At 38.0% G+C, this 57,671-nt stretch carries 49 protein-coding genes and 1 pseudogene (2 of these 50 cut by a window edge); 27 read left to right on the forward strand and 23 right to left on the reverse strand.

Annotated elements, in window-relative coordinates; all coding sequences use genetic code 11:
- From lptC to CRT24_RS19150, 9 genes are all read right to left on the reverse strand, one after another.
- Window positions 1-333, reverse strand: the 5' portion of a protein-coding gene (gene lptC / locus CRT24_RS19110) for an LPS export ABC transporter periplasmic protein LptC (RefSeq protein ID WP_257214097.1). Its footprint begins 234 nt before the window's first position; 333 of the gene's 567 nt are visible here — the first part of the coding sequence; its start codon is at window positions 331-333; the stop codon falls past the left edge of the window.
- Window positions 334-369: 36 nt separating this feature from the next.
- Window positions 370-1,713, reverse strand: coding sequence for a hypothetical protein (locus CRT24_RS19115; RefSeq protein WP_099372698.1), 1,344 nt, complete (start codon window positions 1,711-1,713; stop codon window positions 370-372).
- A gap of 174 nt (window positions 1,714-1,887) precedes the next feature.
- Window positions 1,888-2,871, reverse strand: a complete 984-nt coding sequence (locus CRT24_RS19120; RefSeq protein ID WP_099372699.1) for a DUF6427 family protein — start codon at window positions 2,869-2,871, stop codon at window positions 1,888-1,890.
- A gap of 12 nt (window positions 2,872-2,883) precedes the next feature.
- Entirely contained in the window at window positions 2,884-3,087 is a 204-nt protein-coding gene (locus CRT24_RS19125; RefSeq protein WP_099372700.1) for a CcmD family protein, read from the reverse strand.
- Between the two features lies 1 nt (window position 3,088).
- A complete protein-coding gene (gene ccsA / locus CRT24_RS19130; RefSeq protein ID WP_099372701.1) occupies window positions 3,089-3,751 on the reverse strand; it encodes a cytochrome c biogenesis protein in 663 nt (220 codons plus the stop codon).
- A 12-nt stretch (window positions 3,752-3,763) separates the two neighbouring features.
- A complete protein-coding gene (locus tag CRT24_RS19135; protein WP_099372702.1) occupies window positions 3,764-4,423 on the reverse strand; it encodes a heme exporter protein CcmB in 660 nt (219 codons plus the stop codon).
- Window positions 4,424-4,475: 52 nt separating this feature from the next.
- Window positions 4,476-4,853, reverse strand: a complete 378-nt coding sequence (locus CRT24_RS19140) for a YtxH domain-containing protein (RefSeq protein WP_099372703.1) — start codon at window positions 4,851-4,853, stop codon at window positions 4,476-4,478.
- 100 nt (window positions 4,854-4,953) lie between these two features.
- Entirely contained in the window at window positions 4,954-6,789 is a 1,836-nt protein-coding gene (locus CRT24_RS19145; protein WP_099372704.1) for an ABC transporter ATP-binding protein, read from the reverse strand.
- 57 nt (window positions 6,790-6,846) lie between these two features.
- The gene (locus tag CRT24_RS19150) at window positions 6,847-7,395 is read right to left on the reverse strand and encodes a hypothetical protein (RefSeq protein ID WP_144034616.1); all 549 of its coding nucleotides are present in this window, start codon (window positions 7,393-7,395) and stop codon (window positions 6,847-6,849) included.
- Between the two features lie 136 nt (window positions 7,396-7,531).
- On the opposite strand from CRT24_RS19150, the gene CRT24_RS19155 reads away from it, so the two are divergent.
- Genes CRT24_RS19155 through CRT24_RS19165 form a run of 3 tightly spaced genes read left to right on the forward strand, consistent with a single transcriptional unit; the run spans window position 7,532 to window position 9,441 of the window.
- On the forward strand, window positions 7,532-8,008 hold the full coding sequence (locus CRT24_RS19155) for a hypothetical protein (protein ID WP_099372706.1): 477 nt from the start codon (window positions 7,532-7,534) through the stop codon (window positions 8,006-8,008).
- Window positions 8,009-8,047: 39 nt separating this feature from the next.
- Complete coding sequence (locus tag CRT24_RS19160; protein WP_099372707.1) at window positions 8,048-8,821, forward strand: hypothetical protein; 774 nt, start codon at window positions 8,048-8,050, stop codon at window positions 8,819-8,821.
- A gap of 8 nt (window positions 8,822-8,829) precedes the next feature.
- A complete protein-coding gene (locus CRT24_RS19165; RefSeq protein WP_144034617.1) occupies window positions 8,830-9,441 on the forward strand; it encodes a hypothetical protein in 612 nt (203 codons plus the stop codon).
- A 587-nt stretch (window positions 9,442-10,028) separates the two neighbouring features.
- On the opposite strand, the gene CRT24_RS19170 is transcribed toward CRT24_RS19165, so the two are convergent.
- Window positions 10,029-10,817 carry an S-adenosyl-l-methionine hydroxide adenosyltransferase family protein gene (locus CRT24_RS19170; RefSeq protein WP_099372709.1) on the reverse strand — a complete coding sequence of 263 codons (789 nt, stop codon included), beginning with the start codon at window positions 10,815-10,817 and terminating at the stop codon, window positions 10,029-10,031.
- 256 nt (window positions 10,818-11,073) lie between these two features.
- Here CRT24_RS19170 and CRT24_RS19175 point away from each other — a divergent pair, with 256 nt between their 5' ends.
- The 11 genes from CRT24_RS19175 (at window position 11,074) to CRT24_RS19225 (ending at window position 20,373) form a co-directional block, all read left to right on the forward strand.
- A complete protein-coding gene (locus tag CRT24_RS19175; protein WP_099372710.1) occupies window positions 11,074-12,048 on the forward strand; it encodes a PhoH family protein in 975 nt (324 codons plus the stop codon).
- Window positions 12,049-12,081: 33 nt separating this feature from the next.
- Window positions 12,082-13,026, forward strand: a complete 945-nt coding sequence (locus tag CRT24_RS19180) for a phosphoribosylaminoimidazolesuccinocarboxamide synthase (RefSeq protein WP_099372711.1) — start codon at window positions 12,082-12,084, stop codon at window positions 13,024-13,026.
- A gap of 30 nt (window positions 13,027-13,056) precedes the next feature.
- Window positions 13,057-13,437 (forward strand): STAS domain-containing protein, encoded by a 381-nt coding sequence (locus tag CRT24_RS19185; RefSeq protein ID WP_099372712.1) that lies wholly within the window; start codon window positions 13,057-13,059, stop codon window positions 13,435-13,437.
- A gap of 4 nt (window positions 13,438-13,441) precedes the next feature.
- Window positions 13,442-14,353, forward strand: a complete 912-nt coding sequence (locus CRT24_RS19190; RefSeq protein WP_099372803.1) for a ribonuclease Z — start codon at window positions 13,442-13,444, stop codon at window positions 14,351-14,353.
- 55 nt (window positions 14,354-14,408) lie between these two features.
- The gene (gene hisC, locus CRT24_RS19195) at window positions 14,409-15,461 is read left to right on the forward strand and encodes a histidinol-phosphate transaminase (RefSeq protein WP_099372713.1); all 1,053 of its coding nucleotides are present in this window, start codon (window positions 14,409-14,411) and stop codon (window positions 15,459-15,461) included.
- A gap of 6 nt (window positions 15,462-15,467) precedes the next feature.
- Window positions 15,468-16,607: a bifunctional histidinol-phosphatase/imidazoleglycerol-phosphate dehydratase HisB gene (gene hisB, locus CRT24_RS19200; protein WP_099372714.1), complete on the forward strand. Its 1,140-nt coding sequence runs from the start codon at window positions 15,468-15,470 to the stop codon at window positions 16,605-16,607.
- Between the two features lie 40 nt (window positions 16,608-16,647).
- Window positions 16,648-17,238 (forward strand): imidazole glycerol phosphate synthase subunit HisH, encoded by a 591-nt coding sequence (gene hisH / locus CRT24_RS19205; protein ID WP_099372715.1) that lies wholly within the window; start codon window positions 16,648-16,650, stop codon window positions 17,236-17,238.
- 17 nt (window positions 17,239-17,255) lie between these two features.
- On the forward strand, window positions 17,256-18,008 hold the full coding sequence (locus CRT24_RS19210; RefSeq protein WP_099372716.1) for a HisA/HisF-related TIM barrel protein: 753 nt from the start codon (window positions 17,256-17,258) through the stop codon (window positions 18,006-18,008).
- 2 nt (window positions 18,009-18,010) lie between these two features.
- A complete protein-coding gene (gene hisF / locus CRT24_RS19215; protein WP_099372717.1) occupies window positions 18,011-18,766 on the forward strand; it encodes an imidazole glycerol phosphate synthase subunit HisF in 756 nt (251 codons plus the stop codon).
- Entirely contained in the window at window positions 18,744-19,367 is a 624-nt protein-coding gene (gene hisIE, locus CRT24_RS19220; RefSeq protein ID WP_257214098.1) for a bifunctional phosphoribosyl-AMP cyclohydrolase/phosphoribosyl-ATP diphosphatase HisIE, read from the forward strand. Before hisF ends, hisIE begins: the two co-directional genes overlap by 23 nt.
- A gap of 88 nt (window positions 19,368-19,455) precedes the next feature.
- A complete protein-coding gene (locus CRT24_RS19225) occupies window positions 19,456-20,373 on the forward strand; it encodes a WD40 repeat domain-containing protein (RefSeq protein WP_099372718.1) in 918 nt (305 codons plus the stop codon).
- On the opposite strand, the gene CRT24_RS19230 is transcribed toward CRT24_RS19225, so the two are convergent.
- The 5 genes from CRT24_RS19230 to dacB all read right to left on the reverse strand — a co-directional run bounded on the left by CRT24_RS19230 (window position 20,345) and on the right by dacB (window position 26,288).
- Window positions 20,345-21,178, reverse strand: coding sequence for a hypothetical protein (locus tag CRT24_RS19230; RefSeq protein ID WP_099372719.1), 834 nt, complete (start codon window positions 21,176-21,178; stop codon window positions 20,345-20,347). The two genes, CRT24_RS19225 and CRT24_RS19230, sit on opposite strands and share 29 nt — an antisense overlap.
- 48 nt (window positions 21,179-21,226) lie before the next feature.
- Window positions 21,227-21,703, reverse strand: coding sequence for a GAF domain-containing protein (locus CRT24_RS19235; protein WP_099372720.1), 477 nt, complete (start codon window positions 21,701-21,703; stop codon window positions 21,227-21,229).
- Between the two features lie 226 nt (window positions 21,704-21,929).
- Window positions 21,930-22,514, reverse strand: coding sequence for a Holliday junction branch migration protein RuvA (gene ruvA / locus CRT24_RS19240; protein ID WP_099372721.1), 585 nt, complete (start codon window positions 22,512-22,514; stop codon window positions 21,930-21,932).
- A 9-nt stretch (window positions 22,515-22,523) separates the two neighbouring features.
- Window positions 22,524-24,809: an NADP-dependent malic enzyme gene (locus tag CRT24_RS19245; protein ID WP_099372722.1), complete on the reverse strand. Its 2,286-nt coding sequence runs from the start codon at window positions 24,807-24,809 to the stop codon at window positions 22,524-22,526.
- Window positions 24,810-24,857: 48 nt separating this feature from the next.
- The gene (dacB, locus tag CRT24_RS19250) at window positions 24,858-26,288 is read right to left on the reverse strand and encodes a D-alanyl-D-alanine carboxypeptidase/D-alanyl-D-alanine-endopeptidase (RefSeq protein WP_257214099.1); all 1,431 of its coding nucleotides are present in this window, start codon (window positions 26,286-26,288) and stop codon (window positions 24,858-24,860) included.
- A 128-nt stretch (window positions 26,289-26,416) separates the two neighbouring features.
- Between dacB and CRT24_RS19255 the strand changes: the two genes are divergently transcribed.
- Window positions 26,417-28,192, forward strand: coding sequence for an aminopeptidase P family protein (locus CRT24_RS19255; RefSeq protein ID WP_099372723.1), 1,776 nt, complete (start codon window positions 26,417-26,419; stop codon window positions 28,190-28,192).
- Between the two features lie 865 nt (window positions 28,193-29,057).
- Here CRT24_RS19255 and CRT24_RS19260 read toward each other — a convergent pair.
- The 5 genes and pseudogenes from CRT24_RS19260 to CRT24_RS19280 all read right to left on the reverse strand — a co-directional run bounded on the left by CRT24_RS19260 (window position 29,058) and on the right by CRT24_RS19280 (window position 38,160).
- On the reverse strand, window positions 29,058-30,812 hold the full coding sequence (locus CRT24_RS19260) for an alpha-L-fucosidase (RefSeq protein WP_099372724.1): 1,755 nt from the start codon (window positions 30,810-30,812) through the stop codon (window positions 29,058-29,060).
- 59 nt (window positions 30,813-30,871) lie between these two features.
- Window positions 30,872-31,900 (reverse strand): annotated as a pseudogene (locus CRT24_RS19265) (exo-alpha-sialidase).
- Window positions 31,901-32,025: 125 nt separating this feature from the next.
- Window positions 32,026-33,915: a SusD/RagB family nutrient-binding outer membrane lipoprotein gene (locus CRT24_RS19270; protein ID WP_099372725.1), complete on the reverse strand. Its 1,890-nt coding sequence runs from the start codon at window positions 33,913-33,915 to the stop codon at window positions 32,026-32,028.
- An 11-nt stretch (window positions 33,916-33,926) separates the two neighbouring features.
- Window positions 33,927-36,995 carry a SusC/RagA family TonB-linked outer membrane protein gene (locus CRT24_RS19275; protein ID WP_257214100.1) on the reverse strand — a complete coding sequence of 1,023 codons (3,069 nt, stop codon included), beginning with the start codon at window positions 36,993-36,995 and terminating at the stop codon, window positions 33,927-33,929.
- A gap of 73 nt (window positions 36,996-37,068) precedes the next feature.
- Complete coding sequence (locus CRT24_RS19280) at window positions 37,069-38,160, reverse strand: ROK family protein (RefSeq protein ID WP_099372727.1); 1,092 nt, start codon at window positions 38,158-38,160, stop codon at window positions 37,069-37,071.
- A 303-nt stretch (window positions 38,161-38,463) separates the two neighbouring features.
- Here CRT24_RS19280 and CRT24_RS19285 point away from each other — a divergent pair, with 303 nt between their 5' ends.
- The 5 genes from CRT24_RS19285 (at window position 38,464) to CRT24_RS19305 (ending at window position 45,970) form a co-directional block, all read left to right on the forward strand.
- Window positions 38,464-39,675: an acyltransferase family protein gene (locus CRT24_RS19285; protein WP_099372728.1), complete on the forward strand. Its 1,212-nt coding sequence runs from the start codon at window positions 38,464-38,466 to the stop codon at window positions 39,673-39,675.
- 120 nt (window positions 39,676-39,795) lie between these two features.
- Complete coding sequence (gene rpsO, locus CRT24_RS19290; RefSeq protein ID WP_099372729.1) at window positions 39,796-40,074, forward strand: 30S ribosomal protein S15; 279 nt, start codon at window positions 39,796-39,798, stop codon at window positions 40,072-40,074.
- 220 nt (window positions 40,075-40,294) lie between these two features.
- Complete coding sequence (gene pnp, locus CRT24_RS19295; RefSeq protein WP_099372806.1) at window positions 40,295-42,439, forward strand: polyribonucleotide nucleotidyltransferase; 2,145 nt, start codon at window positions 40,295-40,297, stop codon at window positions 42,437-42,439.
- A 120-nt stretch (window positions 42,440-42,559) separates the two neighbouring features.
- On the forward strand, window positions 42,560-44,899 hold the full coding sequence (locus CRT24_RS19300) for a glycoside hydrolase N-terminal domain-containing protein (protein ID WP_099372730.1): 2,340 nt from the start codon (window positions 42,560-42,562) through the stop codon (window positions 44,897-44,899).
- Between the two features lie 162 nt (window positions 44,900-45,061).
- A complete protein-coding gene (locus CRT24_RS19305; protein WP_099372731.1) occupies window positions 45,062-45,970 on the forward strand; it encodes a collagen-like protein in 909 nt (302 codons plus the stop codon).
- A 39-nt stretch (window positions 45,971-46,009) separates the two neighbouring features.
- On the opposite strand, the gene CRT24_RS19310 is transcribed toward CRT24_RS19305, so the two are convergent.
- On the reverse strand, window positions 46,010-46,336 hold the full coding sequence (locus tag CRT24_RS19310) for a DUF493 domain-containing protein (protein WP_099372732.1): 327 nt from the start codon (window positions 46,334-46,336) through the stop codon (window positions 46,010-46,012).
- Between the two features lie 82 nt (window positions 46,337-46,418).
- A complete protein-coding gene (locus CRT24_RS19315; protein ID WP_099372733.1) occupies window positions 46,419-48,683 on the reverse strand; it encodes a GH92 family glycosyl hydrolase in 2,265 nt (754 codons plus the stop codon).
- A 159-nt stretch (window positions 48,684-48,842) separates the two neighbouring features.
- Between CRT24_RS19315 and CRT24_RS19320 the strand changes: the two genes are divergently transcribed.
- Window positions 48,843-49,871, forward strand: coding sequence for a LacI family DNA-binding transcriptional regulator (locus CRT24_RS19320; RefSeq protein ID WP_099372734.1), 1,029 nt, complete (start codon window positions 48,843-48,845; stop codon window positions 49,869-49,871).
- On the opposite strand, the gene CRT24_RS19325 is transcribed toward CRT24_RS19320, so the two are convergent.
- Window positions 49,837-50,301 (reverse strand): methionine-R-sulfoxide reductase, encoded by a 465-nt coding sequence (locus tag CRT24_RS19325; protein WP_099372735.1) that lies wholly within the window; start codon window positions 50,299-50,301, stop codon window positions 49,837-49,839. The two genes, CRT24_RS19320 and CRT24_RS19325, sit on opposite strands and share 35 nt — an antisense overlap.
- A gap of 241 nt (window positions 50,302-50,542) precedes the next feature.
- Here CRT24_RS19325 and CRT24_RS19330 point away from each other — a divergent pair, with 241 nt between their 5' ends.
- The 6 genes in view from CRT24_RS19330 to CRT24_RS19355 are tightly spaced (at most 40 nt apart) and all read left to right on the forward strand, a layout consistent with a single transcriptional unit that may run on beyond the window.
- Window positions 50,543-51,832, forward strand: coding sequence for a cytochrome c3 family protein (locus tag CRT24_RS19330; protein WP_099372736.1), 1,290 nt, complete (start codon window positions 50,543-50,545; stop codon window positions 51,830-51,832).
- 40 nt (window positions 51,833-51,872) lie between these two features.
- Complete coding sequence (locus tag CRT24_RS19335) at window positions 51,873-54,884, forward strand: TAT-variant-translocated molybdopterin oxidoreductase (protein WP_099372737.1); 3,012 nt, start codon at window positions 51,873-51,875, stop codon at window positions 54,882-54,884.
- A 27-nt stretch (window positions 54,885-54,911) separates the two neighbouring features.
- Window positions 54,912-56,393, forward strand: a complete 1,482-nt coding sequence (gene nrfD / locus CRT24_RS19340; protein ID WP_099372738.1) for an NrfD/PsrC family molybdoenzyme membrane anchor subunit — start codon at window positions 54,912-54,914, stop codon at window positions 56,391-56,393.
- A 5-nt stretch (window positions 56,394-56,398) separates the two neighbouring features.
- A complete protein-coding gene (locus CRT24_RS19345) occupies window positions 56,399-56,935 on the forward strand; it encodes a DUF3341 domain-containing protein (RefSeq protein WP_099372739.1) in 537 nt (178 codons plus the stop codon).
- A complete protein-coding gene (locus CRT24_RS19350; RefSeq protein ID WP_306473189.1) occupies window positions 56,928-57,557 on the forward strand; it encodes a cytochrome c in 630 nt (209 codons plus the stop codon). The genes CRT24_RS19345 and CRT24_RS19350 overlap by 8 nt, the downstream gene beginning before the upstream one ends.
- Before the next feature lie 19 nt (window positions 57,558-57,576).
- On the forward strand, window positions 57,577-57,671 hold the beginning of the coding sequence (locus tag CRT24_RS19355) for a quinol:cytochrome C oxidoreductase (RefSeq protein ID WP_099372741.1). Its footprint extends 1,141 nt past the window's final position; only the first 95 of its 1,236 coding nucleotides appear in the window; the start codon lies at window positions 57,577-57,579; its stop codon lies off the right edge, out of view.

The raw sequence follows: 57,671 nt of genomic DNA on the forward strand, positions 1-57,671 counted from the left end.
AACATTGTTGCGGAATTCAGTCAATCCCTCAAGTTTCTTCTGCAAAGCATACTCCGAGGTAACTCGTTGCATCTCCTTGGCATGCTCATCAAAAAAGATGATCAAAACTCCTTTCTTAAATTCATAGTTCCCAGTGCTGTCATGATAAACACGCATCTCGGGTGCTTTCAACTCCGCCTTTACCTTCGCAGAATCACTATAAATAACAGTTACGTCCTTGGAGATATCAACAGCCTCCTCCGCCTTAATATTGGCCAAACGGTCAATATCCTTGGTGTCATTTTCACAGGCAATTGACAAGATTGCCCCTAGCAAAACAATTGTTAGGGGCAAAATTCTCGATATTTTTATGGGTGCAAAATGCATTTCTTAATCGTAACTTCTTCTGATGAACCAAGCATCATTGATCGTAAATCCTAAGTTAATGTTAATATAACGTTCACGAACAAGATTGCTCTTCAAGGTTCCTTGTTGTCCAAACTCTGCCGATATGTTCACGTTAGAGAAAGTCCTGCCAAATCCTGTCTCAGGCAATGGCAACCCCAATCCAACAGTTACAGCCATATCATTTATGCGTTGTTGATTAACCGTCATGTGAGTTTTGTTGTATCTAAAACCTAAACGGTAATCAATTACTTTTAAATAGTTCATCGACGTAGGGTCTGGTTTAAACTGACCACCAACGGCTACACCGATATTTTTGCCCAATGGCTCTTCATTCAATCTCACTTGGTACTTCGACCAATCAGCATATTTGAAATCCGCACCAACCATCCAGTTAACACCTTTGCTGAAAGTAAATCCAACGGCATGCTTCAATGGAAGATTTATTTTTCCATTAGAGATAATATCATTGGATGAAGTGTCAATCGGAACCTGTTCCGTAACATTGCCAGTAGGAGTTAATGTACGAGATACAATAGAAGTAATCTTACTGTTTACAGAGTTGTCCAAAGATCCCGAATAACCGATCGTCAGGTTTTTACGGTTCCCTAATGGTAAGAAATATTGAACACCATAATCATATGTAATACCTGTAACGCGTCTTGTATCTGTTTTTGCAGTATTGTAATAACCATAGCCAGATGGAAATTCGATTAATGACTTGTCATAGAGATTTCCGAATAAAAATCCAATATTGGCACCAATACTTAAGTTTCTTACAGGAGAAACTCCCCATCCTACATAAGCTTTGTTCAAACCACCTTCACCAACTAAACGAGTGGTATAAGGGGTATTGCTAATATCTCTATTAGATGCGATGCTGTAACCCACATCGGAATAAGGCATTAAACCAAATGAAATACCTCCTAATTTTGGACCATTGTTTTTATTTAGTGAAAAGCCGAATGCAAAGTGGCTGAAAGCAAAATCCGCTGTATTATCTGCTCTATTGTTCTTTTCCAATTGTGTCATATTTCCATAAAGCCCAGCATCTAGAATGGTTCTGTTGAATCCAGAATAGGAAGCAGGATTGGAAATGTTTAAGATTGGAAGACCACCTTGAAATCTTACTCCAGATGAAATACCACCCATCGATCGGGTTTGAGGTAACAAATCTTCACGCATCTGGCCCAATCCAAATTGCGAATAAGGGGAATGTGATGTGGAGGATTGTGCAAATGCGCTCGTACTCGAAAGTAGGATAGAACTTATTCCAATTAAAATAAGTAAGGTCGTATTAGAGTAAAATAGTTTCAACTGTTCTAACATTTTAATTTGATTTAACTTCCTTATGATCTTAAAACCTAATCGTTGATAAATCATGCAAGTTAAATCTATTTTGATGGCTGTATTACCTGAATTTTTGCTACAAAACTATCTATTTTTTAAATATCACAAGCTTTTTAGTTGTTAAAAAAGGTTAAACACCTATTCTTCAACATCTTAGAAAAACTGAAAATAGATAATCGTTAACAAAATAACTATATATAGGGTTTCGTAAAACCATTTGAGTTTTGCATGGGTGAAAAAGTATGCTAAGTAAATCGACAACGGAGGAACACAAAGCAGAAAATGATTGACCGAACGTTCTTGATTGAGATAAAAAGAACCAAAAATCAAAACCAGCATTATAAATAATAGCTGAAAACTTTTTCTGATCTGAACAACGCTCTTAAAGAAATTGTCCTTCAGAATAAATAGGAATCCACCAATGGCAATAATAATAGGGATCAACACAAAATAATCATGGATGTCCATGTTTAATTTGGTTGGAAATGCATACGTAAATGGAAGAAAAATCTGGTAAAACTCATCCATTCTTTCTAACCAGAAATAGGCTACCGCCAATAAGAAGTAAACCGTAATAACTCCCAACAAAGGGGTTACCCATTCCCGCCAATAGAATGCCCTGAAAATGACCAAGCTGGACCAGATCAACAACAGCATAATGATAAATGGGAAATAAATAAGACTGCCTAGAGCAACTAATAACCCTAGATCAAACATGATCCCTTTAATATCAGCATGTTTGTAAATATTAAACAGCTTTGAGAGCATCCCGATGGTAATGAAATTACAGATTAACGTCGGTGACAGCACCAAGAATGGAATAAACAAGCTGACCAATGTCATAAACATCAGGGCTGTTAAAAAACTTGGTTTTCCCAATAGATTGTAATGATTGACAATCTTATTCAGCGCAAAGGCTTGAATTAACGTCAGTACCAATGTAATCAATACATTGGATGAAGGAGAGAAATTTGCTCCAGGTTCTAGACCCAAAAGGCGACCCAAACCAGGCTCAAATAATACCGGAGTCAAGTTCTCCGGAAGATGCAGATAAGCACCAAGACATAATATGGTACCAACAAAAATAACAAGGAATACATTTAATCCCGATAATGATCGATGTTGGTTTATTAGCATAGAATCCTATCCTTATTTATCTTTTTCCAGTTTGCTGACCTTTTTGTCAATCGTAAATAGATAAATGGCAACAACAGTAAAGATTACCAACATAACTGCCACAACAACATATATTTTACCTTCAGCACGAAGTCCATCAGCCATTTCTACTTGGTTTTGTGCATGGGCTGATAACCCGATTATCAATGCTGCCAAGGTTAATAGAAAATTTTTCATCTTAAAAACTATTTCTTTTATCTTCAATTATACGAATGCGATACCTTAATGATGCTATCCAACAGCCTATCAAGATCCAGCCAATAACAGCCGTGTAAAAAACAGGACGCATGTAGTTGTCCATGTCCAAATCTCCAAATGTATTGTTGCCACCACTGCCAGGGTGCAACGAATCATTCATTTTTGGCAAAATATAGATCAGAACAATCATTATTGGGAACGCAAAAATATTATAGATCGCAGAGATTTTAGCACGTTTCTGCTCCTCCTCAAGAGCATTTCTTAATACCAAATAGGCTAAATACATTAATGTAGCGATCGCTGCACCATTCAATTGTGGGTCGTTGGTCCAAGGTGCTCCCCAAGTGAAATTAGCCCACAACATACCCGTCAATAATCCACAAAGACAAAATATAATACCTGTATTTACAGCCTCAACAGCCATAAAATCATATTCACGTTTGCCCGTATTCAAATATTTAATACTATAGATTAAGGAAATGAGATATAAAACCATCATCGTAAACCACATCGGAACGTGGAAGTAAACATTACGGATAGTTTCATTTAATATAGCCAATACAGGAACCGGCCCAAGAAGCCCCCCAATAATGGTAAGACCTACCATAACGACTCCTAAAATTTTCCACCAACTCTTTCTCATAAGAACAAAAAATCAATCTCGCCAAAGGTAAGGAAATAACAGCAAAGAAATGGCAACTGTAATGATATTAATTGACAATAAAACAGCAATATCGCCCACGTTATCAACGATTGCATTGCCGTTTACAGCATTTTGTGAAAGCTTGATCAATACAATCAACAAAGGGATAATAACCGGAAAACTTAAGATCGCCATGATCGTACTATTATTGCCAGCTTTCGCACTGATAGCAGAAACCATCGTGAAAACTGTAGCAAAACTGATGCTGCCCAATAAAATCGCCAAGCAATAAACCAATAAGTTATCAGCCTGGCTCTTAAATATTAAATTATAAATGATAAATGCGGTGCTAGACAACAAGATCATCAATCCCGAATTGTAAATAATCTTAGCAAGAATGATAGCTTTGGGGCTGACGATGGAATAGTAATAAAGGTGCCTGTGACCAGTTTCCTGAAGAAAACTTCGACTCATGGCATTTATAGCCGCAAAGAGTAAGATAATCCAGAACAAAGTGTTCCAAACGATAGTATCCACAGACTTGAATGATTGATAACATACAAATACTGTGGATACTACATAAAGTAAGATACTGTTGATGGCATATTTAGAACGCCATTCTAGGACAATATCCTTATATATTAATGTTTTTACTTGCTCTAGGAGATTCATGTCTTGCAAAGATACGAATCAATCTGTTGAGCAGGTATGCTCGCTCGAGAAATTAAGCGTTTTTAATTTCTGATTTAGCTTTATCAGCTATTTCTTCAGCTTTGTTACCTGCGCTATGTGCAGCGTCAGATGCTCTGTTAGCCCATTCGTTAGCCTTTGAAGATGCTTTGTCTAATGCATCACGGCCAGCATTTTTAGCGCGATCTTTTAAGTTCTCTAAATCTTCTTTAGCAGATTTAGCTAATTTTGATGCTCTCTTAGCTTCTTTTTTAGAAAGTTCTTTGATAGATTTTGTTAAACTTTTGATCCCGTCATTAGCACGGTCTAATTGTTTCTTTCCATCTTCAGTTCCTAATAAATAATATGCCGCTGTTCCAACTGCTAATCCTAGTAGGGCAAATGCCACTAATCCATTTCTATTTTTTTCCATGATTCTAAAAATTTTTTATCCTATTTAGTCTAATATGTTCTGTTGATTATAAACAAGGGATAAGCCAAAATGTTTTAAACCTACCTAAATTAACAAAATATTAACTTTCAACCGCCTGGAGGGACTGCAAAGTATATAAATGACGGTACAAACCACTGTTTTTTTCCATTAATTCTTGATGGGACCCCATGTCTGAAATAATTCCATCTTCAACCACAATAATCATGTCAGCGTCTCGAATAGTGGACAGTCGGTGTGCAATTATGATCGAAGTTCTGTTCTTCATCAGTTCAACCAATGCTTGCTGAACCATCCGTTCGGATTCCGAATCTAATGATGAAGTCGCCTCATCTAAAATCAAAATAGCAGGATCTTTCAATAAAGCCCTAGCAATGGCAATCCGTTGTCGCTGACCTCCCGAGAGCTTCACGCCTCGCTCACCAACGACAGTATCATACCCCTCTGGAAAATCCATAATAAAATTATGCGCATTCGCACGTTTCGCAGCCGTGATGATATCTTCGGCTTCGGAATTCAGATTTCCATAGCTGATGTTCTCACGGATGGTTCCACCGAATAAAAGGACATCTTGAGGAACAATCGCAACCTGATTCCTGATATCTGTAAGTGCAAGCTCATTTGCGGGAATACCATCATATTTCAATTCTCCGCTCGAAGGTTGATAAAACTGAAGAATCAAAGATGCAATGGTTGACTTTCCTGTTCCACTTGGCCCAACAATCGCCAGTTTTTTGCCGGCTTCCACATGAAAGGAAATATCCTTCAAGATGGTCAGATCAGGACGGGTAGGATAAGAAAAACTTACATGGTCAAATACAATATCACCATGCAACGCTATTTTGATTTCTTTGTCTTCTTCATTTACCTGAATGTCCTCCTTAGGTTCATCCAAAATCTCCAATACACGCTCGCTGGCACCCAATGCGCGTTGCAAACTAGCATAGAGTTCCGGAAAACTTCCCATAGAACCAGCAACAAACATAGAGTATAAAATATATGTTGTCAGATCACCTACTGAAATTTCATTGATGGAAACCAAAGATGCACCATACCAGATCACAACGATCACAGCACCAAAAATGGCAAATATGATAAATGAGGCAAAAATACCACGGTAGGTAGCCCCTTTAACAGCCAATGCAACAGATTGATTTAATTTTTCAGCGTATCGCTTGGACTCAAAAAACTCATTTACAAACGCCTTTACATTACTGATTCCCAACAGGGTTTCCTGAACAACAGAGTTGGATTCTGCTAGTTTGTCCTGTGATTCCTTGGATAGCTTACGTATAAACTTCCCAAAAATTATAGCAATAACAATAATCACAGGAAGAATACATAAATTCATCAAAGCCAATTTTGGAGATACCCATACTAATAATACCACACCAAAAGATAGACTTATGGTCTGCCTCAGCATTTCAGCCAAGGTAGTCGTCATGGTATCTTGAATTTGGGAAAGGTCAGCTGATAATCTACTGTTCAATTCGCCAACCCGACGGTTGGCAAAGAAATCGATAGGAAGAGTAATTAATCGATGATAAGTGTCTTTTCGAATATTGGCCAATGACTTTTCGGCAATCTCTACAAAAAGACGAATCCGAAAAAATGAAATAATGGATTGAAAAGAAAGGATAATTAAGGACAGGCTCCCAATAAACATGACGCTAGCTGGCAAAAATGTAAAAGTCTCTCTACCTTGGGCTGCATCGATCATAGCCCCTAAAAGAGCCGGAAATGTCAACATGCTCAAGCTGGAAAGGATCAGGAACACCATACCAATGACAAATTTCCATTTGAAAGGCTTGATGTAAGAAAAAATCTTTAATGCTTTCTTTAGAATTTCTTTATTCAGCTTCGGCTTGGGTAGATCCTCCGAATGCGCATCACCACTGTTCAATCTCGGTCTGGCCATGTATTATTTCTTTCTCTATTCGAGCAAAAGTACCAATATAAATAATCCTTCATATCACTATTCCGTCACTTTTTTGGGTTTGTGCCTGTTGTACTGATAAATTACCGCTATAATTAACCCTATAATGACTATAATGGAAATATACAGCATAATTCCACTCCCTCTATCCGTATTTTCCATGGATTTCAATTCCTCCCGGAGCTTGTCATTCTCATTTTGCAATTTGGTGATGGTCTTCATATAGGCGGATACTTGATTGTCATATTCCGCAGCCAATCGTTGATACCTTTCGCTCTGTGCATCTTTGAGGTCCAATAGTTTTCTGGTTTCTATAAATATGTTGTTGTCATTCAGCACCACCTGTCTTAAGATATCGATTGACTTTTGCATGTCTTTTTTAGTCTTGAAAAGTCCGAAAACTCCTGTTTTCTTCTGCAATGACTCATCATATTCGCCGAATCGACGGCTGCGTTCGTCCAACAAGTGGTTTACCCGCTCGCGTTGTGCCTCGAATGTCATAGAATCAGCTTTGACAATCGTACTGTCCTGCCCTTGACTAATCTTGAAAATACATAGTAAGAGGGGGATCAAAAGGATATGTTTCATCAGGTTGATGTTAAATATTTTAATAGGTGTTTTAAACATGAATATCTTTCAAGCAATTTTTCTGCCTTTTTTTGTTTTTTGATGTAGCATAATAAGAATAGTGTACGTCAATACAATAAGACCATTACACTAAATTATGAAAATTCAATTCCAAAAACTCAAAAACAGCTTACTGCTATTTCTGCCGTTGCTTTTTATGTTCGCATTCCTTGGATGCGATAAAATGGATGTTAAGGAAACTTACACCCTTAAAATCCCAATCTACAAAAAACTAGGGGAAGTTCGCAAAATGGACATTGTCATGTCAAGTCCCCAACAAGTTCAAAATGCAGGCAAAATCTATCTCTACAAAGATCATCTGTTTATCAATGAACCAAACATAGGGATTCATATCTATGATAATTCCAATCCGGCTAGTCCGAAGTCATTGGGCATGCTTCCAATTATTGGGAATTTTGATCTAGGAATTCAAAACGATCTGCTCTATGCTGATAACATCGTCGACCTACTAACATTTGACATCTCTAACTTATCAAAACCAGTATTGGTCGATAGGCAAAAGGATGTTTTCGCAATAAAATATAAATTAGGAGAAATAGAAAGATACGAATAACTAGACACCGATTTAATTCCCGTTAGTTACAGGGATTCATTGATTAACAGTGAGTATAAAGATAAATATACCCCTAAGGAGCCAGAGTTGATTTATTTAGAAAACTACAGTGCCTTAAATAATAGTGGAGGTGGCACAAACCAAGTTGGTCAAGCAGGTTCAACTGCTAGATTCGCTATCTCTAACAATGTATTGTTTGCAATCTACTTGAATAAAGTCAAAAATTTTGACCTGAACAACCCCCGTTCACCGAAAATGCTTAATGAAGTTGATCTAGGCTTCGGAATAGAAACATTGTTTCCATACAAAAAATCCTTGTTTGTCGGGGCTCTCAATGGCATGCACATCTTGGACATCACAAATCCCTATCAACCGAAACATATGACAACCTATGCTCATGTTGTTGCTTGTGACCCAGTTGTAGTTAACGATTCTTATGCATTTGTGACATTAAGAACGGGTACTATGTGTGGGGGAGTCCAAAATATTCTCGAAGTGGTGGACATCACAAACCTAAATTCACCTAAACAGGTTAAAGTATATCCTATGCAGAATCCACATGGACTTTCTCTAGCAGGCGATTATCTGTATGTCTCTGAAGGTGACTTCGGTCTGAAAAGTTTTAAAGTCAATGATGTCAATGCAATTGATAAAAATATGGTGCAGCATCTCGATAAAATTAAAAGTACGGATATCATTGCTGGACCGAAATCATTGATCGTCATTGGGAATGAAACAATCTGCCAATTTGATTATTCTAACAAAGCCAATCTGAAACAGTTGAGCTGTATAACCATAGGAAAATCCAAATAATATAGACTATGAGAAATACTTTTTTAATGATTCTAGTCTTGACTGGGATGATGTTCAACAGCGTTCATTTGTTAGCTCAACAAAACAAATTCACTAACCACACTCAAGGAGGTCTGTTAGCATATAATATCAATTTTGATGAAGTAGGATGGTCCGTTCAAACTTTCAATGGTGTCCAATTAAACTCAAACCTTGCTATAGGTGGAACGGCTGGTTTTGAAAAAATATTGGTTAACGAAATGTATAAATATTCAGTCATACCCGTTGCAATCGGGTTAAGATATGATGTGCCGATTCCATCGTTGAACAAAATTTTTCTCGCTATGGATGCAGGATATGGCTTTGCATGGGAAAAGAAACAGTTTCTAGAGGGGGAAGTAAAAGGTTGGTTGCGGGTAAACCCTGAAATCGGAGTGAAGTTCAAGGTGGGGGAAGGAAAAACTTTTATGACCTTTGGACTAGGTTATCTGTTCCAGCAATTCAAGTCTGAATATACTCAGGATTACTCTTTTAGACCTGGGATGGCAGAATATGTGATTTATTTCCCTATTGAAGATTACATGAATAAACTGAATATCAATGCGCATAGATTCACTCTTAAACTCGGCTTCGGGTTTTAACAGCTGATAAAAAATATTCCTAATAACCTTAAAATGGGTAAGGGTGGCAAGATAATGACTTGTCGCCCTTTTTTTTGATCTTAGATTACGCTGATTGTCTGATGGACAAAGATTTTATGGATAAGGAGGGAAGGCAAAGAGTCTAAAACTATGATTACGCTGATTAAATGTTGAACTATGATTATATGGAATAGCTTTTCCAGTTTAATATCTCAAATCTCATATCTCACATCTCATATCTATTCCCAATATCTCAAATCTCAAATCTCATATCTGTAACTCCTTCCATTCTCCTTCGTCTCTTGTTCGGACTTTGTTCGGACCTCGTTCGGAGCTTCTTCGGAAAACCCCCGAACAAGGTCCGAACAAGGTCCGAATGAAAGAGGACTCAGAGTGGAACAAGAGTGGAAGAAGAGTGGAACAAGAGCAGAAAAAAATAAAAAAAGTCTCTTATCTGTCTGCTAAGAATTCATTGAAGAAAATTGGACGGATAGAAATTTTTGAGCACTAATACTTTGGTTTCAAAAATGTTGTAATTGAAAAAAAACGTGGAACATTGATAGAAATTGATAGAAAAAGAATGGTTTCTATTTTTTATCTAGAAATTCGACAAGGATGGTTTCATCTTGGTATAAACCCAGAAGTTGACTGGCGTGTCCTTTATTGATTGCTATTTCTAGGAAATTACTGATGCCGAATAAACAGAGTTTTTCACCTTCGGAAACTTCATTGTAATGCCAGCTCAGGTTGCTAATAGTTTCGTTTCTTTTGAAGCGGAGGATAAAATCTCTTCCTTGTTGTACTTGGTTGAATAGATCCTTGCTGATGTTACTGATAACATTCCCGAAGGAATCGATAAAGGTAACATGCCCCTTAATGGTGTTGTTGTTGTAGATCGGTTGGAAGGTAACCTTTTGGACAGCGTTGTCCACCGGGATTCCGATTTCCTTTAGTTTTCCGCCGTTTGCTATATGGCAAGCTGCTTTGGTCAGGATATCAGCAAGAGGGAAATGCAGGTATCTCAAGTCTTGCATAATATTGATCTCGACCATTTCGGTGGGTTTGTCCTCGCCGGTAATAATGCTGAATATACCATTGTCTGCGCCAACGAAGAATTGACCTTTGTATGCCATCGCTAGATATCTAGAGTCTTCTTGGAAAACAGTGTCGATGCCGATAAGGTGAACGGTGTTCTTCGGGAAATAAGGGTAAGCATTGTTGATAACAAAGGCAGCGTGTTGAATACTGAAGGATGGGATGTCATGTGAAATATCCACAAGTCTTACATTCGGCAACTGCGAAATGATGCTGCCCTTGAGTGCAGCTTGATAAAAATCGCGGTGACCTAAATCTGTGGTTAACGTAATTACTCCCATATTGTTCAGCAAAGCCTGAAGCTAAAAAATTTTACTGTTATTTTGTTAAGCGAATTACAAAAATAGAAAAACTAAACTGATTGCTAAATCTAATATTAATTATTACTTGCAATTGCTTTTATTTCTGCTCAATTAGTTTGTATTTTTGATTCAAGAAAGTGGATAAAAGGCATAATATTTTTGTTTTTTTGAATATCTTTATTCACACGCCACATGGACATGACGTGATTTAACAGGAAATTAATACTGAAATAATTTGAGCGAATTAGAAATCAATTTGGATGTTGTCAATTTGGTGACATTATGGGGAGCTCAGAATGAGAATTTTGAGTTAATTAAGAAAGCGTTTCCGAAGTTGCGTCTCGTAGCACGAGGAAGTACCTTGAAAGTTTTGGGTGAAGAAGGTGAAAGAACAAGGTTCCAACAGGTTTTTGATGATATTTTGGCTCATATAAATCAGTTCCAGACGTTGTCCCTATTAGAATTGGAAAGTTTGTTGGGGTCAGTGACTTCAGTGAAACCTAATCCGATTGCTGAAAAAGAGGATGGCGATCAAAAGGCGGCTGCATTTAAAGGAGAACCAATCGTTTACGGACCTAATGGTATTGTTGTCCGCGCTAGGACACCCAACCAAAGGCGAATGGTCGACAGTATCAACAAAAATGATATCCTTTTCGCTATCGGACCCGCAGGGACCGGAAAAACTTACACCGCAGTAGCATTGGCTGTAAGAGCACTCAGAAATAAAGAAATCAAACGAATCATATTGACAAGACCTGCTGTAGAAGCTGGTGAGAATTTGGGTTTTCTTCCAGGTGACCTGAAAGAAAAAGTAGATCCATATTTACGCCCATTGTATGATGCCCTAGATGATATGATCCCCGCCGAAAAACTGAAAGGTTATTTGGAAAACAGAACGATCGAAGTCGCACCATTGGCATTTATGCGGGGTAGAACCTTAGACAATTGTTTTGTGATATTGGATGAAGCTCAAAATGCGACCGATATGCAGCTGAAAATGTTTTTGACTCGTATGGGGCCAACAGCAAAATTTATCGTCACTGGCGATATGACCCAAGTGGATTTGCCGAAAAAGACGCAGTCAGGATTGGTCAATGCTGTCAAGATACTTGATGGAATCGAAGGTATTGATATGATTTATTTAAGTGGCTCTGATGTTGTTCGCCATAAATTGGTGAAACGGATCTTGGAGGCTTACGGCGATATTTAAGAAATAAATTAGCGCGTCTCAGACGCAAACACAATGAATACAATAAAAGAAACAAATTTTAATTTTAAGGGTCAAACTGCATTTTATAGAGGAAAAGTTAGAGATGTATACAGTATCGGCGATGATTTTTTGGTCATGGTCGCTTCGGACCGTATCTCAGCATTTGATGTAGTATTGCCAAAGCCAATCCCGTACAAGGGTCAGGTTTTGAATCAAATTGCATCGAAGTTCCTTTCAGCGACTGAAGATATCCTGCCTAATTGGGTTGCCTCAGTTCCAGATCCCAATGTCACCATCGGAAAGAAATGTGAGCCTTTTAAAGTAGAAATGGTAATCCGAGGTTATGTTTCAGGACATCTTTGGAGAACATATAGAGATGGTGGCCGTGTACTCTGCGGAGTTCAGTTGCCTGAAGGTTTAAAAGAAAACGATAAATTACCTACGCCAATCATTACTCCTTCTACAAAAGCAGATGTAGGACATGATGAAGATATTTCCAGAGAAGATATTATTGCTCGTGGAATTGTTTCAGAAGAAGATTATACGCAATTGGAGAAATATGCGCATGCTTTATTCCAACGGGGGACTGAGATTGCTGCAGAGAGAGGGTTGATTTTGGTGGATACCAAATATGAATTTGGTAAAAAGGATGGTCAGATCTATTTGATCGATGAAATCCATACACCAGATTCTTCACGCTATTTCTATGCGGAGGGTTATGAAGACCGTCAAGCAAAAGGTGAAGCACAGAAACAGTTGTCCAAAGAATTCGTAAGACAATGGTTAATTGAGAACGGATTTCAAGGGAAAGATGGACAAAAAGTGCCAGAAATGACTGAAGAAATTGTAAAATCGATTTCGGAACGTTATATTGAGCTTTATGAACATATCACGGGTGAAAAGTTTCTTTATCCAGAAGAAGGAGATGTTTTGGAAAGGGTAGAGAAAAATGTTTCAAAGGCCTTGGATAATTTGTAGAATGTTAACACGCTATTAATCAATTTTAATATGAAATTTACGGTAGATAAGTATGATCGATATGTGGTGATAGAACCACTCAATGAAAAATTAGATGGAGAGACTGCCGCGAGTTTAAAAGGTGAGTTTATGCTCCGCAATACCGGTGGACAGCGTAATATTGTCTTGGATATGAATAATGTAATAGCAACAGATGAAACCGGTATCCGTACTGGGCTTTTGGCACGCAGATTATGTAAATCCCTAGGAGGATTGTTTATATTGACAAACCTGAATGAAGATGTTTTGAAATATATCAAGTCCCTAGGATTGGATAAATATTTTATAATTACGTCGAATATTGAGAAAGCCAAGGATTTGATTTTTGGCAATGAGATCAGATTAGATCTTAAGAAAGAAGAGCAGGCGTAATATGTTGCGGTTTGAGGTTTTAATATTAGGTAATAGCTCGGCGACACCCATGTTTGAGCGACACCCTACATCTCAAGTTGTCAATTATAATGAGCAATTGTTCTTGATAGACTGTGGAGAGGGTACACAGATGCAACTTTCCAAATATGGTATCAAGAGCAATCGCATAGACCATATTTTTATCAGCCATTTGCATGGGGATCACTATTTAGGCTTGGTTGGTCTTGTATCTTCTATGCATTTGGTAGGTCGAAAGGCCGACTTGCATATTTACGGTCCTGCACCATTGCAGGAAATCCTCGAATTGCACTTTAAATACTCAGAAACAGTTATTCGCTATAAGATTATCTTTCATCAGACGAATCCTGACCAAGAGGAAGTATTGTTTGAGTCACGAATGTTGACGATTCGGTCCTTTCCGTTGATTCATAGAATTCCTTGTACCGGCTTTAGATTTGATGAAGGTAAGCGTGCAGCAACCCTTATTCCAGAAAAAGTAGAAGCACTAAATATTCCTAAAGTATATTTTGCTGCGATCAAAAAAGGACTTGACTATGTCGACCCTCAAGGAAATGTATTTGCTGCCAGTGAATTAACGCTCCCGCCACCAGCCTCACGTAGTTATGCTTATTGTTCAGATACCGTTAGGCATGGGATCTACTTAAGTTCTATCGAAGGGGCGGATCTGCTCTATCATGAAAGTACTTTCTTGCATGAAATGGTAGACCGGGCAAAAGAAACTTTCCATACCACATCCATGGAAGCTGCGGAGATTGCCAAAGAAGCAAATGTAAAGAAGCTTCTGCTTGGACATTACTCCGCAAGATACCGAACACTACAACCATTGCTGGATGAAGCCCAGCTTGTTTTTCCTAACACAGAACTATCAGTAGAAGGGAAATGGTTTTTAGTTTAGTGTTTTTGTTAATTTTTAGCCATATTTACAGCTCGAAAATTTTTAGACTAATACAATGTCCTTCAACTTAACCGCACTGCTTCGAGATAACATCAAGAAACTGGTGCCGTATTCTTCGGCACGAGATGAATTCAAGGGAGAAGCATCCGTATTTTTGGATGCCAATGAGAACGCTTTTGGTTCTCCGCTTCCACATGATTACAACCGATATCCCGACCCTCTTCAGCATCGTTTAAAGGAAAAGTTATCTAAAATCAAAGGCGTTCCTGCAGAGAATATGTTCTTGGGGAACGGTTCTGATGAAGCAATCGATATTTTATATAGAGCATTTTGTACTCCAAAACTGGATAATGTCATATTAGTGCCCCCAACTTATGGAATGTATGAGGTCTCGGCTAACATAAATGATGTTGAAACTAGAAAAGTAAACCTTACTCCAGATTTTCAACTTGATTTGGACGGAATTGCTGAAGCATTGGATACTCATACAAAAATGATCTTTATATGCTCACCTAACAATCCTACCGGCAATAGCATCAATCCATTGGATATTGAAACGCTACTTGTAAATTTTAAAGGTTTGGTGATTGTAGACGAGGCATATATCAATTATTCATCTCAAAAGTCATTCACGCATTCCCTTCCAGAATTTCCAAATTTGGTGGTTTTACAAACATTGTCCAAAGCTTGGGGATTGGCAGCATTGCGTTTGGGGTTAGCATTTGCCAGCAAAGAGATCATTGAGGTGTTTAATAAAATCAAACCTCCCTATAATATTAATCAAGCAACTCAAGATTTAGTCCTTGAAGCGCTAGAAAATGTGGACGTTGTTAATGAATGGATCAAAACAACTGTAGCAGAAAGAGGAGAACTGGCGAAGAAATTAATGGCTTTAGACCAGGTGGAGCATATTACTCCTTCTGACGCTAATTTTATTCTAGTAAAGTTAGATAAACCGAGAGAACTTTATGGTTACTTGGTAGAGAAAGGGATAATTGTTCGTGATAGGTCCAAAGTAGCACTTTGTGAAGGTTGTCTTCGTATTACGGTTGGGACAAAACCTGAAAACGAACGACTATTAGAAGAAATCCAACTATTTTATAAATAAGAAAAAATGGCTGATCAATTAAAAAGAATATTGTTTATTGACAGAGATGGTACTTTGATTTTGGAACCTGAAGACGAGCAGATCGATTCGTTTGCGAAATTAAAATTCTATCCTGGCGCATTACAGTATCTGCCTAAGATAGCAAAAGAATTAGATTTTGAATTGGTATTAGTGAGCAACCAAGATGGATTAGGGACTGCATCACATCCGGAGGAGAACTTTTGGCCCGTTCATAAATTTGTGTTGGATACTTTCGCTGGAGAAGGTGTAACATTTGTCAAAGAGCATATTGACAAGACTTTTCCTCATGAGAATGTCGATACCCGTAAGCCAGGTATCGGGATGTTGAAGGAATACTTTGACAATGGAAAATATGACTTGGCCAATTCATTTGTGATAGGTGACCGTGTTAATGATGTGCGTCTAGCACAGAATCTGGGTGCTAAAGCAATCTGGTTGAGAAATAATGATGACCTTGGCAAACACGAAGGTGTTGAGTTCCTTGAAGATTCGATTGGTCTGGAAACCAAAGATTGGAAATCAATCTATGAATATCTAAAATTAGGAACACGCACTGGAGAGCACCATCGCAAAACCAATGAAACAGATATCTATATCAAATTGAATTTGGATGGTAGTGGTGTTTCAGACATTGATACTGGTCTTCCATTTTTTGATCATATGTTGGACCAATTGGCTCGTCATGGAGCTGTGGACCTGACAATCAAAGCAAAAGGAGATTTGCATATTGATGAGCATCATACCATTGAGGATACAGGAATAGCATTGGGCGAGATCTTTTTATCAGTATTGGGGAATAAAAGGGGAATTGAGCGTTATGCTTATACTTTGCCAATGGATGATTGCTTAGCTCAGGTTGCCATTGACTTTGGTGGTAGAAACTGGATTGTTTGGGATGCTGAGTTTAAGCGTGAGAAAATAGGAGATATGCCAACAGAAATGTTCTTTCATTTCTTCAAGTCATTTTCGGATGCTTCAAAAACCAACTTGAACATTCAAGCGACTGGAGAAAATGAGCATCATAAGATTGAGGCTATTTTCAAGGCATTTGCCAAAACAATTAAAAAAGCTGTTCGTAGAGATGTTGACAATATGCAACTTCCAAGTACAAAGGGATTATTGTAAAAACGAAATGGGATTTGCGGGGTTATACTATTAAGGTATTATGATTGGGATAGTAAATTACGGAGCTGGGAATATTTTTTCCATAACGGCAGCACTTAAACGATTGAACATTGAATATGGGATGATCAATAAGCCTGAGGATTTTGATTTATATGATCGGATCATTATTCCTGGAGTAGGGCATGCTGGTGCCGCAATGCAGAAACTGGAAGAATCAGGTTTGTCGGAGACGATAAAGGGTTTGAAGAAACCAGTATTGGGGATATGTGTAGGGATGCAGTTAATGACGGATTATTCTGAAGAAGGCGATGTTGATCTGTTGGGAATTATTCCATTGAAGACGTTACATTTTAATGGTCGAGTTCAAGAAAAGGTACCACATATGGGCTGGAATAGTATTGAATTTCAAAATAACTGCCCACTTTTCAAGGATATTCCTAATAATTCCTATTTTTATTTCGTTCATTCTTATTACATTGAACACGAATTGACCTATGGGATAGCGACCTGTGCGTATGGATTGCCATTTTCGGCAGCAATATCTCGAGATAACTTCTGGGCAGTACAATTTCACCCTGAGAAATCAGGGCAAGTTGGGGAACAGTTGTTGCTGAATTTTAATGAGTTTTAATTGAATTTTTTTAGACTATGTATATTATACCTGCAATTGATGTTTTGGACAAACAGGTTGTCCGTTTAAGAGAGGGAAACTACGAAGATGTTACCACCTATCCTATTACTTTAGAGGAACAAATCGACAAGTATCATGCAAATGGTACCGAGATTGTCCATATCATTGATTTAAATGGTGCTAAAGGAGATTTCAGCAACCAAGAGTATTTGTTCGAGATCATCAGAAAAACTGAAATGAAAGTTCAGTATGGTGGCGGTGTTCGTAGCATTGAAAAAGTTAAGGAATTGGTTGATGCTGGAGTTTATCGCGTTATTGTAGGTACTCAAGCCATCACAAATCCTACATTTTTAGAGGAGCTGAGCAAATTGAACGAAGGCAGGGTAAAATATGCAGACCATATCGTGATTGCTATCGATGTGCTAGATGAAGTAATCAAATATTCAGGATGGTTGGAAAGTTCGCCAATCAAATTGATTGAATATATCGACAAATGTCTAAGCCTAGGCTTCTATCGGTTCTTGTGTACAGATATCAGCAAGGATGGAAAATTAGGTGGAGCAGGCGTAGAGCTTTACAAGAAACTTTTAGATCATTCTCCAATCATCAAGTTAATCGGTTCTGGTGGAATTAGTTCTATGAAAGATATTGAGGAACTGAACAATTTAGGCAAGATGGAATCAGTAGTTGTTGGTAAAGCTATTTACGAGAACAGAATTACTATTGAGGAGATCAAGGATTGGAATCTTAAGGCATTAATTAGTTTTTAAGGATGCTAGCGAAGCGAATTATTCCCTGTTTGGATGTTAAAGATGGTCGTACGGTAAAAGGGGTAAATTTTGTTGACCTTCGAGATGCTGGTGATCCTGTAGAATTAGCATGGCAATATTCGCAACAAGGTGCTGATGAGCTTGTCTTTCTAGACATTACAGCTACCCATGAGCGACGTAAGACAACAGTAGATCTTGTTAAGGCTGTTGCGAGCCAAATCAATATTCCCTTTACTATCGGTGGAGGCATAAATGAGCTTGCAGATGCAGATATACTATTGAATGCTGGTGCCGATAAAATTTCCATTAACTCAGCCGCGGTGCGCAATCCAAATTTATTGAATGAATTTGCAAAAGCATTTGGCGTTCAGTTTGTTGTTTTAGCGGTGGATACGCGATTGGTTGATGGAAAGAATTATGTTCACTTGCGTGGTGGCCGCGACATGACGGACATTCAAACCGAAGATTGGATCAAGGAAGCTGAAGATCGTGGTGCAGGTGAAATATTATTGACCTCGATGGATCATGATGGGACGAAAAATGGATTTGATAATACGTTATTGAAAAAAATCAACGATTCCATCCATATACCTCTGATAGCTTCGGGTGGTGCAGGAAATCAGCAACATTTCGTTGATGTATTTCAGCAAGCATCCGTTGATGCAGCTTTGGCGGCATCGGTCTTTCATTATGGGGAGATCTTGATCCCAGAATTAAAAGAAACATTGCACGCTAATGGTATTCCCGTTAGACGATGATAATACATATAACATGACTATTGACTTTAATAAAGGTGACGGGCTTGTTCCTGTAGTGATCCAAGATTATCAGACTCTTGAGGTTTTGATGTTGGGCTACATGAATGCAGAGGCTTGGGAGAAAACTCAGGCAGAACAGAAAGTCACTTTCTTTTCAAGAAGTAAAAACAGGCTCTGGACAAAAGGTGAAGAGAGCGGCAATTTCTTAAATGTCGTTGATACTGCTATCGACTGCGACCAGGATACTCTATTAATCAAGGTTGACCCAGTTGGCCCAACTTGCCACACAGGATCCCGAAGTTGCTTTAATACTGAATTCAATCAAAACTTCTTGTTGCAATTGGAAAGGATCGTTCAGCATAGAATCGATTTTCCGAGTGATGAATCTTATGTGAACAGACTTCGTTCAAGAGGTATCAATAAAATTGCTCAAAAAGTAGGTGAAGAAGCTGTAGAAACAGTTATTGCGGCATTGACAGAGACTGACCAAGATTTTATCAATGAGACCTCTGATCTTTTATTCCACCTGATCGTTTTATTGAAAGAAAAAGGAATGAGCTTGGAAACAATCGCCAAAAACTTAGAAGGCAGACATCAATAGAAAAATTTGATATTGAAAAGATAAACTAAGGCTAATCTGAAAGGATTGGCCTTTTTATTTTGTGTTTGCAAAGGTATATTTGTAGAACATGAATCTAGAGAACAACGAAATCAACCTAATCGGTACCCTGATAGGTCATCAAAACCCAATCTTTGCTTTGGCAGTATCAAGCATCAATCCAGATGCTTTATTTACCGCAGGAAATGATAAAGGGGTGGTAGAATGGGATTTAAAGAGCATGAGCTTTAAACGATTATTGTGTAAGGTCGGAAGTTCTGTTTATTCTCTTTTGTCTATTCCAGAAACGTCTTTATTGGCAATAGGTATGCGTTCTGGACAGCTGTTGGTGGTTGATACGGATACACAAACACTTAAGGCCAACTTAAAGACGGAGAGCGGAGCAATTTTCTCAATAAAGACTATTCATGCCAAGAAAGAATTAATAGCAATTGGTGAAGAGGGAATGGCCTACGTTTGGAGCCTGGAAAATTTTGAGCTTCTTTATCGGTTTAAAGTTTCAGGAACAACGGTCAGAGTAATAGAAGTCCAACAATCAGGAAGTGTGGTAGCATTTGGGGACAAGAATGGTGAAGTTCATTTGTTCAATTCTGAGGATTTTCAGGAAATTCAACGGAAGAAAATCCATGAAATGCCAGTTACTAGCCTTCAGTTTGAACCTTCAGGCAACCTTTTTTCAGGAGGTAGAGATGCGAAATTATACAAATTGAATCCTAATCTAGACGTAGTTCAGGAAATAGTCCCCCATATGTTTACGGTCTATGGAATTGAGTTGAATAAGGAAAAGAACATGATTGTAACCGTAAGCCGCGATAAGACTTTGAAAATTTGGAACCTCGATGACCTGAAGCTGATCAAAAATATTTCAAGAGATCGAGGTTATGACAGTCATTATCTTTCTATCAATGCCTTTTTATGGGATGCTGACAGAATTATAACTGTAAGTGATGATAAATCCGTTAAGATATGGCAGGAGGTTCTTCCATAATGTTTGCTGCAATTCTTCGCCTTACCGTGCAACGATAGTAATTATAAGCGGTTAATATTCCTCCTACAGCCATGGCCATAATAAGATATGGTTTGATGTCGTAATTATCTGAAATTGGGTTTTGGCTGAACTTATAATAAACCCCATAAGATCCCCATGCTAAAACTGCAGAAATTGATGGCAAGAAATAATAATATGAATAAACAGCCATTGCAATAGTGACCAAGACTAGTATCAATACATTTAAATAGAAAAATAATTCTTCTCCAATATGCACCGAATTTTTAGATAACACCGCTGCGATATTAAATCCAAGGACAAACATTAGCCATCCTGTATACACTCCAAATCCAAGACGTATAAAATATCGGGTAACGGAATTTGAGGTTAGCCTTTTGATGTTAATTCGCCTATTAATCATGAAAATAGTGACCAGGCACACTGTTGAGTAAAGTATGGACCACATAAAAAAATCATTATGTTTTAAGGTCATACTTAATCCTAATGCCATTTGATTTAAGATCAATAAGTAGTCGATTTTCTCGACTTTTTTAACTGTATTTATATGGAGTTGAGTATCTTGAGACCCTTGATACATCATATAAGCCGCCATGATCATAATAAATCCGACGAAAATCCAGATTTTGTAAGTGAATTTTGCTGGAGTTAAAAATGAAGGATAAAAAGCGATTGTATCGGTAAACGAGAAATTAAAAAAGTAACCATTCTCTAATGATGCTATCCAAACGAAGTTGAGAGCAACAATAAGTAGATTTAACAGGGATAAAGTCCTTGGTGCCGCCATCCTTTGGTTAATAGTTAGATGTATTTGGTGGCACAAATATAATAAATTTTACTGAGATGTAAAGACTTCTAAAATGGCTATTAAGTATTTCTTGTCGATTAAGTCAAATGAGTCCTGTTCTTGGCTATCAACATCCAATACTCCGATGCATTTGCCGTCCTTGATTATGGGAATTACGATCTCAGATTTTGATAATGAGCTGCAAGCAATATGGCCTGGGAATTCTTCCACGTTTGGTACAATAAGGGTTTCTTGCTGTGCCCACGCTGATCCACAAACACCTCGATTATAAGCTATTCTAGTACATGCAACTGGTCCTTGGAATGGTCCCAACACCAATTCATTGTTCTCCACAAGGTAAAATCCTACCCAAAAGAAGTTGAATTGCTCCTTTAACGCAGCACAGATGTTTGCCATGTTTGCAACAGCATTTGTTTCACCAGTTAATAAACCTTTAATTTGAGGCAACAGAGCTTGGTATTGCTGTTCTTTTGTTCCTTGGGATATATGTAAGTCTTCAGCCATTTTGGTAGTATTAAGTATTTGAAAAGAAGTATTTAGTATAAAGTATTTAGTATTTAGACTTGTGAAGTCTATGTAGTGCTATTATAGCATAAACCAATCTTGATACATTTAAATATTAAGTTAAAATTCATGTAATTATATAGTTAAAATTCATGTTTTGCAGATCGGAGTTATACCGATCTGAGCGAATTCAGAACCTCTAAATACTAACTACTAATTACTTTTTTTACAGTTTTTTCAACGCTGCTTTAATCATTTGTTCTACTGTGAGGTCAGGTTCTGTTGTGGAAATAGCTTGCAGGACTTTTTCTGCTTGAGCTTTCGGGAATCCCAACATAACAAGTGCCGTTAATGCTTCTTCTGAAGAAGAAGGTTTTGAAATCGGCAAAGGGATAAGCGCATCTGGGCCTTGTTTTTTCAGTTTGTCTTGAAGTTCAAGGATTACTCTTTGCGCCGTTTTAGGACCGATTCCTTTTATTTTCTGGATGACATTGACCTGTCCGCTAACAATAGCCTGCTGAATTTCCTCAGGTGTAATTGACGAAAGCATCATTCGGCCTGTATTAGGTCCGATTCCTGAAACTGAGATCAAATGATGAAACAAGTGTCTTTCAGCTTCCGTAGCAAAGCCATATAAAGTTTGCGAGTCCTCACGGACCTGGAATGATGCATATAGTTTGCAGTCTTCTTGGTCTTTTATCTGACTGTAAGTTGTCAATGAAATATGTAGGTAGTAGCCGATCCCACTCACGTCTAGAACAACGTGAGTAGGAGCTTTAACTACTAATTTACCTTTAAAATATTCGTACATAAGCTAAGCTTATTTATTCTGTGATTCTTTTTCGTGTTCGATTGCATCAACTACAGCAATCGTTACCATGTTCACAATTTCACGTACCGAACTATCTAATTGTAATACGTGAACTGGTTTGTTCATACCTAAAAGTACAGGACCTACGGCCTCTGCATTTCCTACTTCTTGAAGAAGTTTGTAGGCAATGTTTCCTGACTCTAAGTTAGGGAAAACCAATGTATTTGCTGGTTCACCATTTAAAGTAGAGAATGGGAAGTTGTCTGCCAATAGATTTTTGTTGAGTGCAAAGTTGGCTTGGATTTCTCCATCAGCAACGATTTCTGGATGTTCTTTGTGAAGGATCTTTACCGCATCTCTCACTTTGTCAGAGATGTCTCCATCATTCGAACCGAAGTTTGAATATGATAACATCGCTAATCTAGGCTTAATATTGAAACGCTTCACTGCAGCATCCAATAGCACTGATATATCAGCAAGTTCTTGCGCATTAGGGTTTGCATTTACAGTCGTATCACCAAAGAACAAAGGTCCTTGACTAGTCAACATGATATACATACCTGCTACTCTGCTTCCTGGTTTTGCACCAATTACCTGTAAAGCAGGGCGGATGGTAGAAGCATAATTACGCGTAAGACCTGAAATTAAGGTATCAGCTTCGCCGAATTCAACCATACTTGCTGCAAAGTAGTTACGGTTGGTCATTAACTTGCGAGAATCAAGTTTGTTGATCCCTCTACGCTGTCTTTTGTTATAAAGGTGGTCTGCATATTTTTCAAATCTGTCAGATTTGATTTCTGCTTGCGGATCAATAATTTGAACGCCGTCCAGTTCGAAACCATATTCTTTGATTAATCCATTGATTTTCTCTTGGTTACCCAAGAGAATAGGGAATGCGATGCCTTCTTCTTTTACGATTTGTGCAGCACGTAGGGTTTTATAGTTGTCAGCTTCAGCAAAAACAACGCGTTTAGGGTTTGATTTAGCTTTAGCCGTCATTGTACGAACTAATCTGTCATCTTTACCCAATCTTTTGCGAAGTTCATCGCGGTATGCATCCCAATCTTCGATTACTTTACGAGCAACACCTGATTCAATTGCAGCTTTTGCAACAGCAACAGATACTTCAGTGATCAAACGTGGATCCGTAGGTTTTGGAATTACGTAGTCGATACCAAAACGTAGGTTATTTGTGTTGTATGCAATATTTACCTCTTCAGGTACAGGTTGTTTTGCAAGTTCAGCAATAGCTTTAACAGCTGCGATTTTCATTTCTTCGTTGATTGCTGTCGCTCTTACGTCCAAAGCACCACGGAAGATATAAGGGAAACCTAATACGTTATTTACTTGGTTAGGGAAATCCGAACGTCCTGTACCCATAATGATATCATCGCGAGTATCAACAGCTAATTCATAAGCGATTTCAGGGTTAGGGTTTGCCATTGCCAAAACGATAGGTTTTGGAGCCATAGTTTTCAACATTTCAGGCGTCAATACGTCAGCTGCTGATAGTCCGATAAATACATCAGCACCATTTACAGCATCTGCCAAGGTATGGATATCTCTATTAGTCGCCCATTCTGCTTTAGTTGGGTCAAGGCTTTCTCTATCGTTGCGAATAACACCTTTGCTATCTAACATCACGATGTTTTCTTTGCTCGCACCAACGGCCACATACATAGCAGTACATGAGATTGCTGCAGCACCTGCACCATTAACAACGATTTTAACGTCAGCGATGTTTTTTCCTTGCAATTCACAAGCATTGATTAAAGCAGCTCCTGAGATAATAGCAGTACCGTGTTGGTCATCGTGCATGACAGGGATATTCATTTCTGCTTTTAATCGGCGTTCGATTTCAAAACATTCTGGAGCTTTGATGTCTTCTAGGTTCACACCTCCGAAAGTAGGCTCCAATGCTTTTACGATATTTACGAATTCATCAACATTTTTGGTGTCCAGTTCAATGTCAAACACATCGATGTCGGCAAATATTTTGAACAATAATCCTTTACCTTCCATCACTGGTTTACCAGCTTGCGCACCGATATCTCCAAGTCCCAATACCGCAGTACCATTACTGATTACGGCTACTAAATTTCCTTTAGCAGTATATTTATAAGCGTCTTCGTTGTTTTCTGCAATAGCCAAGCAAGGTTCAGCCACACCTGGAGAGTACGCTAAAGAAAGATCTCTTTGCGAACTGTGAGGTTTCGTAGGAACCACTGCAATTTTACCCGGACGCCCCATAGCATGGTAATTTAAAGCGTCTTTTTTTCTGTTGATGTTACTCATTACAATTTAGTTTATACTTATTTTCCAAGATTATCACCTAGTAATAATCTACTTTAATACATTTAATAATTTGAACATGCGCTGGCGCATCTGGCCAGCAGGTCCTTGGTAATTGTTGACAAGCAAAGCAAAAGTATACTCTTGTCCATCACTTGATTTTTGATAACCCGTATAGCCCAATACTCCACCAATAGTGCCGCTTTTCATTGAAGTTCCATTAATTGTAGGCAATGATTTCAGGAATTCATCGTACCAAGGTCTCGTTTTGGCATATTGCATGATCTTGCCCATTGCCAAAGTCGTAACTCTGTTTTGTGGAGAAAGTCCAGAACCATCAAAGGTGTTAATGGCACTTGGATCAATGGATAACTTGTTTTGCCAATATTTAGAAACCAAATTTGCAGCATCTTCGGTGTCAAAATCCATCGCTGAAATTCCGCCAATGATTTTCAAAAGAGACTCGCCATAAAGGTTGATACTCTTTTGATTGAACCAATGTACAATCTGACCTAAGGTTGGCGATTTTGTTGAAAGGATAATATTTCTATTTCCATCCATCAAAGATAATGAATCCATATTCATCAATCTTTTAGCTGTAATAATTGTATCAGCAATTAGGATAGAATCTTTGTTCAATGTTTCTGCCAGTGCATATGCTAAATCCAGAGCTGGGTCTGGCACTGAAATTTCAATTGTCTTCTTGAGGTCAGCTCCATAAGTTCCTCTTAGGAATACTTCTGTGGAGTAGGGTGCCGAGTATGCGTAAACGTTATCTCCGGAACCAACAGTTCCAGTTTTTACTTCATTGATTAGCTTAAAGAAAGGAGGTGTACCAACGGGGTTTAAGGTTGCAGGTTGGCCAGATTTTCCAACCGTGAAATTCACACCCAATTTATTCTCTTTCCAATTCAATGCTGAGGTGCCAGCACCATAGTAATTTCCAATATCGGTCCACATCCATGTACCCGGTACATCATAGCCATTGAAAAGCTTATCATCAGCAATGATTTTCCCGTTGATGTTTTTGATTCCTGCTTTTTTAATGGCATCAGCCCACTTTGTGAGCAATACTTCAGGTTTTGTTTCAGCATATCTGTCGCTGCCTAAAGTAGGGTCTCCTTTACCTTCAATGATGATGTTGCCATTCAATGTTCCCAAAGAATCAATTTCTCCAGTGTAAGAAAGGTCCGTTTGAAATGTAAAATCCGCACCAAGTAGGTCTAGCGCTGTGATTGATGTGATTACTTTCAGGGTAGAAGCGGTTGGCATTCCAATCTGATTGTTGCTGTCAAAAACGACTTCACCAGTTTTAGAGTTAATTACCGTCAAAGAAGCCATTCCGTTCTTAAGGGATGGGTTCTTACGAAAAGTTTCAAATGCCGTTTGAACTTTTGATTTTATTTCTTGTGCTTGAAGATTGTTAATGCCGGCTAGGCTTATAACAGCTATGAAATAAAAAAATGAAAAAAATCTTCCCATAGGTAGCAAATATCGTAATCTACTGCACAAGTAGTACATTAAAATTGTAAAATTTCAAATGTATGATGAAGTAAATGTATTAATTGTGAGAGTTTTTATAACTTGCGCGTATTATTAAAAATAACATAATGAAATACATCGAGAAATTAGCTTCCATCCGCCAAGAGATGAAAGAAAAGGGTGTAGATGCCTATATAATTCCTTCCTCAGATCCTCATATCAGCGAATATTTACCGGATAGATACAAATGTATAGCTTGGACTTCTGGCTTTACTGGTTCAGCTGGAACTTTGGCAATTACCCAAGATTTTGCTGGGTTATGGACAGATTCTAGATATTTTGTTCAAGCTGCTGAACAATTGGAAGGAACTGGATTTGAACTGGTAAAATTGCAAGTTCAAGGAAGAGCAGAATATGCTACATGGTTGGCAAAGAACCTGGAAAAAGGTAACACCGTTGCTTTTGATGGCAATTTAGCTTCTGTTGCGGTAGCACAAGCCGTAAAGAATGAATTAGAACCCCTAGGAATAAATGTAAATGGTCATCTTGATCTATTAGACCCTATTTGGGAAGGTAGACCAGATTTGCCAAAAGATAAAGCCTATCTGATTGATGAAAAAACTACCGGTCAATCTACAACTGATAAGATCGCTGCCATCAAGAACATACTCAAAGATAAAAGAACAGACACACATTTTGTGTCGTCATTGGATGATCTTGCTTGGATATTGAACATCCGTGGAAATGACGTAAATTGTAATCCTGTTGTTCTAGGTTTTCTTCTGATTCAAGGTGATAAAAACACATTGTTTATACAAGATGGAAAACTTTCCGCTGCGGATATTGCAACATTAAATGCTGCAGGGGTTGAGGTTGCTGATTATACCAAAGCATTTGATGCTGTTAAGGGAATCTCCGCAGAAAGAATTCTTCTGGACCCTAAAAAGACTTGTTTTGCAATTTATGATTCTGTTCCTGAAGGTGTGAAAATTGTCGAAGACATGAACCCTTCAACCGCCCTGAAAGCCATAAAAAATGAAGTTGAAATCGCACACACAAGGAATGCAATGGTGAAGGATGGTGTGGCTTTGACCAAATTCTTTAAGTGGGTTGAAGAGAACGTTTCTTCTGGTAACCTATCAGAAATTTCAATCGCTGAAAAACTTCAAGAATTGAGAGCTTCATCGGAAAGTTTTGTAGACATTTCGTTTGATACCATTGCTGGATATAAAGAACATGGTGCATTGCCTCATTATAAAGCTACCGATACAAGCAACTCGACCTTAAAACCTGAAGGTTTGCTTTTGGTAGATTCTGGTGGTCAATACACTGATGGAACTACTGATATAACACGTGTTATATCTTTGGGTAAAATTACTGCAGAAGAGAAGAAAGATTATACCATTGTATTGAAAGGTACAATCGAAGGTTCTCAGGCGGTATTCCCAAAAGGTACTAAAGGATATTCTATCGATGCTATTACGAGAAGGCCTATCTGGGAAACTTTCAGAAACTATGGTCATGGTACCGGGCATGGTGTTGGCTTCTTCCTGAATGTTCATGAAGGACCGCAAGTATTTAATATGGCCGCAATCGATATCCCTGTAGAAGAAGGGATGATTACTTCCATTGAGCCTGGACTTTACAGAGAAGGTGAATATGGTATCCGAATTGAAAACTTGGTGCTTTCCAAAGTTGTTGAAAGCAATCATTTTGGTGAGTTTATGGACTTTGAAACCTTAACCATCTGTTATATTGCTACGGATTTGGTAGATAAGTCTTTGTTGGATAACAAGCATGTAGAATGGTTGAATAACTATAATGCTTGGGTATTTGAAAAGCTATCTCCGAAATTGGACGAAAACGAAAAAGCTTGGCTGAAAGAGAAGACGAAAGCGATATAAACAGAATTCGGCCACATTTTTTTCTAAACTTAATGTCATAAGGTTAAAGGGAAAAAATAGTGGCCGGTGAAGACACGGAACTGAACTTATTGACATTACTCTCAGGAGTTGTTTGGTTTGGGACAATATTTTCTATAATAGTTGCACCTCCTATAGGGTTAAGTGACGTAGGTATATTTTTAGTGGCAGGTGGGGACACCAGCCACGGCTAGAGTAAGCGGCCTCTTTGTTGGTTGCGGAGTCGAAACCAGGAGCTGAAGGGCAAGCCCAACGCACAATGGCCGCGGCATTTTATTCATCCTGCCGCCACTGAAAATGAGCGGGATTCGGCTTCGAATAAATGTCTCCGCCTACGAAAATCAATTGGTATTTCAGAACGTATGGATGCAGTCCCTGGTCGCCATGGTTGGTGTCCTCACCAATCATTAATTAATTCTATGCCAGCGGCATGATACGCCGTAGGCGTTATATGTTTCTTAAATGCCAGCGGCATGCCATATCTATAGAAAAAGCATTGCCCCAAAATTTAACGCCATAGGTGTGGCATGTTTGTTAAATCCCCTGCTATTATAGTCACAAAATAGTTTCCAGAGCTAAAGCTCTGGAATGACAGCTTCTTTTTTTAAAAAGGGCGATTTTTGGGGAAATATATGTGTCATTCCTTAGCTTTAGCTAAGGAAACCATTTTTTTGTCGTAATTCAATAATGTATATAAATTGACATTCCCTAGCTATTGCTTGTTAACCAATGCTTAATTCTACCTTATCTACCCAAAGAGAGCTAATTATTTATAATGTTTGATAGCGTTTAGCATATTTAAATGATAAGTATTTTGAGGTCAAAAGGAAAAAATAGTTTTCCTATCTTACTGCCTTTCCAACCAAATTCTATTAAACAATATCGCCTGATCTGCTGAAAACTCAATTACTATTTCCTTTGGATTGGAAATTGTTATCTTTCCGTTGGTCACTTCCAGAAACTCTTCTACATACCAGTTTTCGTTTGGCTCAACAGTGACTTTTCCGTTTGGTTTTGCCATGGTGGAAAGAGTGTTGTCCCCTTCTTTTATGGTCAGTTTAACGTCCTTTCCTGCTCCATTATGGATGGAAGATTCTACTGTGTATTGTCCAGCTTCTGGGAGGTAGACTTTCCATTGTACTTTTTCATTTGGTTTAAGGACAAGGTGGTCAGGTTTTGTTCCGTCGAATGCTTTGAACTCGAGATTTTTTGTGGTTGTATATTTGGCGTTTAATGAAAAACCACCAAATGTAGATTCCGCAACGACTTCTTTATCTAATTGTAGGTCGTTTAAGGTTACTTTTAGCACTGATACATACGGATCTGGCTGTTCTTCTGGAACTTTAATATGAAGGATTGGTCCGAATTGTTCAAACTTTACCTCTTGAGCGTTATTTCCGTTCAAGACTTCGATCTTTTTGGGCTTACTGCTAATACCCGTAACGCGAAGGATTTTATCCAATGGCCAGTTGTAAACATGGAGATAGAGTTCCTTTGTGTCATCATTGATAGTCATTTTCCCCCAATCATGTTGTGAGAAACGTATGGGCAACCCTTTATTTTTATACACTGACTTTCCATATTTCTGCAACCACTCGCCCATGTCTTCCAATCTTTGAACTCCTTCATAGGGCACAGATCCATCTGCCCTTGGACCGATATTCAAGGTATAAGACCCATTTAAGCTTACATTATTGATCAATGATTGAAAAAGTTGATTGGTTGATTTCCATTCATTTTCCAATGCATTGAATCCCCAAGAATGCGCGATGGTACCTGGAGTTTCCCAAATATGATCTGTATATGCTGACCCGAATTGATTGTCGCCCAAAGTTTCGAAATCCACATGTTCATTTTCAATAGGAAACCCGAGTCTTGAGTTTATTAAACAATTGGGTTGTAGTTGGTGAATCATCGTTGCCAACTGATCCAATTGTTCTTTTTTGATAATGCTTTGTTGGTAAGGAATCCACATATCAAACCACAGCATAGCGATATCACCATAGTTGGTTAAGAGTTCACGAACCTGTGGTATCACTTTTTCTTGCCAATATTGGTTGTATTGTTGGTCAGTGACACGACCGGTCACTTCCTGATTATGGCTCCAACCGTAAGGATGTTGCCAATCAATCCAATGTGAATAATAGAAACACAGTTTTATTTGATGTTTTTTACAGGCTTCGGCAATTTCTTTAATAACATCACGGTTAGAACCACTTAGTTTGGGCAATGAATAATCACCTACCTGAGTGTCCCAAAGAGCAACACCATCATGATGCTTGGAGGTGATGATAATGTATTTCATGCCAGCTTTTTTGGCTAATAATACCCACTCTTCAGGGTTTATTTTGTCCCAGTCAAATCTTTTTGCCAATTCGCCATATTCTGCTTCTCCGATGCGGTTTCTATAGCGAATCCATTCTGCATAATTGTTGGGGTGTCTTAAACGCTCGCCTTTCCATATTCCTTCTGTGGCACTGTACAAGCCCCAGTGAATAAACATGCCGAAACGATCGTCTTCAAGCCATTGGGCTCTGTTTGTTTGAGCAAAAGAAAATACGCAGCTAAAGAACATAAGAATAGCTATGAGAAGGTGCTTCATGATAATTTTTATCTGATTTTAACAATTAAATTGGGTTCACCCAAAGATAAGATTTTAGTTTAAGGCTCAAGGATTACATGCTTTATATTCTTTCGGTCGAAAGTATAAGTAATGTGTACTTTTCCTTTAGAATCCTGAAAGATGGTAGGATAGCTGTATTCCCCTTTATCTTCATTTTCAAGTTCCATAAATTTCTCCCAATCCATTCCGTCTGTTGAAGCTGCAATATTGAGCTTTGCTCTTCCTTCCCACCATTCCTTACCCGGAATGTCAGGGTTATAAACAATCCAATAATCTTTGCCAACGGATATAGCATCTGTACCTGAATTTGGATTGACAAGATTCGTTTTCTCTAGATTAGACCATGTTTTTCCATTGTCCTTTGACCAAGATGATATCACCGAACCCTCTCTGCTGCGGCATAATACCTGCAGGCTATTATCTGGGTGAATCAACACACTTGGCTGAATTACATTGAATGAAGATTCATGGTTGATTGGGTATTTTTTCCAATTATTCATGTCCAGATCAGCGATTTCAACGTGAGCAATCCAACGGGTTTCAGATATTTACTCACTCGAAGGAGCTATAATGGTTCCATTTGCCAATTGTTTAGGTTTGTTTTTGATTGGACCTAATATTCCTTCAGGAAGTTTCTTTGCCTCAGACCAAGTTTTGCCATTATCGACCGATTCCTTGACCATTCCCCACCATTCCCTAGGATTAGGCCCAACTTTATAAAAAAGATAGACTTTGGAATCTCCATTTTTTCTGAATAAGACCGGATTCCAGCACGGATAGGTCTGATCTGAAATTCCATCTGCCCAGATCTTTGGTTCGGACCATGAATCGCCATCATATACGGATCCCCAAATCTTAACATCTGGATTCCCCTCACGAGAACCAGCAAACCATGTAGCCAACAGCTTTCCATCCTTCGTTTCTTCAATACTGGATGCATGGCATTGAGCGAAATGTTTACCTGTCTCGAAAATAAATTCCGATCTCAGAATTTTTGGAATAACAGATTGAGCAAACGAATTTGCCGTGACAGTGAGAAGAAAGAGAAGGCAAGTGATGGTTTTCATTTTTAATGACTTAGGGTTAGGAAACTATTGAGACTTTAAGATAAGAAAAAATGATTCTTTGGTTAATAACATTATAAAAAAAACGACCGAAATTACTTCGGCCGTTTTTTTTTATTTGTTAGTGATTATTGTTTTTTAGCCCACCATAATGGAGTAAATATTTGATCTTCACCTCCTAAGAAAGTCACTGCCTTATCATAGTTGGCTTGATCAGCATTTTTAAATGAAGATGGATATCTTAATCTTTGTGGGAAGAAATTCAATTGATTTTTTGAATAATTTCCTGATGTAATTTGCGGCATTGTTGCAATAGGCTGTTCAACCGCTGGATTTTCAAAGAAAGGTAATCCTAATCTTCTATGATCGCTCCAAGCCTCTAAAGGCAAATAAGGAAAAGATGCAATGTATTTCTGGGTAATGATCTTTGTTAATTTGTCATTTTTAACTGTACCGTTTTTGTAAATTGTATTTGATGGATAAGCAATTTGAGCGGTACCATTAGCTCCAGTATATGCATCTTTGTATTTTACTGAAAAAGTTGCTGAAGGTTCAGTCGTATGATCGTATTTTACAGATGTTCCTACTCTATTGTAATTAGAAGAGGATAAATATTCTGCCAAATGAGCCTCAGCTCCCCAATATTCAAAATTCTGTTCTATTCCTTTTTCATAAGCTTGTTTGTCAGACATTGGAGTTGCCCAACCTTTCAAACCAGCTTCAGCAATCAAGAAATAGCTTTCCCAAGAAGCAAAAAACAATCTTTTTTGAGTGCTAGTTCTAAATTTGTTAATCATCCCTGGTATTCTACCGTTTTGTCCTCTAAATACAATTGTTGAAGCTTTTCCGCCCCATGTTCCAGTTGAAAATGCATTCCAAGTGTATTTAGTATTGACTTCATCAGTTCTAGTATCAGAGACTTTAATGCTTGCAGCTTGATTGCTTGCTGCTGCCCAATACTGTGGATCTGATGTGTTTCCTGGTACGAAGAAAGCTTTATAAGCTCTTGGATCCATTTTGTTAGGAAGACCGTCTAAATAATATCCTTGAGAAGGATCGTTAGACATTGTAGAGAAATTATTTAAATAGCGAATTCCTAAATCATTTTCATCTTTAATTTTTGCAATTAAATCAGGGTTATCAAATTGATTTTCAGTTTTTACACCACCTAATCCTATAAAAATATTATTTAGTGTTGCAGATAGAAGTTGAGTATTCCATCCTCTTGACATTACTCCAGTTAAAGGATCCCAACCATCTTTTTCTTGAACACCAAAATTATGATCTTTATTTTCAATGAACTTATTTGTTGCTACGGCAGCTTCAAATTCAGATTTTGCTTTTGCGGCATCTACTTCTGACATTCTCATAGATAATCTCATTCTCATAGAATTGGCATATCTTATCCAGTTTTCCCAATTAAATTTATACGCTGCGTCATAAGCTACAATATCTGTTGATGAGATTTTTTCATCAATTTTAGAAGTTGCATCTTTAAGTTCATCAAGCATAAAGTAATACACATCTTTAACTGAATTAAACTCAGGATTTTTTCCCTGAAATGCAGCAACTGGAGCTGGTCCAAAATTGTCTGTTAATTCACTCATTAAATAAACTCGCCAAATTCTTGCTACTTGTTTTATGTTTTCATTATAAGGCTGAGCAGTTCCGTTTGCTGTTTGTTTATCTGCAATTTCAATTGCAGCATTAGCATTATTAAGCCATTCTGAAAGGTATCTCCAGTAATCGCCTGTATAGGAATCATCGTCAATTCCCATATTAAGGGAATTCAAGTAGTGTTGTCTAGCAGCCGTTTTCCAATAGATTACAAATACGCGTTCTGCTACATGGGGGTCTTGTTGGGAACCAATAATAGAATTGTTTAGGAAATATTCAGGTTTTACCTGATTTTCAGTCGCTGCAGTAGGGCTAGTATTAATTTCTTCGAATTTACTGCATGATACTGAAAGTGTACCAATTAATAATCCTACTGTTATTTTAGATAATATATTTTTCATAATTTTCAGGATTAAAAGCCAACAGCTATATTAAAGAAATATGATCTGGAGGTAGGGAAAGAAAGATATTCAAAACCAACTGCATTGGTGCTCAGAGCAAATGTTGACTCTGGGTCTACACCTTTTCCATAGCTTTTCAACATTGCAAGATTGTTTACTGAGAAACCAATTTTAGCACTCTTCACAACAGAAGATTTTAAAATATGAGATGGCAAACTATAATTAACCATTAGATTCCTGATCCGAATATTTGTAGCGCTTAATAAATTTTGTTCAGTTATACCAAGATTCCCGTTTCCTGCTACTGCAGACCAATAGTCTTCTGGTGAAACTTCTTTGGAATTATTTGAATAACCATTATTTTCTTGAATCACACCATCTACAACAAAGTTATTTCTTTCGCCATTTACGACAGTTTCAGCAGAATTACCATTTAATTGAATAGCACGATGTGTTCCCGCGAAAAATTTACCTCCAAAACGTCCATCAATTTGAAAGCTCAATCCGATGTTTTTGTAAGAAAATGAATTCGTTAATCCTACTAAGGCCCTAGCAGTTTGGTCCCCCAAAAAATAAGGGCCACCGTCCGCTTTTTGAGGAAGTCCTGTTTGAGATGCAAGGATTAATTTTCCGAAATGTTCAGAATTTTCATCCTCAACTCTTAAAAATTTAGTTCCGTATATTGCACCGTATCTTTTACCAGCTTCAGCAAAAATTCTTACATCATCATATCCACCAAGGGTAAGGCGATCTACTTCTGAGTGCAACTCAATGATTTTGTTTTCATTTTTTGAAACATTAGCTTTCATATTCCATTTAAATTCAGTGTTTCTCAAGATATCCGCATTTAATACGACTTCAAAACCTTTATTTTCAATGTTTCCAGCATTTGCTTTAAAAGCAGTGTAACCAGAAAGATTATTCATTGGAATGTCAATCAACTGATTTGTTGAATTATTTTTGTAATAAGCAAAGTCTAATCCAATTCTATCATTAAAAAATCTTGTTTCGAAACCTACCTCAAAACTTTTTTGTAATTCATTTACTACTCCTGCATCATATTTAACATTTTGTTTAGATGCTGTCGTGTTGTTGTTAGGATCTACACCAATATTATATGTGTTGTATAATTGATAAGGTCCCATATCTCTACCAGTTTCAGCATAAGATGCCCTAATTTTTGCGAAACTAAACCAAGTTGGTAATTCACCAGTGCGTCTAATCAAATCTGAGACAATCAAAGATGTACTTACTGAAGGATAGAAATAGGAATTATTGTCTGGATGTAAAGTTGATGTCCAGTCATTTCTTCCTGTCAATGTGATGTACCAGAAATTATCGTAATTGATATCTAAACTTGAATAGATTGAATTTATTTGTTTTTCAGAAATACTTTCAGATATTCCAGGATTTCCAATACTGTTTCCTAAGGTAAATAAATTAGGCACTCTTAAATTTCCCGCAGAAGAGTTCAAGGCATTTCTGTTTGTTTCCATTATTTGGCCAAACAATGAGATAGCACCACCCCATTTACCGAATAAATTATCTTTTCTTGCATGTAGACTTGCGATATAATTGTTTTCGTAGAATTTGTCTACACCAGTAGAGTAAGAATTATTAATATGACTACCTGTATATGTTTTTGATTCATATTTAGTATTGTACATATCTGTTCCAAATCTAACATCGGCGCTCAACCAGCTGTTGAAATCATATTTTACTGTTGCATTCATGAGGTATCTGTCACGAGTGTCAGTGCTCAATTTATTATTTACTGCCCAGTATGGATTTATTCCAGTGTCTTCTAAATACCAAGTTTGGTCAGCACCTAAAACGTTCATTCCATTTTCAAATTGAGTGATATCCAATGATCTTGGAAACAATAAAACTTGAGCATAATAGTTGCCATCATTTTGTCCACCTACGGCTCTATTATAAGCCATATTTTTCATGTATTGAACTTTGATGTCCGTACTCCATTGGTTTCTTTCGCCGAATTTTGCATTCACTCTATTAATCAAGTTTAACCTATTTAACTTCATTCCAGGAGTTTTACTGTTGTCATGCAAATAAGTGGCAGATGAGTACAAATTAACCTTGTCAGAAATGGCTTGCTGGAAATTGATGTTTTGAGTTGTGTTAAATCCAGTTTGAAAGAAGTTCGCCATATTGTCGTGAACAGACAGATTAGTTTTTGAACCATCCCACATATCAACTGATTGACCAGAGATTTTTTCACCCCAAGAAGTAGTTGCTAACCTTCCGTAAATTCCGCCTGCACCTTGTGAAAATTGGTCTTGCAATTCAGGGATCATAAAAATGTTCTCAAAACCAGTAATTGTTGAATAAGATATACCAACACCTTCTTTCGCTTTTCCTGATTTAGTAGTAATTAAAATTACACCGTTAGATGCTCTAGAGCCATAAAGTGCAGATGCAGCACCACCCTTTAAAACCGACATACTTTCTATGTCTTCAGGGTTTAAATCTCCTAAACCACTCCCCATATCCGCAGTTGGGTTCCAAAAATCATTATTTGATGCACCTACAAAGTTATCCATTGGAACACCATCCACTACGATTAACGGTTGGTTGTCTCCAGTTAATGAATTAAAACCTCTAAGGATAATTTTTGAAGAGGAAGCTGGACCTCCCGATCCTTTTACCACCTGTAAATTTGAAACTTTACCCGCAAGAGCATTGGCAATATTGTTTTCCCTTGCATCGGTTAATGTTGTTCCTTGTACCTCTTGGAATGAGTATCCTAGAGATCTCTTTTCTCTTTTTATACCCATTGCTGTTACTACTACTTCATCGATGTTACTTTCATCTTCTTGTAGATTTACATTATGAGTATTTGAGCTAACTGTAATCTCAAGAGGCTGAAGTCCAACACTTGTAAAGCGAATTGTCTGACCATTCGATGCTTCAATTGTATAATTACCAGCAGCATCTGTTTGAGCTGCTTTGTTGGTACCTACAACTGTCACGCTAACCCCTGGAATACCTGCTCCATTGGCGCCTGTTACTCTCCCCGTAACAGATTGTTGTGCAAATAACGTGGTTATGCATAAAAGCATAACTAAGGTTATACTGCAACATTTAGAGTAAAAATTGCTCATTTGTTGATAAATTAAATTAAGTAGTTTGTTATTATTCTGATACTAGTTGTTTGTAAATATTCTTATCCGCATTTAAAATGCAGATACAAGCTGAACCTAATAATTGGATATTTACCGAGTCTGAAAACTCGATTAGTGTGTTTTTTGATAATCTTTGAATACTGAACTCTAAAATTGCACTTTGAATTTTTGGAAGTAAAACTTCCTTAGCTTTCGAACCTCGACCACTAATGACAACCATCTCAGGGTTGATAATATGTATGAGTGTTGAGATTCCTTTTCCGAGCATATAACCGATGCGATTTATTGCCTCCATAGCTAGTTGATCTCCCTCTATTGATGCTTCTAAAAGTTGGTCACCTGTAATGAAGCCAAATTTTTGATATTCTCTCTGTAGAGAGGATACTTCACCTGATTTTAATGCTGAGGTTGCTGAGCCAACCGCTGCTAAAATTGATGCTTCTACTTCTAGACAACCTTTCTTTCCACAAGAGCATAATTTGTTTGAGTCCGAAAGAGGTATATGACTGAATTCCCCAGCATATCCTGAATGTCCACGGTATAATTCTTTGTCTAATATCATTCCAAGGCCTACACCCCAATTTAAGTTTACCACCATCACATCCGAAGTCGCTTTCGCTTTTCCGAATTTATGTTCAGCAATAGCAATTGCTGATGAGTCGTTCTCTACAAAAGTTGGAATGTGAAACTCATTTTGAAGGTTGGTTTTTAAATCGTAAAAATGAGAAGATTGATTGTAAGAATTATTGCGGCCAGTTTTGCTGTCCACAAAACCTGGAATGGTAACGCCTATGCCATATATTTGGTTCACATCAATTTCCTTAATGGTTCTTTTAATCAATTCAATCACCATTTGAAATGAGCCATCCTGTTTTATGTCTATACTTTCTGTATTAATAGGAGATTTAAATTGATTTTTAAAATCAATTACAGCGACTGAGGTATAAAATTGATCGATAGCCACAGATAGGATGAATGGTAGTTGGTTTGGGTTTGGCACGAAATGAGCCGCACGCCTTCCTCCAGTTGAGGGAGCAAGACCATCTTGTTCCACAAGGTTTAGCTGTACCAATTTATTTACTGCGTTCGTAATATTGGGCACACTTTTTCCGATTGAAGAACTGAGTTCGGCAATCGATTGCGGATTTGTAAAATATAATCGCTTAAGTATCGATAATTTAAGGCTATCCAAGGTAATAAGAGTTGTTAATAATGAGGTAAAGTTATGTTAAAAATAGAGTAACATCCAAATACTTTTTAAAAAAATTAATAAGTCATGTAAATCATATTTAAAAACGCATATATGTTAGACGTTTTGGTGCGGTTTTATGCCATTTTAACCATTATCAATATTCTTATTTGCATTTTTCTGACTGTTTAATTGTAACTTCGATTGATATAAATTATGAAACAGCGATATTATTCTTTAGATGTCTTTAGGGGAGCGACAGTTGCCTTAATGATCATGGTTAATAATCCTGGTACATGGTCTCATATGTTTTCACCATTGAAACATGCGCCATGGCATGGATGTACACCGACAGATCTGGTATTTCCTTTCTTTTTGTTTGCGGTAGGTAATGCCATGTCTTTTGTAATTCCGCGATTGCAGGAGGCAGGAGATCAGGTGTTTTGGCGTAAGGTTATCAAAAGAACGATTTTGATATTCTTAATAGGACTAGGATTGAATTGGTTTCCATTTATGCAATGGTCAGATGGAGCATTGCAATTCAGGGAATGGGTGAGCAGCACAGATCCTGACAAAGGAGTTCGAATATTGGGGGTTTTACAACGGATAGCAATTGCATATTTCTTTGCGTCAATACTTGCCTATTATTTCAAACCACGAACCCTGATTTATATCTCAGCAGCCATTTTACTTGGTTATTGGGGATTGTGTGCCTGGTTGGGTACCGGAGATCCATATTCTTTAGAAGGTTGGTTTGGTACTGCTATCGATAAACAGATATTGGGAGTAGCTCATATGTATAAAGGTGAGGGTGTTCCATTTGATCCAGAAGGTTTAATGAGTGCTATGCCAGCTGTAATACAAGTAGTTTTTGGATATCTGGCAGGTGTCTTTATTAAGAAGCATGGTTCTGTTGAATGGTTATGGACAAAAGTCCCGGCAAGTCATGAGCCACATTTCAAGTTATTGTCTGGGATGTTTGTTACTGGATTTATTTTATTGGTATTAGCCTGGACATGGTCTTTGGGCTTCCCTATCAACAAAAAGATATGGACCAGTTCATATGTTCTTTACACCACGGGATTGGGTATTTTGACAATCGGTACCATGATATGGTATATTGAAGTGCAGGGAGTGAAGAATTGGTTGACTAAATTCTTTGATGTTTTTGGAAAAAATCCCTTGTTTATTTTTGTGTTGAGTGGTTTGTTGCCGAAAACATTAGGATTGATCCGGATTCCAAATGGTGTCAATGAATTGGGTGAGGAAAAGTTCACCACACCTTTGTCTTGGTTTTACCAAAATGTTTGTGCTAAGCTTCCTGGACCTCCGGAGTTGGGATCATTTGCATATTCATTGTGTTTCTTGGCATTTATGTGGGCCATCTGTTACTGGTTGGATCAAAGAAAAATCTATATCAAGGTGTAATTTAAGCTGCTGAAATATAGATCGTTTAATATTTGCAGAATATATTTCTTGTTTTGAATATAGAATGTTAACTTTGCACGCAATTAATAAAATTTTTAACGCTTTAATATTATTCACGAAATGTATTTAAGTAAAGAGTACAAAGCTGAAATCTTCCAAGAATTTGCAGGATCAGCAGAAAACACAGGTTCTGCAGAAGGACAAGTAGCTTTATTTACAAAAAGAATTGCTCACTTAACTGGGCACTTGAAATCAAACAGAAAAGATTTTAACACACAACGTTCACTACAAAAATTAGTAGGTAAACGTCGTTCATTATTAGCTTATTTGTACAAAAAAGATATCAATAGATATCGTGCTATCATCAAAGGCTTAGGCTTACGTGATATCATCAAATAAGCATCTGTAAAGAGCTTTATCAAAAGGGTTTTGACTTGGTCAAAGCCCTTTTTTATTTTTTACCTCATTTTTTTGGGTCCAAAAGAGGTTTTACCTGCAGTAAAATTTTGCTGTCATGCGGTTACGCAATAAATTTTTAATTACCTTTGTGCGATTAAAAATGTCAAAATTAAATTGGTGCATGTTATATTAGAGGCAAATGCATCACAAAGAAAACACAATGAGTTATAACGAAAAGAAAGTTACAATTGAAATGGGTGGCGGACTGGCACCTATTGAATTGTCTACTGGTAAATTAGCAAAACAAGCTGATGGATCAGTTGTATTAAAGCAAGGAGATACGATGTTGCTAGCTACGGTAGTATCTTCAAAAGAACCAAAAGCAGGAGTGGACTTCTTACCATTGTCTGTAGATTACCAAGAGAAATACGCGGCTACAGGCCGGATCCCAGGAGGATTTTTACGCCGTGAAGCAAGATTATCAGATTATGAAGTCTTGATTTCACGTTTAATTGATAGGGCTTTACGTCCATTATTCCCAGAAACTTACCACGCTGACACGCAAGTAATGGTAAGTTTAATTTCAGCAGACAAAGAAATTATGCCTGATGCATTGGCTGGATTAGCAGCGTCTGCAGCAATCGCTGTTTCTGATATCCCTTTCAACGGGCCAATTTCAGAAGTACGTGTTGCAAAAATTGATGGTGAATTAGTCATTAACCCAACTGTTTCTGCATTAGAAAAAGCATCATTAGAATTTATCGTTGCCGGTTCTGCACAAGATATCGTCATGGTAGAAGGTGAAGCTAAAGAAATTTCTGAGGCTGAAATGGTAGAAGCAATTGCATTTGCACACGAGGCAATCAAAAAACAAGTAGCTGGTCAGATTGAATTGGCAAACTTGGTAGGTTCTCAAGCAAAACGTGATTTCAACCACGAGCCCTCAAATCCAGAATTGAAAGATGCAATTTACGCAGCAACCTATGATCAGGTTTATGCTATTGCAAAATCAAGATCTGCAAAACATGAACGTACTGATAAATTCGCTGAAATCGGAAAAGCATTCTTTGAGACTTTAGGTGAAGAGATCGATGAAGAAACTGAATTCTTAATGAAGAAATATTACCATGATGTTCAGTATGATGCTGTTCGTAACTTGGTATTAGATGAAGGAATCCGTTTGGATGGTCGTGATGTTCGCACAGTACGTCCTATTTGGACAGAGGTAGATTACTTACCTGCTGCTCACGGTTCAGCCGTGTTTACTCGTGGTGAAACACAGTCATTGACTTCAGTTACATTAGGTGCTAAGGATGATGAACAAATGATCGATGGAGCATTCTTCCATGGTTACAACAAGTTTATCCTGCACTATAACTTCCCAGGTTTCTCAACAGGTGAAGTAAGACCAAACAGAGGTCCAGGCCGTCGTGAGGTTGGTCATGGTAACTTAGCAATGCGTTCATTGAAACAAGTTCTTCCTACAGAAGACAATCCTTATACTATCCGTGTTGTATCTGATATCTTAGAATCTAATGGTTCTTCATCTATGGCAACCGTATGTGCGGGTACTTTAGCATTGATGGATGCAGGTGTTAAAATCTCAGCTCCAGTTTCTGGTATCGCAATGGGATTGATCACTGATGAGAAAACCGGAAAATATGCTATCCTTTCAGATATCCTAGGTGATGAAGATCACTTGGGTGATATGGACTTTAAAGTTACCGGTACTGAAAAAGGTATCGTAGGATGTCAGATGGACCTTAAGATCAATGGTCTTAAATGGGAAGTATTGACACAAGCTTTAGACCAAGCTAAAGAAGCTCGTTTACATATTTTGGGAGAAATGGCTAAGACTATTTCTGCTCCACGTGAAGATTACAAACCTCACGCTCCACGTATCATCCAAATCTTGATCGATAAAGAATTTATCGGTGCTGTGATTGGACCAGGTGGTAAAATCATCCAAGAAATGCAACGCGAAACTGGCGCTACAATTTCTATCGAAGAAGTTGATAACAAAGGTGTTGTTCAAATCTTCGCTGATAATAAAGAATCTATCGACGCTGCGTTGGCAAGAATCAAAGCGATCGTTGCTAAACCAGAAATCGGCGAGACTTACGAAGGTAAAGTTAAATCTATCATGCCATTTGGTGCTTTCGTAGAAATTATGCCAGGAAAAGATGGTTTACTACATATCTCAGAAATTGATTGGAAACGTCTAGAAACTATGGACGGTGTATTCAAAGAAGGTGATATGGTAACTGTTAAACTTCTTGACATCGATAAGCAAGGTAAGATGAAACTTTCTCGTAAAGCTTTATTGCCACGCCCTCCAAAAGAAGACAAACCTAAGGAAGGGTAATAATTTAGACACTAGTTAATAGATACTAGATATAAAAACAAAAGTCAGGGCATTTGCTCTGACTTTTTTGTTTTTTAAATGTTACGAGTATAGCGTGTTTATATTTTGTAACTTGATTAGATGAAAAACCTAATAAACCTATTCCTAATTGTATTTCCTGTATTTGTATTTGGTCAAAATGAGGATTTAAAACTTTGGTATCAACAACCTGCGGCAAAATGGACAGAAGCACTGCCCCTTGGAAATGGGCGTTTAGGAGCTATGGTTCACGGGCGAGTTGATCAAGAATTGTTTCAATTAAACGAAGAGAGTGTATGGGCGGGCAGCAAAATCAACAATAACAATAAACAATCAGCTGCTCATCTCAAGGAAATCCAAGATGCCATTTTTGAAAGCAGATTTGATGATGCCAAGGAATTGGCAACAAAATATATGGTAGGAACTCCAGCAAGGATACGATCTTACCAACCGCTGGGAAACCTTAGAGTGTTATATCCTTGGAGTAAATCAGATTCAAAGGATTATTCACGTACGTTGCTTTTGAATGAGGGGTTGCATACAACTTCTTTTAATATCAATGGCAATAAAATAGATCATACTTCTTTTATCTCGGCAGTTGATGATGCCCTTTTTTTAGATTGGAGATCTGATGAGCCTATTTCATTTAGTATAGAATTAGATAGAGCAAGAGATGTAAAGGAATATGGAACTTGGCAAGACGGTGCTTATTATATAGGGCAGATACAGGATTCGGTCAAAAAAGACAGTGGACCTGCCGGAAATCATATGCGATTCAGTGCGGGATTTAAAGTAATATCAATTGATGGAGAATATGAGGTATTTAAGGATGAGGGTAAATCTGGAATTAGGGTTAAAAACATTAAGAATCTGAAGTTAGCTTTCACAGGTGCAACGGACTATAATTTAGATAAACTTGATTTTGATCCTTCAATTGATCCTTTAAAGATTATTGATAAGCAGCTAAGCGGATTGAAAAGCAATTCAAAAAGAGATTTCTATGCTTTGCACGTAAATGAACACAGATCAATGTTTGATCGAGTTTCTATTTCTTTAAATGCTGTTGGAGATTCTGAAGTTCCAACAGATCAGCGTTTAAAGGCGTTCTCCGAAGGGACAGAGGATTTCGGTCTACCTGTTCTATTTTATCAGTATGGCCGATATTTATTAATGTCATCCAGCAGATCTCCGGGTCGACTTCCTGCCAACTTACAGGGTATTTGGAACCAAGAGTATGAAGCTCCTTGGAATTCAGATTTTCATACCAACATTAACTTGCAGATGAACTATTGGCCTGCGGAATCAGGTGATTTGGGGGAGACAAGTCTGATATTGGCAAATTTTATGAAGGAAATCGTTAAGCCAGGTTCAGAAACTGCCAAGGAAATGTATGGTGCTAATGGTTGGACGATCCATCATCTCACTGATCCATTCGGACGAACCGGAGTAGCTGACGGAGTATGGGGAGTATCGCCAATGGCGGGACCTTGGATGACCTTTCCAATTTACAGACACTATGCCTTTTCAAAAGATGAGAAATACCTTCGAGAAATAGCCTATCCTATATTAAAAGGTTCGTTGCTCTGGGTTTTGGATTTCTTGGTTGAATCACCTGAAGGATATTTGGTAACTAATCCTTCACACTCTCCAGAAAATGAGTTTGAGACCGAAGTAAATGGAAGAACAGTTAAATCTCAACTCTCTTATGCGAGTACTATCGATATTCAGATTATCCATGAATTGTTTGATAATTTTGAGCAGGCGGCGAAACAACTTAAAGTAGATCAGGATTTAGTTGAAAAAATTGTTGCCGTTAGATTGCAAATGCCTCCAATTCGAGTAGGCAAATCTGGTGCTATTCAAGAATGGATTCATGATTATAAAGAAGTAGAACCGGGACATCGGCATATGTCGCACCTCTTGGGCTTGTATCCTGGTAATTCCATCAATCCAAGTACAGTAGAATTATTTTCAGCAGCTAAAAAAACGATAGAAAACCGTTTGTCTGCAGGTGGTGGCCACACAGGATGGAGTAAGGCATGGATCGTTAATTTTTATGCTCGGTTGTTAGATGGAGAGAAAGCTAATGCGCATTTAAAAGAATTGATTGGCAAGACCTGTTTGCCGAATCTGTTCAGCACGCATCCACCATTTCAAATTGATGGTAATTTTGGAGGTGCAGCGGGATTTGCTGAAATGTTGATCCAATCTCAAAATGAAGATATTGTTTTATTGCCTGCTATTCCATCAAGCTGGAAAAGCGGTTCCGTACATGGTTTAAAAGCTCGTGGTAATTATAAATTTAACTTTAAGTGGTCTGAAGGCAAGATTAGAGATTTAGTAGTGAGTTCAGATCAAACAGCTGATATTTCTATTAAATTCAAAGGTAATAGTAAGCGGTTTGACCTTAAGAAGGGTGAAAATAGGTTAAGTTTCGATTGATTATTTAGGTGACTAAGTAGGTGTGAGATCAAAAATATTTACTCATTGTATTTATTGATTCACTCAATTCACATAGGTTTTCACTCGTTTTGGCTGAATAAGACTTTCATAATCAATTAGTTTAGTTTCATTAAATGATATTATGAAATAAAACTAAAGATTATGAAAACGAAGATTTTAATGATTTTGTTGGCTTTAATTATTATTGGAGCGGGTTCTTGTAAAAAGGGAGACACCGGCCCGATGGGTCCCGAGGGGGAAAAAGGTGAAAAAGGAGACAAAGGGGATATTGGTGCTACGGGTCAAAAAGGTGCTGATGGTTCGATGTTTTACAGCGGTACCGTTGTTCCGGCAGCAACTTTAGGAAAAGTCGGGGATTTCTACTTCAGAACCAATACTTATGATTTATACGGCCCCAAAACAGCAGCAGGATGGGGAAAAGCAGCAAATATCAAAGGTGAAGACGGAACTGATGGTAGAAATGGAACAAATGGAACAAATGGCACGAATGGTAAAGATGGATCACAATTTTTATCGGGTACTTCTATTCCCGCAGCTACGGTAGGTAAGGTCGGGGATTTTTATTTCAATACTGCTCAGATGGTTCTTTATGGACCAAAATCAGCAACCGGTTGGGGAGTGGGAACAAATCTCAAAGCTGAGGCTCGGGTAATGTATTCGGGATGGAAAACTGCCGTTCGTATGAAGGATTCCATTATGGATGGAACAGTCGTTCGTATCGCACATATCTATGCTCCTCAAATCACAGATGCCGTTATTGCTAATTCAGTGGTTATGATGTATCTAGATTATGGTGGTGGATTATTCCCATTGCCATATACAAGTAGGGCAGGAGGTAGAATGAGTACCATAACATTCAAGCTAAAGAAGAGTGAAATCGTTGTTTACAGAATGGTTTATGATGGTGGAGCACTATTGATATTAGGAAGCCAACTAAGATATAGATATGTTATCATTCCAGGGAATCTCTATGTGGGTATGAAAGATCGGAATGTAGATTTAAGAGATCCAGTAGCCGTGGAAAAAGCACTTAAGGAATTGAATGAATAAAAAATAAGAGGGATGTCAATTTGACATCCCTCTTATTTTTTATAGCATCATTACACCTGGTATTTCGCCTACTTTTTTATAATAATCTACTACCTCATCTGCACTGTTTACATAGTTCTCAATGGAGATGGATGTATACTTGCCTCCTGAAGATTTTTTCTCAGAAAACTTAGCAGAAGCATGTGTAAATAAAGCTTTTACCTGCTCAGCTTGGTCAGAATCAGTTTTTACAATAAACTTGAACGTATAGATTGTTGGAAACTGTTCTACTTCAATCAATTTTTCTTTAAAGTTTTTGTAGAAATCTTGATTGTTGCTGTCGTCTTGTATGTCTTTAATATTGATGTTATTGTTTAATTCACTCATTTTTATTTCTCTCCTTTCCCTTAGATATCAATAAGTGTACCCAAGGCCAATATATGACAAAACGCTATATTTTCAGATTTGTTTAGTTTTCCATGGAAGTTGGCAAAGATTTTTTCTTGGTTCCCAATTTCATGTATGGCTTATCGCTCATTTGGAATTCCAGGGTTCCGCCTTTCAACATATCCGCATGCGTGATAAAAGACCTATTGTATTTTTTCCCGTTTAAGGTAATTGAATTTATATATTTATTTGTCTTAGAGTTGTTTTTGGCTACAATGGTGAAAGTCTTCCCATTTGGCATAGTAATCTCCGCTTTATCTAACACAGGGCTACCAAAAACATATTCACCATTAACCGGAGAAGCAGGATAAAGCCCCATCATGGACCATACTGCCCAGGCACTCATTTGACCAGCATCTTCATTGCCAGCATAACCATCTGGTCTTTCATGATACATGGAGTCAATAATTGCTCTAACTTTTTCTTGAGTTTTCCAAGGTTTGCCTAAATACGAATACATATAAGCTATATGGTGGCTAGGCTCATTTCCATGCGCATATTGACCAATAAATCCACTAGCATCCGGTGATTTGTTCTCCCCAGTCATATACGATGGAGCTGTAAATAAAGTGTCCAACATTTTTTCCAGACCATCTTTTTTAGGGAATTGCTTCGCAAGGCCTCTAACATCATGAGGAACAAAGAATGAATGTTGCCAAGCATTACCTTCTATGTATTGACTTTTTGCAAAATCATGCTCAGAATAGAAAGGATCAAAAGGTTCTACAAAATTTCCGTTCTTTAACTTTGCACGCATAAAACCAGAATTAGGATCGAATAAATGAATGTAATTTTTAGCTCTTTTTGTAAATTCTTCATATTCCTTTTTCTTGCCTAATTTCTTTGCTACTAAAGAAATGCAGTAATCATCAAATGCATATTCAAGTGTTGAGGTTACTGATCCTCCATAGACATCTTGAGGGACATATCCATACTCGATATAATCCGGAACTTGCCTGATCTGTTGATTTGCACTGGCCAACATCGCTTTGAAAGATTTTTCTTGATCAATTCTTGGAACATCTTTTAATACAGCATCAGCCAATACCGGAATAGCATGATAGCCAGTCATCGTATTGGTTTCAAAAGTACTTAAATCCCAAACTGGCAAAAGACCGTTTTCATCATAAAAAGCCAGCATGCTATTCATCATATCTGTATAACGTTCTGGCTGTGTGATGGTAAACAAAGGTTTTAATGCTCTAAATGTATCCCAAAGTGAGAAAAGAGTATAACGTTGGCCATTATTTGGCATTTTATGAAGCTCTCCTTTATAATTTTTATATCCACCATCTGCATCTGAATAAAGAGTGGGTGAAACAGCAGTATGATATAGCGCCGAATAGAATATTTTCTTTAGACTTTCATCAGATGATTCCACTTTAATCTTTCCTAATTCCTTATCCCATTTGCTTTCAGCTTGCTGCTTTACCTCGTTGAAATTCCAATTTGGAATCTCGTTTAAAGCTTCTAATGCTTTGTCTGTAGAGGTGGTCGACAAGGCTACTTTTAAATCTACGGGAGAAGTGTAGGGAAATATAAATTGGGCATTGACCGCCTGAACCGGTCCTTTAGTATCTTGATTGACCTGATTTACTTTTTTGTCAAAGGTTTTTTGACCATTCAATAGGTACGATTTAAAAGATTGTTTAAATCGGATAGCAAAATAAATATGTTGTTTATTTGCCCAGCCATATGAATACCTTTTCCCTACGACGGTGCTGTCATTTACAATTTGTATTTCTGTATCCATTGGTCTATCCCAATTATAGGCATGTGCGAGGTCCAAACGGATAGTAGGCGTAGAGTTTTTGGAAAATAGATATTGGTGGAGACCGACTCTTTCGGTCGCAGTTAAGCGGGCAAATATTCCATTATCTAATCTCACATCATAATATCCCGGACTAGCATTTTCATTGTTGTGCGAAAATTTAACTTTGGTGTCAAAGTCTTTCTTTGCAATAGGTTCATTAAGAGGCATGATGGCAATATCCAGCCAATCACCGATTCCAGTTCCACTCAGGTGCATATGGCTAAATCCTGCGATTGAATCCGCAGAAATATGATATCCACTGACCCAATCCCAGCCATTTTTCCCATTGTCAGGAGACAATTGAACCAGAGAAAATGGAACTGTGGCGCCAGGATAAGTGTGTCCATGACCACCGGTACCGATAAAAGGATCAACAAATTTCGTATATTGTTGGGCGGCAACTTCTGAAGTGTTACAAAACATCAATCCTGTTGCTGCAAAAATTATTGCAAGTGATTTATAATGTAAGTTCATAAATGTCGTTATAAATAGTGTACTTATACAAATGTACATTTTTAAACCTAATAAACCCTTTTAGCCAAATTTTTAGCATTATATTTAGCAAAGATTTGCTAAAATTTAGCCGAGTTTATATATTTGATAGATTTTGAATAGCAGTTTTATTAACCTAAGATGAGAAAACGTATATTAATTAGTGATATTGCCAAAAACCTAGGGGTCTCAGTAACTACAGTATCTTTTATTTTAAATGGAAAAGCAAAGGAGAAAAGAATTAGTGAGGGGTTGACGAAGCGTGTGCTAGATTATGTCAAAAAAGTGGGCTACAAGCCAAATCAATTAGCACAGAGTTTAAGAACAGGCCAATCGAAAATCTTAGGACTTATTGTCGAAGATATTTCAAATCCATTCTTTTCAAACGTTGCCAAATATATCGAGCGTATAGCATATGATAATGGTTACCATATTATTTATTGCAGTATGGATAACGATGAAACTAAAGCTCGTGAATTGATCCAATTATTTTATGACAGACAAGTAGATGGTTATATTATTACGCCTCCGGAAGGCTTGGATGACACGCTTGCTAATCTGATTAAAAATAATGTCCCATTGGTATTGTTTGACAGATACATCCCACAATTGGAAACCCATTATGTGGTGTTGGACAACTTTAACGGTGCATTCGAAGCAACAAAACATTTGCTTGAAAACCCGAATAACAAAAAAGTTGGTTTTGTTTCTTTGTATTCAAATCAAACTCAGATGCGCGACCGTCTTGAAGGTTATATGAAAGCGATTGATGATTTTCAGCAACAGGCTTTTATTAAGAAAGTGAAAATTGATGAAAATGAGGATTCCTCGATAGATCAAATCCATGAATTTATCAATGCAAATAATCTGGATGCTGTTTTATTTGCAACCAACTATTTGGCTATTGATGGACTGAAAGCGGTAAAGAAGTTTAAAATGAAATTACCTCAAATGGTAGCCTTTGATGACCATACCTTGTTTAAACTTTATGAACCTGGTATCAGTGTAGTTACGCAAGATACATCGGCGATCGCAAATGAATTGATTCATACTTTGCTGAATGAGATAAAAGGTAAAAACAAGGAATTACAAAAGATTGTAATTCCAAGTGAGTTATTAGTTCGCGGGTCTTCAGTTATTTCTGAGGAGTCGCTGGAACAAACTTCATAGATATTGAATTGACACAATGCCTTGTGTTTTTGGAGGTGAATCCTTCGCCTTCAAAAACATGCCCAAGGTGGGCGCCACATGCCGCACATAGAATCTCTGTTCTTCTTCCATCTGCATCAGTTTCTCTTTTTACAGCTCCCGGAATCTCATCATCAAAGCTCGGCCATCCACAATGTGATTCAAATTTATCTTCCGATTTGTATAATGGTGCATCACATTGCTTACAAACATAAGTTCCTTTTTCTTTGTTATTCAAGAGTTGACCTGTAAATGGCCTTTCTGTTCCTTTATGTAAGATTACGTATTGTTCTTCCGCCGTTAATTTGTTGTATTTTTTGTCTTGTTCCATCTTATTATCAGTTGAGTTTGATTGTGAATGAGCACATCCAGATAAAATAATTAAAAATAATATGCAATAGATCGCTTTCATAGTGATGCTAATTTACGAAAAATAGATTGTTAAAAAATCAGGCTAATGTTAATTTGTAAGGTGGTAGAGGCTCGATAACGGAGCTATTTAGAATGATTATAAATTGATAAATTAGGTCATCAAATTGTCAGGGATTGCTTAATAAGTTATACTTTTGTGCATTGTTTTGTACGGTATTGTGTACATGTACTGGAGAGTCAACAATTAATTATTACACATAAAATAGTATAAAGTGCTAAATATGAGAAATATCTCATCCGTTTTGGGAAGACTTGCGAAGTCAATATCAATCAGTTTGGTATTGTTATTTGCCGTTACTACTACCACGCAGGCGCAGGATGCTGCGAATGGTGCAGCGCTATTCAAGTCCAACGCTTGTAATTCATGTCACGCTGTAGGTAAAAAATTAACCGGTCCAGATTTGGCTGGCTTAGCAGAACGCCGTGATGAGGCATGGATTGTAAAATGGATCCACAACCCGCAAGGGATGATCGATTCAGGAGATGAGCAAGCTGTTGCTTTGAAAGCTGAGTATGCTACAACCATGGCTCCTTATGCAAACCTTTCAGAAGGTGACATTAAAGACATCATCGCTTATTTACAAGCTGAAGAGGTTAAGTTAGCTGAAAAGAAAGCTGCAGGTGGTGCTGCTGGCGGAGGTGCTGGAGCTGCTAGTTCTGATGCAAATACCCTAATGATTATCGGGTTAGTTGCATTGTTCGTAGTTGCTGTTGCAGTTATCTTTGCTCTAAACAGAGTCACTAAAACTTTGGAACGCGTAATTGCAAACAACCACGCCGCGATTGCTGAAGCTCAAGCTAGAAATGATGAAGAAACAGAAAATGGTTCTGTAAAATTTGCTAAGGCATTCTTGAAGAACAAAAAACTGGTTTTCTTCGTAGTATTGATGTTTGTAGGTTTATTAGGTGTTGCTGGTTGGAAAACCATGTGGAACGTTGGTGTCCATGAAGGTTACAAACCTGTTCAACCTATTAAATTCTCTCACCAGATTCACGCAGGTGTTAACCAAATCGAGTGTCAATATTGTCACGGTGGCGCGTTCAAATCTAAGAATGCTTCTATTCCATCTGCTAACGTATGTATGAACTGTCACAACACAGTAACTGCATCTGATCACTACGATGGAAATATCTCACCAGAAATTGCAAAATTATATCGTGCGGTAGATTGGGATCCAGAGTCTAGAACTTACGGTACCAATACAAGACCAATCGAGTGGGTTAGGATTCACAACTTGCCTGACTTCGCTTACTTCAACCACTCACAACACGTTGTGGTTGCAGGAGTTGAATGTCAAACTTGTCACGGTCCTATCCAAGATATGGAAGAGGTTTATCAATACTCACCACTTACGATGAAATGGTGTATTGACTGTCACAAAGAGACATCTGTAAATACAGATAATGCTTATTACGATCAATTGATCGAAGCTCACGACAAATTGAAAAAAGGTGAGAAGATGACAGCAGCTATGATCGGTGGATTAGAGTGTGGTAAGTGTCACTATTAATAAATTAATTTAGAATAACGGAATCTTATATATAGCTTAAATGGAAAGCAATAAAAAATATTGGAAAGGTTTAGAGGAATTGAATCAAACTCCTGCTTTTGTTGACGGAAGCAAGAGTGAGTTTGCTGAGCCTATTCCCGTAGAAGATGTCTTAAATGAAGCTGGTTTAAGTACCAAGACACCTCGTCGTGACTTTTTGAAAGCTTTAGGTTTTGGTTTAGGAGCTGTTACATTGGCAGCTTGTAACCGTACGCCAATTCACAAGGCGGTACCTTATGTTATCAAACCAGAAGAAGTAACTCCAGGTGTTCCTAACTTTTACGCTTCATCTTTCAATGGTCAAAGTGTAATCGTAAGAACAAGAGAAGGTAGACCAATCTCATTGGAGGCAAACCCTAATGCAATCGGATTAAACCAAGGTACTGATGCTTCAACAGCAGCTTCAGTTCTTGATCTTTATGATATGTCTAAACTACAAAATCCGCAAATCGGTGGTAAAGATGTAGATTGGGCAAAATTAGACCAAGCCGTAGTTGATGCATTGAATAAAGCGCAAGCAGCAGGAAAACAAATCACAATTGTTTCTAATACGATCAACAGCCCATCATCATTGGCTGCGATCGCTGCTCTAGCAACTAAATATCCTGCAACTCAACATATCCAAGTTGATGCAGTATCTTACAGCGGTATCATCGAAGCTAACAGAGCTTCATTCGGTAAAGCTGTTATTCCTTCATACCATTTTGACAAAGCGCAAGTAGTAGTATCAGTAGCAGCTGATTTCTTGGGAACTTGGTTAGCTGGTGAAGAACATACACAAGATTATATTAAAAACCGTGACCATAAATCACTAAAAGGTGGTAAGATGTCACGTCATATTCAATTTGAATCTGGTCTTTCCATGACTGGTTCAAATGCTGACGTTCGTATTGCGATCAAACCTTCAGAAGAAGGAGCAGTATTGATCAGTTTGTACAATGCTATTACTGGACAATCAGTGGCTGGTGGTACAAACAATGCAAAAGCTAAAACAGCAATTGCATTGGCAGCAAAAGAATTAGTAAATGCTAGAGGTACTTCAGTAGTTGTTTCTGGATCGAACGATACAAACGTTCAAGCATTGACAAACGCTATCAACACAGCTCTTGGCGCTTACGGTTCTATTATTGATTTAGATAATTTCTCAAAACAATATCAAGGTTCGGATTCAGCATTCCAAGCTTTCTTGACTGCAGCAAAAGCTGGTCAAGTAGGTGTGGCAATTTTCTGGAACACAAACCCTGTTTATGATTACTTCAAACCTGAAGACGTAAAAGCTGCAATCGCTAAAATCGGATATACCGTATCATTTGCTGATCGTGCTGATGAAACTTCCTCTGAATTGAAGGCAATCGCTACAAACAGTACTTTCCTTGAGTCTTGGGGTGATGCTTCGGCAAAAGAAGGATTGTTCACAATCGTTCAGCCGACTATCAATCCAGTGTTCAACACGCGTCAAGCAGAGCAAAGTTTAATCAATTGGGCTGGTGTTAACAAACCAATCCATGACTTTGTGAAAGAAAACTGGGAAACAAACATCTTGGCAGGAACTGGAAAAGTTTGGAAAGATGTTTTACAACAAGGTTTCGTATTCAAAGGTTCAGCTACAGGATCGGCATATGCTGCAAATGTTGATGTGAATGCTGCAGCAGCGGCAATTGCAAACGACGCTAAGCGTGTTGCTGGTGGTGTTGAATTGAAAATCTATGAGTCTCCAAACTTAAGAGACGGACGTTGGGCAAACAATGCTTATCTACAAGAATTGCCTGACCCAGTTTCAAAAGTAACTTGGGATAACTATGCAGCTATCAATCCAGCAGATGCTGAAGAACTAGGTGTTAAAGAAACAGGAAAAGTTACAGTAGAGGCAAACGGATATAAAGTTGATTTACCAGTGTTGTTACAACCAGGTCAAGCAAGAGGAACTGTGTCTGTTGCTGTTGGATATGGTCGTACGAAAGTTGGTAAAGCAGGTAATAATGTAGGTGTTAATGCTTATCCATTTGCAAGTTTAGTGAATGGTACAATTCAGTTCGCATCAAAAGCTTCAGTTTCTAAAGCTTCTGGTATCTACGAATTAGCTCAAACACAAACCCACCACACTATTGAAGGTCGTAACATTATCCGCGAAACTTCATTTGCAAATTATTTAAAAGATCCTAACTCAGAGTCTGGTCGTTTCGCTGATTCACACCAAACTTATGACTTGTGGAATAAATTTGAACAACCTGGTCACCGTTGGGTGATGGCAATCGATTTGAATGCTTGTACAGGTTGTGGTGCTTGTATCGTAGCATGTAACGTTGAAAACAACGTTCCAGTTGTAGGCCGTGACGAGGTTCGCCGTCGTCGTGAAATGCACTGGTTGCGTATCGACCGTTACTACACACTGAATACAGGTGAAGGTAAATTAACAGAAGAGAAAGACATTGCTAAGGCAGAAGGATTAGATTACGAAGATGTAACTGTTGTTCACCAACCAATGTTGTGTCAACACTGTGAGCACGCTCCATGTGAGACGGTATGTCCAGTGTTAGCGACAGTTCACTCATCTGAAGGTCTTAACCACATGGCTTATAACCGTTGTTTCGGTACTCGTTACTGTGCAAACAACTGTCCATATAAAGTACGTCGTTTCAACTGGTTCAACTACTGGAATGATTCTCGTTTCGACAATTACTTGAATAACGAGTTCACTCAATTAGTATTGAATCCTGGTGTGACTACACGTTCTCGTGGGGTTATGGAGAAATGTTCAATGTGTATCCAACGTATCCAAGCTGGTAAATTGCAAGCTAAGGTTGAAAACCGTAGAGTTAAGGATGGCGACATCCACATGGCTTGTCAAGCTGCTTGTTCAGCAAATGCAATCATCTTTGGAGATGCTAACGATCCAGAGTCAGAAGTTTCAAAAGCGTTGCGCAATGAGCGTATATACTATGTTCTTGAAGAGATCAATGTTCAACCGAATATTGGTTACATGACGAAGGTAAGAAACACATTTGAAGCATAATTTATTCTAGACTGAAATAAAATAACTATGTCATCGCATAACGAATCAATATTAAGAGAACCATTAATCACCGGCAAGGATATCACCTATGCAAAGATTACAGATGATATCTTACTTCCGGTTGAAAATAAACCCAACAAAGCATGGTGGATCGGCTTCACCGTTGCCGCATTAGGCGCAATGTTATGGGTAATAAGTGTTGGATACACGTTCTGGACGGGTATCGGCGCTTGGGGATTAAACAAAACAGTAGGTTGGGCATGGGATATCACCGACTTCGTATGGTGGGTTGGTATTGGTCACGCCGGTACTTTGATCTCCGCAGTATTATTAATCTTCCGCCAGAACTGGCGTAACTCCATCAACAGATCGGCTGAGGCGATGACTATCTTTGCCGTAATCTGTGCTGCGACTTACGTTGTTGCTCACATGGGACGTCCATGGTTAGCATACTGGATTTTCCCATTGCCAAATCAATTTGGATCATTATGGGTAAACTTTAATTCTCCACTTGTATGGGATGCGTTCGCGATCTCAACATATTTCACTGTATCGTTAGTATTCTGGTACTGTGGTCTATTGCCAGATATCGCCTCAGTTCGTGACCGCGCTTCTGGAGTTAAGAAAAGAGTATATTCTATTTTATCATTCGGTTGGAATGGTTCCGTTAAAACTTGGCAACGTTTTGAGATTGTTTCCTTGATTTTAGCAGGTATTTCAACTCCACTAGTACTTTCAGTACACACTATCGTATCCATGGACTTTGCAACTTCGGTAATCCCTGGATGGCACACGACGATCTTCCCTCCATACTTCGTTGCTGGAGCGATTTTCTCAGGATTTGCGATGGTACAGACCTTATTGTTGATCTTACGTAAAGTAATGAACTTCGAGGACTACATTACGATGTTCCACATCGAAGCAATGAACAAGATCATCATGGTAACAGGATCGATCGTAGGTATTGCTTATTTAACTGAGTTGTTTATTGCATGGTACTCAGGTTCAGAATATGAAATGTATGCATTTGCTAACCGTATCGCGGGACCTTACGCATGGGCATACTGGGCGATGATGACCTGTAACGTAATTTCACCACAGTTATTCTGGTTCAAGAAAATCCGTACAAGTATTCCTATCTCTTGGGTATTGTCAATTGTCGTGAACATCGGTATGTGGTTTGAGCGTTTCGTAATTATCGTTACTTCATTGCACCGTGACTACCTACCATCATCATGGGCGATGTTCTATCCAACTTGGGTGGATGTAGGTATTTTCGTAGGATCAATTGGACTGTTCTTTACATTGTTCTTATTGTTCCTTCGTTTCTTACCAGGTATTGCGATCGCAGAGGTTAAATTGTTGTTGAAGAGCTCAAGCTTACAGCACAAAACTAAAACAGTTCAAGAAGGAGCTTTCCCTGAGGAACAAGTTGAATTCTTCAGAAACTCTTTGGAGAAATATGATACAGTAACAGAAACGGATATTAAAGCATTACGTCAAAAATAATAGCAATGAGCAATACAAAATATATAGTAGGTAGTTTTGCTGATCCTGATGATATGATGCACGGGATTGACAAGTTGCAAGCTAACAACATCAGCATTTATGATTGTTATACACCAATGCCAATCCACGGGATCGAGGCTAAGCTAGGTGTCAGACCATCACGTTTACCGATTGCAGCATTTATTTTTGGTGCTTTGGGTACAATTTTAGGATTCAGTCTATTGTTCTATACCATGTCATATGATTGGCCGATGAACATTGGTGGTAAGCCATCGATGCCATTGCCAAACTTTGTTCCAGTAACATTTGAGGTAACTATTTTATTATGTGCCTTAGGTATGGTAGCAACATTTTTCTATCGTAACCACTTATTCCCAGGACGTGCACCACGCGTTATGGATCTAAGAGCTACAGATGATCGTTTTATCATTGCTATTGATGCACAAGAAAACACAGATCATACGTTAATCGATGGTTTATTGAAAGAAGCCGGAGCAGTAGAAGTTAAATACAATGAAAGAAAATATGTTAGTTATGAATAAGAAGAATTTTCTTGGAGCTGTATGTGTTGCTGTAGCTTTAACAGCAGTTGTTTCTTCATGTGGAGATGGCACAACTCGCAGTGCAGGTTGGGAATTCTCAAGAAATATGTATGATCCGATTGCTTTTAACCCGGATCAACAAAACCCAAACTTTAAAAATAACAGTACTGCTCAAACACCTCCGCAAGGTTCAAACCCAATCGGTTTCGAACGCTTCGATTACGGAAACTCTGTAGAGGAATATGAGCGTGCAGGATTGGAAGTTAAAAATCCATTGATTGCAAATGCTGAAAACTTGAAACAAGGTGAAACCCTATTCCTTACTTACTGTGCTGTTTGTCATGGTAAAGAAGGAGCAGGAGATGGAACAATTACGAAAGATAGAGAAGTAGAGGATTCAAGAGGTAAGCGTGCATTGGAAAACTTCCCGCCGCCACCATCATTCCAACAATCGGCAGGTACACCTTCGTCGAGAGGTGGTCAAATGTCGCAATTGACTGATGGTAAAATATACCACACAATTACTTATGGATATAATGCAATGGGCTCACACGCTTCGCAGATTTCTCCAGAAGATCGTTGGAAAGTGGTAATGTATGTTCACGAATTACAAAAAAAATAATTTAACATCGATATTATAAATGGGAACTCACAATCATCATCACGATTATAATTTCAACGAGCAATTTAAATTCGCAGGTATCGCTAAGGTACTTAGTTTAGTTGCTATCGTTGT

The sequence above is a fragment of the Sphingobacterium sp. 1.A.5 genome (assembly GCF_002734235.1).
Classification (GTDB): Bacteria; Bacteroidota; Bacteroidia; order Sphingobacteriales; family Sphingobacteriaceae; genus Sphingobacterium; species Sphingobacterium daejeonense.

Excerpts from the sequence above, each read along its gene's own strand:
- CRT24_RS19115 (WP_099372698.1), bottom strand. The coding sequence starts at position 1,713 with ATGTTAGAACAGTTGAAACTATTTTACTCTAATACGACCTTACTTATT.
- CRT24_RS19120 (WP_099372699.1), bottom strand. The coding sequence starts at position 2,871 with ATGCTAATAAACCAACATCGATCATTATCGGGATTAAATGTATTCCTT.
- CRT24_RS19125 (WP_099372700.1), bottom strand. The coding sequence starts at position 3,087 with ATGAAAAATTTTCTATTAACCTTGGCAGCATTGATAATCGGGTTATCA.
- ccsA (WP_099372701.1), bottom strand. The coding sequence starts at position 3,751 with ATGAGAAAGAGTTGGTGGAAAATTTTAGGAGTCGTTATGGTAGGTCTT.
- CRT24_RS19135 (WP_099372702.1), bottom strand. The coding sequence starts at position 4,423 with ATGAATCTCCTAGAGCAAGTAAAAACATTAATATATAAGGATATTGTC.
- CRT24_RS19140 (WP_099372703.1), bottom strand. The coding sequence starts at position 4,853 with ATGGAAAAAAATAGAAATGGATTAGTGGCATTTGCCCTACTAGGATTA.
- CRT24_RS19145 (WP_099372704.1), bottom strand. The coding sequence starts at position 6,789 with ATGGCCAGACCGAGATTGAACAGTGGTGATGCGCATTCGGAGGATCTA.
- CRT24_RS19150 (WP_144034616.1), bottom strand. The coding sequence starts at position 7,395 with ATGAAACATATCCTTTTGATCCCCCTCTTACTATGTATTTTCAAGATT.
- CRT24_RS19155 (WP_099372706.1), top strand. The coding sequence starts at position 7,532 with ATGAAAATTCAATTCCAAAAACTCAAAAACAGCTTACTGCTATTTCTG.
- CRT24_RS19165 (WP_144034617.1), top strand. The coding sequence starts at position 8,830 with ATGAGAAATACTTTTTTAATGATTCTAGTCTTGACTGGGATGATGTTC.
- CRT24_RS19170 (WP_099372709.1), bottom strand. The coding sequence starts at position 10,817 with ATGGGAGTAATTACGTTAACCACAGATTTAGGTCACCGCGATTTTTAT.
- CRT24_RS19180 (WP_099372711.1), top strand. The coding sequence starts at position 12,082 with ATGAATACAATAAAAGAAACAAATTTTAATTTTAAGGGTCAAACTGCA.
- CRT24_RS19185 (WP_099372712.1), top strand. The coding sequence starts at position 13,057 with ATGAAATTTACGGTAGATAAGTATGATCGATATGTGGTGATAGAACCA.
- hisC (WP_099372713.1), top strand. The coding sequence starts at position 14,409 with ATGTCCTTCAACTTAACCGCACTGCTTCGAGATAACATCAAGAAACTG.
- hisB (WP_099372714.1), top strand. The coding sequence starts at position 15,468 with ATGGCTGATCAATTAAAAAGAATATTGTTTATTGACAGAGATGGTACT.
- hisH (WP_099372715.1), top strand. The coding sequence starts at position 16,648 with ATGATTGGGATAGTAAATTACGGAGCTGGGAATATTTTTTCCATAACG.
- CRT24_RS19210 (WP_099372716.1), top strand. The coding sequence starts at position 17,256 with ATGTATATTATACCTGCAATTGATGTTTTGGACAAACAGGTTGTCCGT.
- hisF (WP_099372717.1), top strand. The coding sequence starts at position 18,011 with ATGCTAGCGAAGCGAATTATTCCCTGTTTGGATGTTAAAGATGGTCGT.
- hisIE (WP_257214098.1), top strand. The coding sequence starts at position 18,744 with ATGGTATTCCCGTTAGACGATGATAATACATATAACATGACTATTGAC.
- CRT24_RS19225 (WP_099372718.1), top strand. The coding sequence starts at position 19,456 with ATGAATCTAGAGAACAACGAAATCAACCTAATCGGTACCCTGATAGGT.
- CRT24_RS19230 (WP_099372719.1), bottom strand. The coding sequence starts at position 21,178 with ATGGCGGCACCAAGGACTTTATCCCTGTTAAATCTACTTATTGTTGCT.
- CRT24_RS19235 (WP_099372720.1), bottom strand. The coding sequence starts at position 21,703 with ATGGCTGAAGACTTACATATATCCCAAGGAACAAAAGAACAGCAATAC.
- ruvA (WP_099372721.1), bottom strand. The coding sequence starts at position 22,514 with ATGTACGAATATTTTAAAGGTAAATTAGTAGTTAAAGCTCCTACTCAC.
- CRT24_RS19245 (WP_099372722.1), bottom strand. The coding sequence starts at position 24,809 with ATGAGTAACATCAACAGAAAAAAAGACGCTTTAAATTACCATGCTATG.
- dacB (WP_257214099.1), bottom strand. The coding sequence starts at position 26,288 with ATGGGAAGATTTTTTTCATTTTTTTATTTCATAGCTGTTATAAGCCTA.
- CRT24_RS19255 (WP_099372723.1), top strand. The coding sequence starts at position 26,417 with ATGAAATACATCGAGAAATTAGCTTCCATCCGCCAAGAGATGAAAGAA.
- CRT24_RS19260 (WP_099372724.1), bottom strand. The coding sequence starts at position 30,812 with ATGAAGCACCTTCTCATAGCTATTCTTATGTTCTTTAGCTGCGTATTT.
- CRT24_RS19270 (WP_099372725.1), bottom strand. The coding sequence starts at position 33,915 with ATGAAAAATATATTATCTAAAATAACAGTAGGATTATTAATTGGTACA.
- CRT24_RS19275 (WP_257214100.1), bottom strand. The coding sequence starts at position 36,995 with ATGCTTTTATGCATAACCACGTTATTTGCACAACAATCTGTTACGGGG.
- CRT24_RS19285 (WP_099372728.1), top strand. The coding sequence starts at position 38,464 with ATGAAACAGCGATATTATTCTTTAGATGTCTTTAGGGGAGCGACAGTT.
- rpsO (WP_099372729.1), top strand. The coding sequence starts at position 39,796 with ATGTATTTAAGTAAAGAGTACAAAGCTGAAATCTTCCAAGAATTTGCA.
- pnp (WP_099372806.1), top strand. The coding sequence starts at position 40,295 with ATGAGTTATAACGAAAAGAAAGTTACAATTGAAATGGGTGGCGGACTG.
- CRT24_RS19300 (WP_099372730.1), top strand. The coding sequence starts at position 42,560 with ATGAAAAACCTAATAAACCTATTCCTAATTGTATTTCCTGTATTTGTA.
- CRT24_RS19305 (WP_099372731.1), top strand. The coding sequence starts at position 45,062 with ATGAAAACGAAGATTTTAATGATTTTGTTGGCTTTAATTATTATTGGA.
- CRT24_RS19310 (WP_099372732.1), bottom strand. The coding sequence starts at position 46,336 with ATGAGTGAATTAAACAATAACATCAATATTAAAGACATACAAGACGAC.
- CRT24_RS19315 (WP_099372733.1), bottom strand. The coding sequence starts at position 48,683 with ATGAACTTACATTATAAATCACTTGCAATAATTTTTGCAGCAACAGGA.
- CRT24_RS19320 (WP_099372734.1), top strand. The coding sequence starts at position 48,843 with ATGAGAAAACGTATATTAATTAGTGATATTGCCAAAAACCTAGGGGTC.
- CRT24_RS19325 (WP_099372735.1), bottom strand. The coding sequence starts at position 50,301 with ATGAAAGCGATCTATTGCATATTATTTTTAATTATTTTATCTGGATGT.
- CRT24_RS19330 (WP_099372736.1), top strand. The coding sequence starts at position 50,543 with ATGAGAAATATCTCATCCGTTTTGGGAAGACTTGCGAAGTCAATATCA.
- CRT24_RS19335 (WP_099372737.1), top strand. The coding sequence starts at position 51,873 with ATGGAAAGCAATAAAAAATATTGGAAAGGTTTAGAGGAATTGAATCAA.
- nrfD (WP_099372738.1), top strand. The coding sequence starts at position 54,912 with ATGTCATCGCATAACGAATCAATATTAAGAGAACCATTAATCACCGGC.
- CRT24_RS19345 (WP_099372739.1), top strand. The coding sequence starts at position 56,399 with ATGAGCAATACAAAATATATAGTAGGTAGTTTTGCTGATCCTGATGAT.
- CRT24_RS19350 (WP_306473189.1), top strand. The coding sequence starts at position 56,928 with ATGAATAAGAAGAATTTTCTTGGAGCTGTATGTGTTGCTGTAGCTTTA.